Below are 43066 nucleotides of genomic sequence, written 5' to 3'. Positions count from 1 at the left end.
TTTGTCCGTCCCCCAGGGCTTGGTTCCTTTCCTCCGGGTTGGCCTGTCCCCCGCGAGCCCGCCCCGATCCGAACGAAAGGCCTCCAGGGGTGCGGGGGCCGCTCGGGGACCTACGTCACCAACACGAGGACTGGCGCGCTCGTTACCCACAAGTTAAGCTCAGACGAGCGAGTTACCCACTCGCACCCTCCTCACGGCGGTCTGGTGACGCGGCCGGCGTGAGTCGCAGTCGGTTCGGTACCCCGTGTACCGCAGTACGGCTAGGCCTCGGGACAGGGCCGGCCGGAACCGCCGTCGCGCCGGGGCGTGTGCACGCCCTCCCCGCTCCCGGTCGTCCGGGCGGGGCCCGGGCCGGCGGCACCGGGCGTGTGCGCTCGCAGCCCGGCAGCACCCGCACTCCTCACGCACCCGGTGCGCCCTCGGCGCACCGGGGCGCGTTCCCCGTCGTCACCCTCATTCCTGGAGTCCCGCGATGGCCACTCCCCTGTCCGACACCCCCCTGTCCCCGCTCCGGACCGTCGCCGTCGTCGGCCTCGGCACGATGGGCACCGGCATCGCCGAGGTCCTGGCCAAGGCCGGCTGCGAGGTCGTCGGCATCGACATCAGTGAGGTCCAGGCCGCGAAGTGCGTCGCCGCCCTGGAGGCCTCCACCGCCCGTGCCGTGGAGCGCGGGCGCCTGACCGAGCGGGAGCGCGCGGACGTCCTCGCCCGCGTGACCACCTCCACCGGCCTCGCCGCGGCCGCCGGCGCCGATCTGGTGATCGAGGTGGCCCCGGAGTCGTACGAGGTCAAGCAGCAGATCATCCGCGAGCTCGACGGGATCGTGCGGCCCGAGGCGATCCTGGCGACCGGCACCAACGCCCTGTCCGTCACCCGGCTCGCCGCCGACTCGGCCCATCCCGAGCGGGTGCTGGGCATGCACTTCTTCAACCCCGCCCCGGCGATGAAGCTGGTGGAGGTCGTCTCCAGCGTGCTGACCGCCCCGGCGGCCGTCGCCGCGGTCACCGACCTCGCCCTGGACCTCGGCAAGGAGCCGGTCGCGGTCGGCGACCGGCCCGGATTCGTCGCCGACGGGCTGCTGTTCGGCTACCTCAACCAGGCCGCCGCGATGTACGAGGCCCGCTACGCCTCCCGCGAGGACATCGACGCCGCGATGCGGCTCGGCTGCGGCCTGCCCATGGGCCCGCTGGCGCTGCTCGACCTGATCGGCATCGACACCGCGCGCACGGTGCTGGAGGCCATGTACGCCGAGTCCCGCGACCGGCTGCACGCCCCCACCCCGATCCTCAAGCAGCTCAGCGAGGCGGGTCTGACGGGCCGCAAGGCCGGGCGCGGCTTCTACACGTACGAGGCGCCGGGCAGCGGCGCCGTCGTGCCGGACGCCCTGACCCCCTCGCGGGACGCCTCCCCCGCGGCCGGCCGCCCGGTGCGCTCGGTGGGGGTCGCCGGCTCCGGCACCATGGCCTCCGGGATCGCCGAGGTCTTCGCCAAGGCCGGCTACGAGGTGGTCCTGGCCGCCCGCAGCGAGGAGAAGGCCGAGGCCGCCAGGGCCCGCATCGGCACGTCCCTCGCCCGCTCCGTCGACCGGGGCCGGATGACCGCCGAGGCCGCCGCCGAGGCCCTGGAGCGGATCCGGCCGACGGGCGCCTACGACGACCTCGCCGACGTCGACCTCGTCCTCGAGGCGGTCGCCGAGGACCTCCAGGTCAAGCAGCAGCTCTTCGCGACGCTGGACAAGGTCTGCAAGCCGGGCGCGGTGCTCGCCACCACCACCTCCTCGCTCCCGGTCGTCGCCTGCGCCCGCGCCACCTCGCGCCCGCAGGACGTGATCGGCATGCACTTCTTCAACCCGGCGCCGGCCATGAAGCTGGTCGAGGTCGTGCGCACGGTGCTGACCGCCGACGACGTGCACGCGACGGTGCGCGAGGTCTGCGGGAGGATCCGCAAGCACGCCGTGGACTGCGGCGACCGGGCCGGGTTCATCGTCAACGCGCTGCTGTTCCCGTACCTCAACAACGCGGTCAAGATGGTGCAGGAGCACTACGCGTCCCTGGACGACATCGACGCCGCGATGAAGCTGGGCGGCGGCTACCCGATGGGCCCCTTCGAGCTGCTGGACGTCGTCGGGCTGGACGTCTCGCTCGCCATCGAGAAGGTCCTGCACCGCGAGTTCCGCGACCCGGGCCTCGCCCCGGCGCCGCTGCTGGAGCACCTGGTGGCCGCGGGCTGCCTCGGCCGCAAGACCGGGCGCGGCTTCCGCGAGTATGCCAAGCGCTGAGCGGCGCTCCGGCGACCGGTCCCGGGACGGCGCCGGGTGGGGCGGGCTGCTCGGCCCGGACCGGCTCCCGCCGCCCGCCCGCTCCGGGCCTCCCCCGTCCACCGGGGGCGGGGGAGGCCCCGGGCACGCGCGCCGAGCTGCGCACATGCAGTACGTTCGGGACATGTCCCAGCCCGCCAAGTCCGTACGTCCGCCCGCCACGACCGAGCCGCCGGAGAGTGCCGCAGGCTCTCGCGCCGCCGCCCAGCGGCTGAAGATGCGCCGGGAGCTGGCGGCCGCCGCGATGGAGCTGTTCGCGACCAAGGGGTACGAGGCGACCACCGTCGACGAGATCGCGGCCGCCGCCGGAGTCGCCCGCCGCACCTTCTTCCGTCACTTCCGGTCCAAGGAAGAGGCGATCTTCCCGGACCACGACGACACCCTGGTCCGCGCGGAGGCGGTGCTCAACGCCGCGCCCGCGCACGAGCATCCGCTCGACACGGTGTGCCGCGGCATCAAGGAGGTCATGAGGATGTACGCGGCGCAGCCGGAGATCTCGGTCGCCCGCTACAAGCTGACGCGCGAGGTGCCCACCCTGCGCGAGGCGGAGATCGCGTCGGTGGCGCGCTACGAGCGCCTCTTCACCCGCTACCTGCTCGGCCACTTCGACGAGCACGCGCACGACGACGACGTGGGCGACGACCCGCTGCTGGCGGAGGTCGCCGCGTCCGCCGTGGTCACCGCCCACAACCACGTGCTGCGGCGCTGGCTGCGGGCCGGCGGCCAGGGCGATGTGGAGGCCCAGCTCGACCACGCCTTCGCGATCGTCCGCAGGACCTTCGGGAGCGGCATCATGGCGGGCCGCCGCGCCGCCGCCGCACCGCGGCCCCCCGCGGCCCCGGGGGCGGAGCCGGGCGAGGTGCTGGTCGCCGTCGCCCGCACCGACGCCCCGCTGGACGAGGTGATGCGGACCATCGAGCAGGCGCTGAAGGAGCGCTGAGCGCGCCGCCGGAACGGTGTTCCGCGGCACCCCGTCGCTGTGATGACGGCCACCCCTCCGGGTGGCCGTTTTGGCATGTCAGGGGCCTTTTTCGACCGCCTCGCAGGGCCGGTTCGATCGATCATCGCTCATCTGTCGCGTAAAGATTTCATCTGAGAGCAATTTCTGGCACGCAGTGCCTTGCCGGATGACACGGCGTGCCATACGTTGAAGATGTCCGGGCGGCCGGCGCACCGGGAAAGCCCGTGCGCCGGCTGTCCCAGCAAGCCGGAAGGCCTGCGCGCCCGGACGCCTGCGTCACAGGCAACCTCCCGCGCCACAAAGCGCTGCCGAACCACCACCGCCGAACCGACGGCACCTCTCCCCCAGAACCCTCAGCAGCACACCGACGTAACCCTCAGCACCCCTCCCTCAGGGTGCTCATCGCCGGAGGCAACACCGTGACCATGAAGGACATCCTGGCCGCGATCCAGTCGCCCGACTCCACGTCGGAGGACTTCGCCGCCCTGCCGCTCCCCGAGTCGTACCGCGCGATCACCGTGCACAAGGACGAGACGGAGATGTTCGCCGGGCTCGCCACCCGCGACAAGGACCCCCGCAAGTCGATCCACCTCGACGACGTGCCGCTGCCCGAACTCGGCCCGGGCGAGGCCCTGGTGGCCGTCATGGCCTCCTCGGTCAACTACAACTCGGTGTGGACCTCGATCTTCGAGCCGCTGCCGACCTTCGGCTTCCTGGAGCGCTACGGCAGGCTCAGCGAACTCACCAGGCGGCACGACCTGCCGTACCACATCATCGGGTCCGACCTCGCGGGCGTCGTGCTGCGCACCGGCCCCGGCGTCAACGCCTGGCGGCCCGGCGACGAGGTCGTCGCCCACTGCCTGTCCGTCGAGCTGGAGTCGTCCGACGGCCACAACGACACGATGCTCGACCCCGAGCAGCGCATCTGGGGCTTCGAGACCAACTTCGGCGGCCTCGCCGAGATCGCCCTGGTCAAGTCCAACCAGCTGATGCCCAAGCCGGACCACCTCAGCTGGGAGGAGGCCGCCGCCCCGGGGCTGGTCAACTCCACCGCCTACCGGCAGCTGGTCTCCCGCAACGGCGCCGGCATGAAGCAGGGCGACAACGTCCTCATCTGGGGCGCGAGCGGCGGACTCGGCTCCTACGCCACCCAGTTCGCGCTGGCCGGCGGCGCCAACCCGATCTGCGTCGTCTCCAGCGAGCGGAAGGCGGAGATCTGCCGGCGGATGGGCGCCGAGGCGATCATCGACCGCACCGCCGAGGGCTACCGGTTCTGGAAGGACGAGAACACCCAGGACCCCAGGGAGTGGAAGCGGTTCGGCAAGCACATCCGCGAACTCACCGGCGGCGAGGACGTCGACATCGTCTTCGAGCACCCCGGCCGCGAGACCTTCGGCGCCTCGGTGTACGTCACCCGCAAGGGCGGCACCATCGTCACCTGCGCGTCGACCTCCGGCTACCACCACGAGTACGACAACCGCTACCTGTGGATGTCGCTGAAGCGCATCATCGGCTCGCACTTCGCCAACTACCGCGAGGCCTGGGAGGCCAACCGCCTCATCGCGAAGGGCAAGATCCACCCGACCCTGTCGAAGGTGTACTCCCTGGAGGACACCGGCCAGGCCGCCCACGACGTGCACCGCAACCTGCACCAGGGCAAGGTCGGCGTGCTGTGCCTGGCGCCCGAGGAGGGCCTGGGCGTGCGCGACCACGCCAAGCGCGCGAAGCACCTCGACGCCATCAACCGCTTCCGCAACACCTGAGGACACCCGGGGTCACAGATGACTGAGCGTCAGAAGGACCGGCCGTGGCTCATGCGCACGTACGCCGGTCACTCCACGGCCGAGGCGTCCAACGAGCTGTACCGGCGCAACCTCGCCAAGGGCCAGACCGGCCTGTCGGTCGCCTTCGACCTGCCGACGCAGACCGGCTACGACCCGGACCACGTCCTCGCCCGCGGCGAGGTCGGCCGGGTCGGGGTGCCGGTGGCGCACCTCGGCGACATGCGCCGGCTGTTCCGGGACATCCCCCTGGAGCGGATGAACACCTCGATGACGATCAACGCCACCGCCATGTGGCTGCTGGCGCTCTACCAGGTCGTCGCGGAGGAGCAGGGCGCGGACGTCACCGAACTCCAGGGGACGACCCAGAACGACATCGTCAAGGAGTACCTGTCCCGGGGCACCCACGTGTTCCCGCCGGGGCCGTCGCTCCGCCTGACCACGGACATGATCGCCTACACGGTCTCCCACCTCCCGAAGTGGAACCCGATCAACATCTGCAGCTACCACCTGCAGGAGGCCGGGGCCACGCCGGTGCAGGAGATCGCGTACGCGATGTCCACCGCGATCGCCGTGCTCGACGCGGTGCGCGACAGCGGCCAGGTGCCGCCGGAGCGCATGGGCGACGTGGTCGGCCGGATCTCCTTCTTCGTCAACGCGGGCGTCCGCTTCGTCGAGGAGATGTGCAAGATGCGCGCCTTCGGCCGCATCTGGGACCGCATCACACGCGAGCGGTACGGCATCGAGAACCCCCGGCACCGCCGCTTCCGCTACGGCGTCCAGGTCAACTCCCTCGGTCTGACCGAGGCCCAGCCGGAGAACAACGTCCAGCGGATCGTCCTGGAGATGCTGGCCGTCACCCTCTCCAAGGACGCCCGGGCGCGCGCCGTGCAGCTGCCGGCCTGGAACGAGGCCCTGGGCCTGCCCCGCCCCTGGGACCAGCAGTGGTCGCTGCGCATCCAGCAGGTGCTCGCCTACGAGAGTGACCTGCTGGAGTACGACGACATCTTCGAGGGCTCGAAGGTGGTCGAGGCGAAGGTGGAGCAGCTGGTCCGGGACTCCTTCGCGGAAATCGGGCGCATCGAGGAGATGGGCGGCGCGCTGGCCGCCGTCGAGTCCGGCTACCTCAAGTCGCAGCTGGTCGCCTCGCACGCCGAACGCCGGGCCCGGATCGAGTCCGGCCAGGAGAAGATCGTCGGCGTCAACGTCTTCGAGGGCACCGAGCCCAGCCCGCTGACCGCCGACCTGGACACCGCGATCCAGACGGTCGACCCGGCGGTCGAGGCCCGCGTCGTCGCGGCGCTCCGGGACTGGCGCGACACCCGCTACCAGCCGCCCTTCAACCACCCGCGCCCCTGCAAGGCGCTGGAGCGGCTGAAGGAGGCCGCACGCGGCACCGAGAACCTCATGGAGGCCACCCTGGAGTGCGCCCGCGCCGGGGTCACCACCGGCGAGTGGGCCGGGGCGCTGCGCGAGGTGTTCGGCGAGTTCCGCGCCCCCACGGGCGTGTCGTCGGCACCGGTGGCCGTCACCGCCGAGGAGGGCTCCGCGCTGGAACGGGTGCGCCGGAAGGTGGACCTGACGGCACGGGACCTCGGCGTCGGCAAGCTGCGCTTCCTGGTCGGCAAGCCGGGCCTGGACGGGCACTCCAACGGCGCCGAGCAGATCGCCGTGCGGGCCCGCGACGCCGGGTTCGAGGTGGTCTACCAGGGCATCCGGCTCACCCCCGAGCAGATCGTGGACGCGGCCCTCGCCGAGGACGTCCACGCGGTGGGCCTGTCCGTCCTCTCCGGCTCGCACGCCCGGCTGGTGCCGGACGTGCTGGAACGGCTCCGTGTGGCCGGTGCCACAGATATACCGGTGATCGCCGGTGGCATCATCCCCAGCGGTGACGCCGATCAGCTGCGGGCCGCCGGAGTGGCCGCGGTCTTCACCCCGAAGGACTTCGACATCACCGGGATCATCGGCCGCATCGTCGACGAGATCCGCACCGCGAACAAGCTCGACCCCCTGGAGGTCCCCGCATGACTACGGTCAACCGCCTTCGCCCCCGGCGCTCCTGCCTGGCGGTACCGGGCTCGAACCCGCGCTTCCTGGAGAAGGCCCAGGGCCTCCCCGCCGACCAGGTCTTCCTGGACCTGGAGGACGCCTGCGCGCCGCTCGCCAAGCCCGAGGCGCGGCACACCATCGTCAAGTTCCTCAACGAGGGCGACTGGACCGGCAAGACCCGCGTCGTGCGCGTCAACGACTGGACGACCGAGTGGACGTACCGCGACGTCGTCACGGTCGTCGAGGGCGCCGGCCCGAACCTCGACTGCATCATGCTGCCGAAGGTGCAGAACGCCCAGCAGGTCGTGGCGCTGGACCTGCTGCTCACCCAGATCGAGAAGACGATGGGCTTCGAGGTCGGCCGGATCGGCATCGAGGCGCAGATCGAGAACGCCCAGGGCCTGAACAACGTCAACGAGATCGCGCGGGCCTCCGAGCGCATCGAGACGATCATCTTCGGCCCGGCCGACTTCATGGCGTCCATCAACATGAAGTCCCTGGTCGTCGGCGAGCAGCCGCCCGGCTACCCGGCGGACGCCTACCACTACATCCTGATGAAGATCCTGATGGCCGCCCGCGCCCACGACCTCCAGGCGATCGACGGCCCCTACCTGCAGATCCGCAACGTCGACGGCTTCCGCGAGGTGGCCGGCCGGGCCGCCGCGCTCGGCTTCGACGGCAAGTGGGTGCTGCACCCCGGTCAGGTCGACGCCGCCAACGAGGTGTTCTCGCCCTCGCAGGAGGACTACGACCACGCCGAGCTGATCCTGGACGCGTACGAGTACCACACGTCCGAGGCGGGCGGCAAGAAGGGCTCCGCGATGCTCGGCGACGAGATGATCGACGAGGCCAGCCGCAAGATGGCCCTGGTCATCGCGGGCAAGGGACGCGCCGCCGGCATGCGGCGCACCAGCACGTTCGAGATCCCGGAGGCGTGAGGACCGTGCAGTTCGGACGCACCTACGAGGAGTTCGAGGTCGGGGCGACGTACAAGCACTGGCCGGGCAAGACGGTCACCGAGTACGACGACCACCTGTTCTGTCTCCTCACGATGAACCACCACCCGCTCCACCTGGACGCGAACTACGCGGAGAGGACGACGGACTTCGGCAGGAACGTGGTGGTCGGGAACTACGTCTACTCCCTGCTGCTCGGCATGTCGGTGCCGGACGTCTCCGGCAAGGCGATCGCCAACCTGGAGATCGAGTCGCTGAGGCACGTGGCGCCGACCTTCCACGGCGACACGATCTACGGCGAGACGACCGTGCTCGACAAGTGGCCGTCGAAGTCGAAGAACGACCGCGGCATCGTCCACGTCGAGACCAGGGGCCACAAGCAGGACGGCACGCTCGTCTGCGTGTTCCGCCGCAAGGTGATGGTGCCGACCGGGACGTACGTCAAGGAGCGCGGCGGCGAGCAGCCCGGCCGCCCGCCCGTCTCCCCCCACCCCCCTCAAGGGACGCCCCCGCGGGGCGACACCCCTGGTCCGGAATCCGAGCAGCAGGAGAAGTAGGCCATGGCCCGTCTCGCCCAGACCGCCGGTCTGACCGACGTCCAGCAGGAGATCCTCTCCACCGTCCGCGACTTCGTGGACAAGGAGATCATCCCGGTCGCGACCGACCTGGAGCACCGTGACGAGTACCCGCAGGCGATCGTCGACGGCCTGAGGGAACTCGGACTGTTCGGCCTGATGATTCCCGAGGAGTACGGCGGCCTGGGCGAGTCCCTCCTGACGTACGCGCTCTGCGTCGAGGAGATCGCCCGCGGCTGGATGTCGGTGTCCGGCATCATCAACACGCACTTCATCGTGGCGTACATGCTCAAGCAGCACGGCACCCAGGAGCAGAAGGACCACTTCCTGCCCCGGATGGCGGCCGGCGACGTCCGCGGCGCCTTCTCGATGTCGGAGCCGGGCCTCGGCTCCGACGTGTCGGCGATCACGTCGAAGGCGGTGCGGGACGGCGACGAGTACGTCCTGACCGGCCAGAAGATGTGGCTGACGAACGGCGGAACGTCGTCGCTGGTGGCCGTTCTGGTGCGCAGTGACGAGGGTCACCCCGAGGGCACGGCGCCGCACAAGTCGATGACCACCTTCCTGGTGGAGAAGGAGCCCGGTTTCGGCGAGGTCCGCCCCGGCCTGACCGTCCCCGGCAAGATCGACAAGATGGGCTACAAGGGCGTCGACACCACCGAGCTCATCATGGACGGCCTGCGCGTCCCGGCCGACCGGGTGCTCGGCGGGGTCACCGGCCGGGGTTTCTACCAGATGATGGACGGGGTCGAGGTCGGCCGCGTCAACGTGGCGGCACGCGGCTGCGGCGTCGCCCGGCGCGCCTTCGAGCTCGGCGTCCGGTACGCCCAGCAGCGTCACACCTTCGGCAAGCCGATCGCGCAGCACCAGGCCGTCCAGTTCAAGCTGGCGGAGATGGCTACCAAGGTGGAGGCCGCGCATGCGATGATGGTGAACGCAGCACGCAAAAAGGACTCCGGTGAGCGAAACGACCTCGAGGCGGGGATGGCGAAGTACCTCGCCTCCGAGTACTGCAAGGAGGTCGTGGAGGACGCCTTCCGGATCCACGGCGGCTACGGCTTCTCCAAGGAGTACGAGATCGAGCGCCTCTACCGCGAGGCCCCGATGCTGCTGATCGGTGAAGGCACCGCCGAGATCCAAAAAATGATCATCGGCCGGCGGTTGCTCGAAGAGTATCGATTCCAGGGCTGACTTGTCCGGATACGGGGTGTTTTCTTGAGGAAGGTGATCACACCCCGTAGACACTCTCCGGCCACCGACTCTGCTGCCTGCCTTACCCAGTTGCAGCCGAGAGCCGCTACGATCGCCGGAAAGCCGCCGTCCCCCGTCAGTGCGCGGCATCATCCGCTACGAAGGTCATCCATGCCCGACAGCCAAACCCCTGCATCTCGCGACAGCCTGGCCGGCGTGCGCCTCGCACGCGGGGCGTCGCCGTGGCTCCTGCCGACCGTCGCCACCGCAGCCGTCAGCCTTCTGCGCGCCCGCCGTTCGGGTGCGGCGAAGGCCGTCGCCGTCCCCGCCACCGCCCTGGCGGCCGGGATGCTGTGGTTCTTCCGCGACCCCGAGCGCGAGATCGCCCGGGGCCGGGTCATCTCGCCCGCCGACGGTGTGGTGCAGAGCATCATGCCGTGGAAGGACGGCCGCACCCGCGTCGCGATCTTCATGAGCCCGCTCAACGTCCACGTGAACCGGGCCCCGCTGTCCGGCACCGTGACGTCGGTCGAGCACGTCCCCGGTGGCTTCGTTCCCGCCTTCAACAAGGAGAGCGAGAACAACGAGCGCGTCGTGTGGCACTTCGACACCGAGCTCGGCGACATCGAGATGATCCAGATCGCCGGCGCGGTGGCCCGCCGCATCGTCCCCTACGTGCCGCAGGGCACCAAGGTCGAGCAGGGCGAGCGCATCGGTCTGATCCGGTTCGGCTCGCGCGTCGACCTCTACCTGCCCGAGGGCGTGGAGGTCGCGGTCGAGGTGGGGCAGAAGACCGTGGCTGGGGTGACTCGCATTGACCGTGATTGATCCCGACACACAGGCCGGGTGGGTGCCGGAGGCCGACGAGGCGGACGACGAGGAGGAGATGCCCCTCTCGCTCCGCCTGTCGATAGCCGACACCCTCACCCTCGGCAACGCCACGTGCGGCTTCATGGCGGTGTACTTCACCACCACCGGCATCCTGATCCCGCACCTCACGGGCAGCCAGGAGACCGGCATGGCCCGCCACAGCGCGGCCACCGCCGTCATCCTGATGCTGTGCGCGGCGGTCTTCGACCTGTTCGACGGCCTGGTGGCGCGCAAGCTGCGCTCCTCCCCCATGGGCGCCGAACTGGACAACCTCTCGGACCTGATCAGCTTCGGCCTCGCGCCGGCGTACTTCGTCCTGGTCTACGGCATGGTCGCGGACGACGCGCACCAGAGGGTGGCCGCGGTCGGGGCGATCGTGGTGCTGCTGGCGGTGGTGCTGAGACTGGCGCGGTTCTCCTGCGTCACGGTGAAGGACGGGACCTTCCAGGGCATGCCGTCGCCGTTCGGCGCGCTGACCGTCGTCTCGATCGTGCTGCTGGAGCTGCCGTTCGTGGCGACGCTGCTGGCGGTCCTGGGCACGGCCTGGCTGATGGTGAGCCGGGTGGAGTACCCCAAGCCGCGGGGACGCCTCGCGGTGGCGATGCTCACCTGGATCGTGCTCAGCATGGGGATGCTGGCGGCCTGGGCGTTCGACGCCCCGAGCGGTCAGCTGCTGCTGCAGACCGGCTGCGCGCTGCAGCTGGTGATGGGCGCGGTGATCCCGCTGTTCGCGACGGCGCGGCGGGTGAACACCTTCCGCGACAACCGGCGGGAGGCGCGGGCGGCGCAGTTGCCGTAGCGGCGTTCGAACGGGCGGAAGGGCCCCGGACCGACAGGTCCGGGGCCCTTCGCCGTTCCGTGGCCGGCGCGGGCACGGGCCCTGCCGAGGGCCCCGCACCCGGTGCCCGGCCTCCCGGGGGCCGGGCCCGCCGACCCGCCCGGCCCTCCTCGCCCGGACGGGCGACGCAGGGGCCCCCGCCCGTCCGGCGAGGAGGGCCGACAGCCGGGGGCGGGGGCGGCGCCCCGGCCGGGGCGGGCGGGGCGGCGGTGGCGAGGGCCTCCGGCGCCTCCCGGCGCCCCCGGGGGCTCAGCTCAGGAAGTCGTGCGCGATCCGCTCCGCCGTGCGCTCCAGGAGCGCCCCCGCGTCGGCGACGCACTTCGCCACGTCCGGCTCGAGGTCGGTCAGCGCGTAGGCCCGCCGGATCCCCGCCCGGTCCAGTTCCTCCGGCGGCAGCGCGAGCCGGCCGCACACCGCGACGACCTCCTTGCCCGCCGCCCGGGCGGCGGCGGCGACGCCCGCCGGCGCCTTGCCGTGCAGGGTCTGCCGGTCCAGGGACCCCTCGCCGGTGACGACGAGACCGGCCCGTTCGAGCGCGGGCGCGAAGCCGAGCACGTCCAGCATGACCTCGATCCCGGGCCGGAAGGCGGCCCCGAGCAGCAGCGCGCCGTAGCCGACACCGCCCGCCGCGCCCGCGCCCGGCGAGGCGGCGTACCCGGCGGCCCGGGGGCCGACCGCGTCCTCCAGCACCTTCGCGAAGTGCGCGAGGGCCGCGTCCAGCCGCTCCACGTCCCGGGGGGAGGCGCCCTTCTGCGGGCCGTAGACCGCCGGGGCGCCCGTGGGGCCGGTCAGCGGGTTGTCGACGTCGCTCGCCAGGACCAGCTCGACCTCGCCCAGGCGCGGGTCGAGACCGGACAGGTCGGCCGAGGCCAGCTCGGCGAGCCCGCCGCCGCCCGGCGCCACCGGCTCTCCGTCGGCTTTCAGGAGCCGGGCGCCCAGCGCCGTCAGCATGCCCGCGCCGCCGTCGGTGGTGGCGCTGCCGCCGACGCCGAAGACGACGGTGCGCGCCCCCGCGTCCAGCGCGGCCCGCAGCAGTTCGCCGGAGCCGTACGTGGACGCCGTGAGCGGCGCGAGCACGCCGCCCGGCAGCCGCTGCAGCCCGCTGGCCTCCGCCATCTCCACGACGGCGGTGTCGCCGCGCAGCGCGTACGCCGCCGTCACCTCGTCGCCGAGCGGGCCCGCGACCCGCACCCGACGCCGTTCGAATCCGGCCGCGACGGCCGCGGCCACGGTGCCGTCGCCGCCGTCGGCCACCGGCAGCGCCTCCACCACCAGGTCCGGCACGATCCGGCGCAGGCCGGCCGTCACCCGCTCGGCGACCTCCACGGCCGTCAGCGACCCCTTGAACTTGTCCGCGGCGACGAGCACCCGCCGTGCCGACCGCGCCGTACGAGTGCCGCTTCCTGCAGCGTCCGCCACTTGCCTTCCCCTCGCTCTGCGGGCCCCGCGCGCACGCCGGGGCCAGTCGCGCCGCTGTGACCCTAACCGGCGCCCGCCGTCGTCGTCATGTCCCTGCTCAGCCTGTGGAACGGCCGCGGCCCGGCGCGGGGACGCGCGGTGGCGCCGGGATCCGGGTACACCGGACCCATGACCGCTGTGGGCACGGAGCCGGGACTGGCCGACCGCATCCTCGGGGGCTGGCTGGGCCGGATCGCGGGCAACATGCTCGGCAAGCCGGTGGAGCAGGGCGAGGTGTGGACGCGCGAGCGCATCGACCGCTACCTGAGGCGGGCGGACGCCCTCCCCCTCACCGACTACCTCCCCGAGCCGCCGGACGAGAGCGAGGGCGCCGCCCTGCGCCCGGAGTGGCGCGCCTGCGTGCGGGGCCGGATCCGCGGCAGCTGCCGCGACGACGACGTCGACTACGCGATCCTCGGCCTGCACCTGCTGGAGACCCACGGCTTCGGCTTCAGCACCGAGCAGGTGGGCGACCTGTGGCTGCTGCGGCTGCCGTACCTGCAGACCTTCACGGCGGAACGGGCGGCGTACCGGAACCTCGTGAACGGCCTCAGGCCGCCGCTCACGGCCACGTACGACAACCCGTACCAGGAGTGGATCGGCGCCCTGATCCGGGCCGACGTCCACGGCTGGACCTCCCCGGGCGCCCCGCGCCGCGCCGCCTCGCTGGCCCGCAGGGACGCGGTGCTGTCCCACACGGGGAACGGCGTGTACGGCGCGATGTGGGCGGCGGCGCTGGTCTCGGCGGCGTTCACGGCGCCCACGGTGCGCCACGCGGTGGACGAGGCGCTGGCGGTGATCCCGGCGAGCAGCCGCCTCGCCCGCACCGTGCGCCGGACGGCCTCCCTGCACGAGGCCGGGCTGCCCTGGGAGGAGACGCTCACGGTCCTCGCCGAGGAGACGGCGGGCCTCGGCTGGATCCACACCGTCCCGAACGCCGCCGTCCTCACCGCCGGGCTGCTGTACGGTGACGGCGACTTCACCCGCACCATCGCCCTGACCGTGCGCGGCGGCCTGGACACCGACTCCAACGGGGCGACGGCGGGCTCGGTGGCGGGCGTCCGGTGCGGCGCCGCGGCCGTCCCGGCCCAGTGGAAGGACCCCCTGGAGGACACGGTGCGCAGCGCGGTCTTCGGCTTCGACGGGGTACGGATCAGCGAACTGGCGGAACGCACCCTGAGGCTGGCGCGGGCGGGGGCCTGAAGCCCGTGCTCCGGCGCGTGCGCCGCCCGGCGCCGGTCCGGGACCGGCGTGTGCCGCCGTGCGCCCCGCGGGGCCGGCCGCCGGCCCCGCGGTGGTGTCCGGCTCCGCGGTTACCCTTCCCGCATGACCACCACGCAGGACCCCCAGGACTTCGCCGCCTACCTCGCCTCCCTCCCCAGGATCTTCGCCGGGGCGGCCACGCTCTTCCGGGACGGCGGGGGAAGGGTGCTGCTCGTCGAGCCGAACTACCGGGAGGGGTGGGCGCTGCCCGGCGGCACGATCGAGTCGGACGACGGGGAGAGCCCCCGCGAGGGCGCGCGGCGCGAGACGGCCGAGGAGATCGGGCTGGACCGGGAGCCGGGCCGGTTGCTGGCGGTGGACTGGGTGCGCCGGCCGGGGCAGCCGCCGCTGGTGGCGTACCTGTACGACGGCGGGGTGCTCGGCGAGGAGGACTTCGGGGCGATCCGGCTGCAGGAGTCGGAGCTGCTGTCCTGGCGGCTGGTGCCGCGCGGGGAACTGACCGAGCACCTTCCGGGCGCCCTGGGCCGCCGGGTCCTGGCCGCGCTGGACGTCCTCGCCGAGGGCTCGGGCACCGCGGAGCTGGAGGACGGGTACCGGGTGCGCTGACCCGCGCCCGGCCGCGTCCCCCGTTCATATCCGCTCGCCCGCCGGCGCCCGGCCGCCTACCCTCGGCCGCATGAGCAAGCCCCTCGTCGCCCTCCTCTCCGGGGCCGGCGTCAGCACCGACTCCGGCATCCCCGACTACCGCGGGCCGAACGGGCTGTGGCGCCGCGATCCCGAGGCCGAGAAGCTCGTGACGTACGAGTACTACATGGGCGACCCGGAGATCCGCCGCCGCTCCTGGCGGATGCGGCTGCGGAACCGGGACCTGGGGGCCGGGCCGAACGCCGCGCACCGGGCCGTGGCCGAGCTGGAGCGGTCCGGGGTGCCGGTGCGGGTCATCACGCAGAACGTGGACGGACTGCACCAGCTCGCCGGAATGCCCGCCCGCAAGGTGCTCGAACTGCACGGCACGGTGCACGACGTGGTGTGCACGCACTGCCACGCCCGCGGCCCGATGGAGGACGCCCTCGCCCGCGTCGAGGCCGGGGAGGAGGACCCGCCCTGCCGGGACTGCGGCGGCGTCCTCAAGTCGGCGACGGTGATGTTCGGCGAGCGGCTCGACCCCGTGGTGCTCGGCGAGGCGATGGCGATCAGCAAGGCCTGCACCGTCTTCGTCGCCGTCGGCACCAGCCTCCAGGTCCACCCCGCCGCCGGCCTCGCGGACGTCGCCGCCGACCACGGCGCCCGCCTGATCGTCGTCAACGCCGAGCCGACCCCGTACGACGACCGCGCCGACGAGGTGATCCGCGAACCGATCGGCACGGCCCTGCCCGCCCTGCTGCGCCGGCTGGCCGCCGGGAGCACCGCCTGACGCCGGGGCGTCGCCGGTCCCACCGGTGCGGGCTCAGAACAGGGCCGCTCCCCGTTCGAAGTCCAGCAGGCGCTGCTTGCGGTCCAGGCCGCCGCCGTAGCCGGTGAGGGCGCCGGCCGCGCCGACGACGCGGTGGCAGGGGACGATGATGCCGATCGGGTTGCGGCCGTTGGCGAGGCCGACGGCGCGGGAGGCCCCGGGGTTGCCGAGGGCGCCGGCGAGCCGGCCGTAGGAGCGGGTCTCGCCGTAGGGGATGCGGGTCAGCAGTTCCCAGACGCGGCGCTGGAACGGGGTGCCGTGCAGGCGCAGCTCGAGGGTGAACTCCTTCAGCTCGCCGGCGAAGTAGGCCGCCAGCTGTTCCCGCGCCCCGGCGAAGGCGCGGAGGGTGTCGTCACGGTCCCCGAAGGTCTCCTGCGCGGGGCGGTGGCGCTGGTCCGTCATGTAGAGGCCGCACAGGACGCCGTCGTCGGCGACGAGCGTCAGCGGGCCGTAGGGGCTGTCGGTCACGGTGTGCTGCTTCATCGGGTGCGTTCTCCGTTTCCCCGCGGGTTTCCCGGTGCCGGCAGGAAGTTGATCGGATGGCTGTCCGTCGCCCACACATACTGGACCGCGTAGGCCCGCCAGGGCCGCCAGGGCGCGGCGCGGGCGGTGAGCGCGGCCGGGGTGGAGGGCAGGCCCAGCTCCCGGGCGGCGCGGCGGACGCCGAGGTCGGTGGGGAGGAAGGCGTCGGGGTCGCCCAGGGCGCGCAGGGCGATGACGTCGGCCGTCCAGGGGCCGAAGCCGGGGAGGGCGAGGAGCCGCGCGCGGGTCTGCGGCCAGTCGCTCTCCACGCCCAGGCGCAGTCCTCCCCCGGCCAGTTCGCGGACCAGGGTGGTGAGGGTCGCGCGGCGGGCGCGGGGCAGGGCCAGGGTCCCGGGGTCCAGGGCGGCCAGGGCCTCGGGGGACGGGAAGAGGTGGGTGAGGCCGCCCTCGGGGTCGTCGACCGGCTCGCCGTGCGCGGTGACCAGGCGGGCGGCGTGGGTGCGGGCGGCGGCCGTGGAGACCTGCTGGCCCAGGACGGCCCGTACGGCGAACTCCGCCTCGTCGACCGTGCGCGGGACGCGGCGGCCGGGTGCCTCGTCGACCAGGGGCGCGAGCACCGGGTCCGTGCGCAGCCGCTCGTCGACCGCCACCGGGTCGGCGTCCAGGTCGAGCAGGCGCCGGCAGCGGCTGATGGCGACGGGCAGGTCCCGCAGGTCGCCGAGAAAGAGGCGGCAGGCGATGTGGTCGGGGTGCGGGGCGAGGGACACGACGCCGTGGCCGTACGGCAGCCGCAGCGTGCGCCGGTAGGCGCCGTCCCTCCATTCCTCCACCCCGGGTACGGCGGTCGCGGCGAGGTGGCCGAAGAGGTTGTCGGGGTGCAGCGGGGCGCGGAACGGCAGGCGCAGCGACAGCGCGCCGGGGGTGGGGCGGGGGCCGTTGCGCGGGGCCCGGGCGCGCAGGTCGCTCGGGGAGAGCGCGAAGACCTCGCGCACCGTGTCGTTGAAGGTGCGGACGGAGGAGAAGCCGGCGGCGAAGGCGATCTGCGCCATGGGGAGCGCCGTCGTCTCGACGAGCAGGCGCGCGGTCTGGGCGCGCTGGGCGCGGGCGAGTGCGAGGGGGCCCGCGCCCAGCTCGGCGAGCAGCTGGCGTTCGACCTGCCGGGTGCTGTAGCCGAGCCGGGCGGCGAGGCCGGGGACGCCTTCGCGGTCCACCACCCCGTCGGCGATCAGCCGCATGGCCCGGGCCACCAGGTCGGCGCGCCGGTTCCACTCCGGCGATCCGGGGCTGGTGTCGGGCCGGCAGCGCTTGCAGGCCCGGAACCCGGCCTGCTGGCAGGCCGCCGCGCTCGGGTGGAAGACCATGTTCTCCGGTTTCGGCGGCACCACCGGGCAGCTGGGCCGGCAGTAGACGCCGGTGGTCAGGACCGCGGTGAAGAACCAGCCGTCGAACCGCGCGTCCCTGGACTGCACGGCGCGCACGCAGCGCTCCGTGTCGGTGTGCATCCCCTTCCGCATGCCTCAAGGATCGGGCACGGACCGCGTCCGGTCCGGCGGGAATCCGACGTCTTCCTCCGGTGTGCTGCGGCTGCCCGGACCGCCCCGCCGGCCCGTGCGGCGGGGCGGTCCGTCCGGGCCGGCCGGCGCCGCGCTCACTCCCGTGCCGTGGGCCGGCGGGAGAGGGCCGTCGCCGTGCGGACGTCGGTCAGCGGACGCAGCCGGTAGGTGTACGCGTACGTGCGGTCGGCGAACAGCTTGAACTCGTCGTGGGTGTGGGCGCCCCAGCTGTCGTCGCCGCCCACGCCCATCTGCCGGTGGTTCACCCGCAGCACGACCTCGTCCCGCGGGGTGAGCTGGTAGTCGTGGCGGGCCCCGCGGGACAGGTCCTCGGGGGTGAAGCGGGAGGCGTTGATCTCCAGCAGGGGTTCGCCGGAGACGAGCAGGCCGCGTCCGCCGCCGTCGGTGAGGGCCGCCCAGCGCACGTCGGTCTTGTTGCCGTTCTCCTGCGGACGCAGGTAGCCGCTCCACTGGCCGGAGACGGTCCCGGAGTAGAGGCCGACGTCGGTGCCGTGGTTGCGGTCCCACTGGTTCTCCTCGGGACCCCGGCCGTAGTAGTGCAGCCGGTCCAGGCGGCGCGGCAGGAACAGCAGCGCGCCGACCTCCGGGATGTACGGCAGGTGCGCGGCGCCCGGGCGCAGGGTGTGGTCGACCCTGATCTCGCCGTTGCCGAACACCGTGTAGGTGGTGGTGAAGGCCGATTCCACCGTGGTGGGCAGCGTGCCGCGGACCTCGATCCCGACGGCCCGGTCGCCCAGGGGCCGCACGGCGACGCCGGTCACCCGGCGCCGGGCGCCGGCGTCGCGCCAGGTCTGGTTGCGGGTGTGCTGGCCGTTGCCCCGGTCGTTGTCGGTGGGCGCCCGCCAGAAGTTCGGCACCGGGCCGGAGGTGATCAGGCGCAGGCCGGCCGCCCCGTACGAGGTGATGGTGCCGTCGGCCTTGTCGACGGTGACGGAGAAGTCCTCGCCCCGGACGGTCACGGCCTTCTCGCCGTCGTCGTGGCGCAGGGCCGGGACGGCCGTCAGGGGGACGGGGGTCACCGGCGGGCCGCCCGCGTCGAAGGGGAGCTGCTGTGCGGCCACCTCGAAGCCGGCGTCGGCCCAGGGGGTGCGTTCCCTGGTGGTGAAGGAGAGGCGGAGGAAGTACTCGGCGCCGGGCGCCGGGTTCCGCGGCGGCCGCACGGGGAGGGTGATGTCCTTGGCGGACGAGGGCGGCACGTCCAGCTGGTCCCGGGTCAGTCTTCCGCGCCCGACCGTCCTGCCGTCCTCGACGAGTTCCCAGCGGCCGTCGAACTCACGGAGGTCGGTGAACAGGTACTCGTTGGTGAGGGTGAGGCGTCCCGAGGTGAGCGGGCCGGGCGACGACGGCGCGGCGTGGACGGCCTGGTGGATCCGCTTGACCTCCGCGGCCTTGCCGGTGTGGCCGCGGTCGGCGGTGACGATGCCGTCCCCGGAGAAGGCGCCGTCGTTGGGGTTGTCGCCCCAGTCGCCGCCGTAGGCGAGGAACGTCCGCTCCCCGGGGCGCTCCTCGGTGACGTCCACGTCGGCCGCGTCGAACCAGAACCGCACGCCGTCGTCGCCCGGGCCGCGGCCCCGCGCGGCCAGTTCGGCGGCGCCGAGCGCCCGCGCGTACACCCGCGCCCGCCGGATCGTGCCGCTGAACTCCCTGGTCGGGTTGTCGACGTCGGTGGCGAGCGCCAGGGGCGCGGTGTTGACGTCGGGGCGGCGCGTGGTGGTCCGGACGGCCCGCACCGCGCCGTCCACGTGGAGGGTGAGGGTGCCCGCGTCGGCGTCGAAGACGCCGGCGACGTGGTGCTCGCGCCCGGTCCAGTCGTCCGGCAGCTCCCAGGCGGCCGTGATCCACTGGCCGCCGCCGTACAGGAAGAACTCCAGTCTCCGGTCGGTCTGCTTGAGGGCGTACTGGGTGTCCCCCTTGGCGATGACCGGCTGGTGGTACCCCGTCGCCTCCGGGGTGATCCACGCCTCCAGGGTCAGCGATCCGGTGAGGTCCAGGCGCGGGTCGCGGGCGAAGACGGTGCCGCCCGACAGTCCCCGGTCGCGGGAGAAGGTGCCGCTGGGGTTGACGGTCTCGCCGCGCAGGGCGGCGGGGCCGGACTCGGTGAACAGCCGGCGGGCGGGGGCGGGCCACCGCAGGGCCTGGTCGGCGAAGTCCCAGATCCAGCCGCCCTGGAGGACGTCGTGGCGGCGTACGACGTCCCAGTACTTCTTGAAGTTGCCGTTGGAGTTCCCCATCCCGTGGGAGTACTCGATCATCACGTACGGACGGGTGTCGGAGGTGTCCTCGGCCCTCGCCTCGACGCGGGAGGGACTCTCGTACATCCGCGAGCGGATGTCGCTGATCCCGGGGCGGTCGTCGCCCTCGTACTGGATGACGCGGGTGGGGTCGTAGGAGCGGATCCAGTCGTGCATGGCGGTGAAGGTGCTGCCGCCGCCCGCCTCGTTGCCCAGCGACCAGATCACCACCGAGGGGTGGTTCTTGTCGCGGTGGACCATGTTCTGCGCGCGGGCCACGCACGCCTCGGTCCAGTCGGCGTGGTCGCCGGGGTACTCGTCGCGGATGCCGTGGGTCTCGAGGTTGGTCTCGTCCACGAGGTAGAGGCCGTACTCGTCGGCGAGTTCCAGCCACAGCGGGTTGTTCGGGTAGTGCGAGGTGCGGACGCTGTTGATGTTCAGCCGCTTGATGACGCCGATGTCCTTCACCATGTCCGCGCGGGTCAGGGCCGTGCCGCGGTCCGGGTGCATCTCGTGGCGGTTGGTGCCGCGGAAGGAGACGGGCCTGCCGTTGATGCGCATCAGTCCGTCCCGGAGGGCGAACTCGCGCAGGCCGACCCGGTGGGAGAGGGTCTCGGTCACCCGGCCGGACAGGTCGCGCAGCCGGAGCACGGCGGTGTAGAGGTACGGGTGCTCCGCCGACCAGAGCCTCGGCGCGGGCACGTCCCGGGACGCCTCGACGGTCACGTCCCGCCCGGCCGGTACGGAGCCCGGTTCGACGGTCCGCTCGAGCGGACGGGACCAGACGGCGTGGCCGCGGTCGTCGTAGAGCTGGACCTCGACGGTGTACCGTCCGGCGGCGCCGCCCGCGTAGTCGCGCACGGCGGCGGTGACCTTCAGCGCGGCGGACGTGTGGTCGTCGCCCAGCGGGGTGTCCAGCTTGAAGTCGCGCAGGTGCACGGCCGGGGTGGAGTACAGGTACACCGAGCGGAAGATGCCGCTCAGCCGGATCATGTCCTGGTCCTCCAGCCAGTCGCCGTCGGAGTGGCGGTAGACCTCCACGGCGATCTGGTTGGTGCCGGGCCTCAGCCGCTCGGTGATGTCGTACTCGCTGGGCGTGTAGGAGTCCTCGTCGTAGCCCACGGGCGTGCCGTTGATCCACACGTAGTGGGCGGACTTGACGCCCTCGAAGTGCAGGAAGACGCGCCGCCCCGTCCAGTCGCGGGGCACGGTGAAGGTGCGCCGGTACTGGCCGACGGGGTTGTGGCGGGTCGGCGCGGCCGGGGGCCGCGCGTCCTCGCCGCGTCCGTTGGGGCCCCACCAGGGGTAGGTGATGTTGACGTAGACCGGGGCGTCGTACCCGTGGAGCTGCCAGCAGGACGGGACGGGGAGGGTGGCCCAGGAGGAGTCGTCGAGGTCGGTGCGGTGGAAGTCGGGGTCGCGGTCGTCGGGGCGGTCGGCGTGGGCGAACCTCCACGTCCCGTCGAGGCTCAGCCGGTACGGCGAGCGGGTGCGGTCGGCGGCCAGCGCCTGCTTCAGGTCCGCGTACGGCATGAGGGTGGTGTGCGGCGGCTCGGTGCCGACCCGGAAGACGGAGATGTTGCCGTTCCACTCCGGGGGGCCGTCCGCGGCGGCGCGCCGGGCGGTGGGCAGCGCCGCCGCCGGGGAGGCGGGGAGGGCGAGGGCGCCGAGGAGGGCGGCCCCGCCCTCCATCAGACGCCGGCGGCTGACGGCCGGCCGCCCGGGCCCGTGGAGCGGGCCGGGGCGGGCGGAGGGGGCGGGCCGGTCGGCGGGGGACGCGTGCGGGTGCGGCATACCGTGGCCTTCCTCGGTTCGACAGGGCACTGCGCGTACCTGAGGGCGCGTCGGATCCCGTCCGCGACACACCGTCGCGAAGAGGGAGTGGGCACGGGACGGGTCACGACTACCGGTGACGGGGCAACTACTGAGCCACGCTCACCCTAGGACTCGAACACATCCGAAGCAATCATCCCGTCGGAACCTGTTCGGTCCTGATCGCTCACCGTCGGCCGCGGACGACCGCCGGGGAGGAGTCCCGCCCCGCCGGACGGACGCCGGCGGGGCTCCCGCGCCGCGGGACGGGGCGACGGCCGGGGCCCGGTCCGCTCGGTGGGCGGACCGGGCCCCGGTGCGGCGGCCGGTGGCGGTCAGGAGGCGGCCGGGACGGCCTCCCGGTGCTGCCCGTCCTCCTTCGCCGCGGCCTCGGCGGCCAGGCGCCGGCGGCGCGTGGCCGGTCCGAAGAGGGCCAGGACGACGGCGCCGAGGGTCCAGGTGCCGGCGATGAACACGAAGACCGCCTGGTAGCCGACGCCGTTGTAGATGCCGGCGATCATCAGCGGGCCCACCGCGTTCGACAGGCGGCCCAGGCCGTAGGCGATGCTGGTGCCCAGCGAGCGGCCGCGGGTGTCGAAGAGTTCCGGCGAGTACGCGTAGGCCAGGGCGGTGTAGCCGCGCTCGAAGAGGTTGACCAGGAAGCCGAAGACCACGATCAGCACCGGGGTGAACGTCAGGCCGTACATCAGGCCGGTGGCCGCGATGACCAGGCCGAAGACCACCAGGCACCACTTGCGTTCGAACCGGTCGGTGACCATCGCGGCGAGGAAGGAGCCGAGCGGCGCGCCGACGGTGGTCAGGGCGACGTAGAAGATGGAGTCCTCGACGCTGACGCCCTCGGCGGCCAGCAGGGTCGGGGCCCAGCTGGAGTAGCCGAAGAAGCCGATGGTCTGGGTGATCCACAGCATCGACAGCACGAGCGTCGGGAAGAGGAACTTCTTCTCCCTCAGCATGCCGAGGCCGGGCTTGGTGACCGCGGGCTGCGGCTGCGGGGCCTGGGGTTCGGGCAGTTCGCCGTGCTCGGCGCGCGCGTCGGCCTCGATGCGGGCCAGCACCGCCTCGGCCTCCTCGTGACGGCCGCGGGACTCGAGCCACTGCGGGGACTCCACGAGCCTGCGCACGAAGAGCAGGAACAGCACGCCGAGCGAGCCCCACAGGTAGACCAGGCGCCAGGACCAGTCCGACAGCGGCACCACGAAGGAGGCGATGAGGTTGGTGGCGGGGGTGCCGCAGATGCCGATGACGATGGCGTACGCCTGGAACTTGCCGCGCTTGGCGGCCGGGAAGAGCTCGCTGATGTAGACGACGGCGACGACGGTCATCGCGGACAGGCCCGCCGAGGTCAGCACCCGGAAGACGCCCAGGGACCACAGGTCCCAGGCGAAGACGCACGCGAAGGACCACAGGGTGAACCACAGCGTGGTGGCGGTCAGGGTCCGCTTGCGGCCGAACCGGTCGGCCAGGCCGCCGGCGACGACGGCGCCGAGGAACATGCCGACGAACGACAGCGAGGTCACGTAGGCGACGTGGTTGACCTCGGCCCCCCATTGTTCACGGATCACCGGAGCCGTGATGGCGAAGGTGTTGATGTCCGCGAACTCGAAGAAGTAGGCGAACGCCACCGCGACGAGAGTGGTTCTGTGGAACTTGGAGATCGGCAACCGGTTCAGCCGGTTGGCCGCGTTGGTGGTGTGGCTGTGCTGCACTGCACGCTCCAGGGATGGGGACGGACCCGGCGCGGTGACCGGGCCGGCGGCTCGCGTCAGACGGCCTCTTCGGGCCAGTACAGGCGCATGGGGTTGTCGACCAGCAGTGCCCGCTGCTTCTCCGGCGTCGTGGCGACGTGCGGGACGTGGTCGACGAGCAGCCCGTCGTCGGGCATGTGGTCCTTGAGGTTGGGGTGGGGCCAGTCGGTGCCCCACAGCGCCCGGTCGGTGAACTCGTCCACGACCTTGCGGGCGAACGGCACGACGTCGCGGTAGGCGTGGCGCTCGCCGTCCAGGGCGGGCGGGCCGGTGACGGTGAGGCGTTCGGGGCAGGACACCTTGACCCAGACGTCGTTCGCCTCGACGAAGCGCAGGAAGCGCGCGAACTCGGGTCCGCCGGGGTCGCGGGTGACGTCGGGGCGGCCCATGTGGTCGATGACCAGCGGCACCGGCAGGGAGGCGAAGAAGCCCTCCAGGTCCGCCAGGTCCCCGGCCTCGAAGTAGAGGACGGCGTGCCAGCCGAGCGGGGCGATGCGCCGGGCGATGGTCTCCAGCGCGTCGGTGGGCGCGGCGTCCACCAGCCGCCTCACGAAGTTGAAGCGCACCCCGCGCACTCCGGCGTCGTGCAGGCGGCGCAGTTCGCCGTCGGTGACGTCGGGGCGGACGGTGGCCACGCCGCGGGCGCGGTTCCCGGCGGTGCGCAGGGCGTCGACCAGGGCGCTGTTGTCGGCGCCGTGGCAGGTGGCCTGCACGATGACGTTGCGGGAGACGCCGAGGTGGTCGCGCAGCGCGAACAGGTCGTGCTTGGAGGCGTCGACGGGGGTGTACTTGCGCTCGGGCGCGAAGGGGAACTCGGCGGCGGGGCCGAAGACGTGGCAGTGGGCGTCCACGGCTCCGTCCGGCAGGACGAAGGCGGGCTTGCCGGGGCCCCGGTGCCAGTCGAGCCAGCCGGGGGTGACGGTGGGGGTCGGGTCGGTCATCGCGGTGCTCCCGGGGTGTCAGTCGACGTAGGTCAGGCCGAGGTCGGCCAGGGGGCCGCGCATGCCGTACAGGTCGAGGCCGAGTTCGCCGGCCCGGAACCGCTCCCGCTTGCCCTCCTCGGCGGCCTCCCGCCGCGCGGCGACCGCGGCGACCTCGGCGGCGCGGGCGGCGGGCACCACGACGACGCCGTCGGCGTCGGCGACGATCACGTCACCGGGGTTGACCAGCGCGTTGGCGACGACGACGGGGACGTTGACCGAGCCGAGGGTGGCCTTGACGGTGCCCTTGGCGCTGACGGCTCGGGAGAAGACGGGGAAGTCCATCTTCCGCAGCTCGTCCACGTCGCGGCAGCCGCCGTCGATGACCAGGCCCTTCGCCCCGCGGGCGCGCAGCGAGGTGGCGAGCAGCTCGCCGAAGAAGCCGTCCTCGCTCTCGGTGGTGCAGCCGGCGACGACCACGTCCCCCTCGCGCACCTGCTCGGCGGCCACGTGCAGCATCCAGTTGTCGCCGGGCTGGAGCAGCACGGTGACGGCGGTGCCGCAGAGCCGGGCGCCCTCGTAGACGGGCCGGATGTAGGGGCGCATCAGGCCGAGGCGGCCCATGGCCTCGTGGACGGTGGCGACCGGGAAGGGCGCCAGGGCGTCGACCGCCGCGCGGTCGGCGCGTTCGATGGTGCGGTGGACGACTCCGAGGTGGTGCATGGTGCGGCTCCTTGCGCTTGCGGGGGCGCCGGGGGTGGGCGGCGCGGGGGTGCTGCGGGGCTCAGCGGCCCTGGGCGGTGAGGCGGGCGTCGAGGCGGGGGTAGACGCGCCGGGCGTTGTGCTCCTCGACGGCGGCCAGGTCCTCGGCGGACAGGCCGGCGTTCTCGACGTAGCGGCGGGTGTCGTCGAAGTGGTGGCCGGTGCGCGGGTCGACGCCGCGGACGGCGCCGACCATCTCGGAGGCGAACAGGACGTTGGCGTGCGGGATCACGTCCAGCAGCAGGTCGATGCCGGGCTGGTGGTACACGCAGGTGTCGAAGAAGACGTTGCGCAGCAGCGACTCCTCCGGTTCCGGCCTGCCGAGCGCCTGCGCCAGGCCCCGGAAGCGGCCCCAGTGGTAGGGGACGGCACCGCCGCCGTGCGGGATCACCAGGCGCAGCTCGGGGAAGTCGGCGAACAGGTCGCCGGTGAGCAGCTGCATGAAGGCGGTGGTGTCGGCGTTGAGGTAGTGCGCGCCGGTGGTGTGGAAGGCCGGGTTGCAGCTGGTGGAGACGTGCACCATGGCCGGCACGTCCAGCTCGACGAGCTTCTCCCACACCGGGTACCAGGAGCGGTCGGTGAGCGGCGGCGCGGTCCAGTGGCCGCCGGAGGGGTCGGGGTTGATGTTGACGGTGACGGCGCCCAGGTCCCGTACGGCGCGTTCCAGCTCGGGCAGGACGGTGGCCGGGTCGGTGCCGGGCGACTGCGGGAGCATCGCCCCGGGGACGAACCGCTCGGGGTACAGCTCGGACACCCGGTGGCACAGGTCGTTGCAGACGCGGGCCCAGGCGGAGGAGGTCGCGAAGTCGCCGATGTGGTGGGCCATGAAGGAGGCCCGGGGGGAGAACACGGTGACGTCGATGCCGCGCTCGTCCATCAGGCGCAGCTGGTTGGTCTCGATCGACTCGCGGATCTGGTCGTCGCTGATGGCGGGGCCGGCCGGGTCGGGGGCCTGCGCCGGGTCGGTGAGCGCGGCGGTCTGCGCGTCGCGCCACCGGCCGAGCGGGGCGGGCGCGGTGGTGTAGTGGCCGTGGACGTCGATGATCACGTGTTCTCCTGGGGGACGGGGGCGGGGTCCCAGACGGACCGGGGGACGAGCAGGTCGCCGGCCATGAGGAGGCGGGCGGTGCGCAGCAGCGCGGAGCGGGTGACCCGCCGGGGGTCGTCCGGGTCGAGGCCGAGGGTGACGGCGAACGCGCCGGACGGGTGCTCGACGAAGACGGTGGGCTCCGTGCCGGACGGGACGGCGGCGACGTCGCGGGCGACGCTGCCGTCGAGCACGCAGGCGGTGGCGGCGGTGACGGCGGCCAGCACGCCGATGGACTGGTGGCACACCCGCGGGATGAGGCTGCGGGTGGTGAGGGTGCCGCCGTTGCGCGGGGGCGCCACCAGGGTCATCTTCGGGTAGTTGCGCTCCGTGACGTCGCCCAGGCCCATGGCCTCGCCGCAGACCAGGCGCAGGGCCTCCACGCGGGCCTTGAGCGCCTCGTCGGCGTCGATCCCGGCCGGCGTCTCGTGGCCGGTGGCGCCGAGGCGTTCGGCGGCCACGATCACCAGGGGCTGGCCGTTGTCGATCAGGGTGACGTCGACGGGGCCGAGGCCGGGGACCTCGACGGTGTCGCGGGTGCGTCCGGTGGGCAGCAGGGCGCCGGCGACGGAACCGGCGGTGTCCAGGAAACCGATCTCGACCGGGGCGGCGGTGCCGGGGACGCCGTCGATCCGGGCCGTGCCCTCGTAGACGACGTGCCGCGTGCCGTCGGGACCGGCCGGGGTGGCGACGGTGATCTCGGCGACCATGCCGGTGTTGCGGGTGAGCACGCGGGCGGTGGTACGGTCGGCGACGGGCACGACCATGCCGGTCTCGACGGCGAACGGCAGCACGGCGGCGAGCATGTTGCCGCAGTTGGACGAGGTGTCCACGGTGTGCCCGGCGGGCTGCACCTGGGCGAAGGTCCACTCCACGTCGACGCCGGGCCCGGTGCCCGGGCGGACGATCCCGACCTTGCTGGTGAGCGGGTGCCCGCCGCCGACGCCGTCGATCTGGCGCGGGTCGGGCGATCCCATCGCGGCCAGCAGCACGGCGTCCCGGGTCCCGGTGTCCCCGGGCAGCAGCCGGCCGTCGAAGAACGGCCCCCGCGAGGTGCCGCCCCGCATGAACAGGCAGGGGATCGCGGTCTGGGAGCCGTGCCTGCGGACCGGGCGGGCCCGGAGTGCGGCGTCGGCGGACATGGTCACTCCTTCGTGAACGGGGGGTTGCGAAGGAAACTAAATCACCGACCAGATTGTTGACAATACTTTCGACGAAACTGCCCGGCGGAATCTCGAGGGCTGGACCGGGGGACGCCGCCGCGTGGCCGGCCGGCTGCGCGGCGGGAGGGCGCCGGGTGGCGCGCCGAGGGGCCGGGCACACGACCGCGCCCTTCCGGCAGGGGTTCCGGAAGGGCGCGGTGCGGCCGCGGGACGCTTCGGCCACGGGGGCGGGCCGGTCGCGCCCCGGGCCGTCGGGGGGCGGGGCGACCGCGGGCGGGTCAGCCGACCGCGGCCGGCTCCGCGGGCGCCTCCTGCGGGCCGTCGCCGATCGGCAGGACCTCGGCGTCCGAGGTCCGCACGAAGCGGGGGCCGTCCGGCCCGTAGACCCCGCGCGGCTCCGGGAACAGGGCGAGGAGGGCCAGGTAGAGCACCGCCGCCAGGGCCAGCCCGACCGGCAGCGAGACGTCCACGCCGTCGGCCAGGTCGCCGAGCGGCCCGACGAACTGGCCGGGCAGGTTGGTGAAGAGCAGCGCCACCACGGCGGAGACCAGCCAGGCGGTCAGGCCGCGCCAGTTCCAGCCGTGGGCGAACCAGTAGCGGCCGCCGGTGCGGCGCTGGTTGAAGACCTGGAGCGCCTCCGGGTCGTACCAGCCCCGGCGGGTGACGTAGCCGAGGATCATCACGACCATCCACGGCGCGGTGCAGGTGATGATCAGGGTGGAGAAGGTGGAGATCGACTGCGTCAGGTTCAGCCAGAAGCGGCCGGCGAAGATGAACACGATGGACAGGACGCCGATGAAGACCGTCGCCTGGACGCGGCTGAAGCGGGTGAAGACGCTGCAGAAGTCCAGCCCGGTGCCGTACAGCGCGGTCGTGCCGGTGGACAGGCCGCCGATCAGCGCGATGAGGCAGAGCGGCAGGAAGTACCAGCCGGGCGCGATCGCGAGCAGGCCGCCGACGTAGTTGGGCGCCTCGGGGTCGAGGTACGCCCCGGCCCGGGTGGCGATGATCGACGCGGTGGCCAGGCCGAAGACGAACGGCAGCAGCGTGGAGATCTGGGCCAGGAACGCCGCGCCCATCACCCGGCGGCGGGGGGTCGCGGCCGGGATGTAGCGGGACCAGTCGCCGAGGAACGCGCCGAAGGAGACCGGGTTGGAGAGCACGATCAGCGCGGAGCCGATGAAGGACGGCCAGAAGAGCGGGTCCGCGCTCGAGGCGAAGGCGCCCGCGTAGCCGGGGTCGAAGTCGCCGCCGAAGGCGAAGGCGCCCAGCACGAACAGGGCCGAGGCCGCCACCACGGCGATCTTGTTGACCAGCAGCATGAAGCGGAAGCCGTAGATGCAGACCACCAGCACGAGGCCGGCGAAGACCGCGTACGCCAGGGCGTACGTCGCCGTCGACTCGGGGACCCCCAGCAACCGGTGCGCGCCGCCGACGAGGGCGTCGCCCGAGGACCACACCGAGATCGAGAAGAAGGCGACCGCGGTGAGCAGCGCCAGGAAGGAGCCGACGACCCGGCCGTGCACCCCCAGGTGGGCGGAGGAGGAGACGGAGTTGCTGGTGCCGTTCGTGGGGCCGAAGAGCGCCATGGGCGCGAGCAGCAGCGCACCCGCGACCAGGCCGAGCAGCGTCGCCGCGAGCCCCTGCCAGAAGGAGAGGCCGAACAGGATGGGGAAGGTGCCCAGCACGCAGGTGGCGAAGGTGTTGGCGCCGCCGAAGGCGAGGCGGAACAGATCGATCGGACGGGCCGTGCGGTCCTCGTCCGGGATCTGCTCGACACCATAGGTCTCGATGTCGGTGACCGCTGTCTTCACGAAATCTCCTCCTTCTCCTCACGCCCCCGGGGATGGCCCCACAGTCTGAATCCCTCCGCTGACCTGCGACAACTGTGCCAACCACGGAGAGGTAGCCTCCTTTATGTGGCCACCAACAAACTGACCGTCGAGGATCTGCTCTCCTTCCCCGCCCTCCAGCTGACGCTGAAGGCGGGAAAGAGCGGACTTTCACGCTCCGTTTCCTGGGCCCACACCAGCGAGTTGACCGATCCGACCCCCTGGCTGCTGGGGGCCGAGGTGATCATGACGACGGGGCTCGCGGTCCCCCGCACCGCGGCCGGGCAGCGCCGCTACCTGGAGCGGCTGGACGACGCCGGGGTCTCCGCGCTGGCCCTGTCGGCGCAGCTGCACATGCCGCCGCTGCACGACGCGTTCTTCCGGGCGGCCGAGGAGCGGGGCTTCCCCGTCCTGGAGGTGCCGCTCGCCGTTCCGTTCATCGCCGTCTCCCAGGAGGTCGCCGCCGCGGTGCAGGAGGACGCCCGGCACCGGCTGGGCGCACAGCTGCAGGTCTTCGGCTCGCTGCGCTGGCTGGTCGCCGAGGACCTCGACACCCCGGCCCTCCTGCGCCGCCTCGAGCGCCTGTCCGGGTACGACGTCCGTCTGTGCACCCCGCAGGGCCGCCCGCTGCTGCCCGGGGTGCCCACCCCCGACCCGGGGGTGCTGCCCGCCTCGGTGGACGCCCCGCCGACCGTCCCCGGCGGCTTCGTCCTGCCCGTGCCGGCGCCCGGCGGCCCGGCCGGGTTCCTGGTGGCGTACGAGCGGCAGGGCGCCCAGCCCGCCGGGCTCGCGGTCGTCCAGCACATCGCCACGGTGGCGGCGCTGCGGCTGGCGATGGTCCGCAACGAACGCGAGACGCTGCGCCGCGAGGGCGCCGAGACCCTGGCCGAACTGCTCCGGGAGGGGCTCGACCCGGACGCCGCCCGCCGCCGCCTCGCCCGGCACGCGATCGAGGGCGACACCGTGCTGCTCGTGGTCCGCAACACCACCGACGAGGCGCTGCTGCACTGCCTGGAGGACCGTCCCCACCTGCTGCTCACCCGGGGCGGGGACCGGTACGTGCTCGGGGCCCCGGACCTGGCCGCGGCGATCGGCGGACTGCCCCGGGTGGCGGCCGGGATGAGCCGTCCCTTCCAGCCGGGCGCGGCCCTGCGGGTCGCCGAGCGCGAGGCCCTGTGGGCGGTCTCGAAGGCGGTCGAGTCGGGCCGCCCCCTGGTCCGCTACGGCGACGACGCGACGGGCCGCTGGCTGCCGGAGGACCCCGCGGTGCTGAGCGCGCTGGTCGAGCACGTCCTCGGCGAGGTGCTGCGCTACGACCGGGTCCACGGCTCCCAGCTGCTGGTCTCCGCGCGCACCTGGCTGGAGCGCGACCGCCGCACCGAGACCGCCGCGGCCGCCCTCCACATCCACCCCAACACGCTCGCCTACCGGCTGCGCCGCTTCAGCGCCCTCTCCCGGCGCGACCTGTCCTCGACCGGCGCGCTGGCGGAGGTCTGGCTGGCGATCCAGGCGGCGGGGACGCTGGGACTCACCGACTGAACGCGCCGGGGCCCGGCCGCGGGCGGAGTCCGGCGCGGACGGCGCCGCCGGGCCCGCGTCCCGCCGTCCGGGCGTGCGCGGCGCACGCCCGCCCGCCGAAGCGGACGCGCCGGGTCCCCGAACCGCCGTCCGGGGGCGACGGCCCGCCTCCGCCCCGGCCACCCGGCCGGACGTCCGGCGCGCCCACCGCCGCCGGACGGGTGCGCCCCGTCAGGCGCGGCACGGAGCCGGGCTCTCCGGCCGCGCGGGGATCCCCGCCCGCACGCGGGCGAGCAGGGCGGCCGGGTCCGGGTCCGCCTGCAGGGACCGCAGCACCAGCGTCCACCACTGGTCCAGCCGCTCCCTCCAGTCCCGCCCGCCCGGCACCTCGTCGGTCAGGGTGCAGAGCCCGAAGAACGCGCACACGAGCGTCACGGCCGCGGCCGACGGCTCGACCCCTTCCGCGAGCTCGCCCCTGGCGCGCGCCTGGGCGAGGAGCCGGGTGGCGGCCGCCGCCCAGACGTCGAACGGCGCGGGCACGGCGGCCTCGATGGCCCGGCGCTCCGCCCACAGCCGCGCACCGGCCCGTGCCACGACGTCCTCGCTGAGGGACCGCGCGACCCGGAAGCTGAGGCCGACCAGCTTCTCCAGCGGAGGGACGCCGGGCGCGGCGTAGGCGGCGGCGAGCTGGGGCCAGGTGGCGAACTGCTCGCGGACCACGGCCAGGGCCAGTTTCTCCTTGCTGGAGTAATGGAAATAGACGGCCCCGGTGGTTCTGCCCGATCGGACGCTCACGTCATTGACGCTCGTCCCCGCGTACCCCCGTTCGAAGAAAAGACGCGCTGCCGATTCCAGCAGCGTTCTGCGGGTTGTACGCGCCCTTTCCTGCACCTCAGTTCCCCCTTCGCTCAAACGTGCCAACGCCACGCGGGAAAAACCAGACCCTTTGCACGCGGAGGACACGGCACCATCGAGCGAAGATCTTATTATTCCTCGCCCCTCCGCGGGGGCGGGCCGCCGCACCCAGGACGCCGTCCTGCCGGGAAGAATCGTTTCGCTCCCCTACCGGGAATTCCCCGGGCCGATGTCACGGCGCACCGGAAACACCGCTCACCGGGAAATTTCGACCGCGTTCCGCACACCGCGGCCCCTTCCCCCTTTTCGCGCACCGCGGCGGTCCGCCTCCGGCCGGGCCGGGCCGGGGCACTCCCAACCACCCGAATCAGTGATTGCGGACATCGGGGAGACGAAATTAACGTAACGGCCACGATGTTTTCGGTTCACCCGGAAACGACGGCCTGCGCCTCTCACGGCGTACCCCGGCGCTCCCAGCCGCGTCCCGTGACCGCCGCAGCCGTGCGGCATCCCTCGTTCCCACTCCTCTCCACCCGTGGATCCCCCCTGCCCCGGCCCCCGCCTGCGCCCGTGCGGCGAACCGGCCGGCGCATCCTTCGAGAACGGCAGGCACATGACAGCTCACCGCATCCTCTCCTGGTCCCCGTCGGCCATCGTCTTCGACTGCGACGGAACCCTGATGGACACGGAACGACACTGGCAGGAGGCCCGGGGGCTCACCTTCCGGACCTTCGGCCTCAAGCCCCCGGCCGGGTTCGCCGACCGCGCCAAGGGCGTGCACTACACCGAGTGCGGCGCGCTCATGGCCGAGGAGACCGGGAAGCCGGAGCTCGTGCGGGACCTGACCCGCACGCTCCTCGACACCTTCACCGCGCTGGTCGACCGGGACCCGGTGACCATGCCGGGCGCCGCCGCGCTGGTCCGGCTGGCCGCTCGTCACCTCCCCCTCGCGGTGGCGAGCAACTGCCCCAGGGAGGTGGTGGAGTCCTGCCTGGACCGGGCCGGGCTCCTCGGCTGCTTCGGCCACGTCGTGGTCGCGGACGGAACCCTCCGGCCGAAGCCCGAGCCCGACGTCTACACGGCGGCCGCCCGCCTCTGCGGCGTACCGCCCGAAGAGGCCCTGGCCGTGGAGGACTCGCTCACCGGGATGGAAGCGGCCCGCCGGGCGGGCCTGCGCGTCATCGGCCTCGGGGCGCGCCCGCCGGGTCCGGACGCGGGGAAGGCGGATCTGTGGGTCGCGAGCCTCGCCGACGACGAGCTGCTGGCGTGGGCCCGCAGCCGGATCGGCGCGTAGGGCCTTTCGTCCGGATCGGGCCGGATCAGGGAGCGGGGTCCCGCGAAGGGGGCACGGCTCCGTCAGCGCAGCCGACCGGCGAACGCCTCGTACGCCCGGTCGTCGAAGAGGACGAACCTGACCTCCTCCACCGCCGTCTCCGCGGTCCGCACCGTCTCCACCGCGATGCGGGCCGCGTCCTCCACCGGCCAGCGGTAGACACCCGTGGAGACGGCCGGGAACGCGACGGTACGGGCGCCGAGTTCGTCGGCGACGCGCAGGGACTCCCGGTAGCAGGAGGCCAGCAGCTCCGAGCGGTCCTCCTCGCGGCTGTGGACCGGGCCGACGGTGTGGATCACCCAGCGGGCGTCCAGGTCGCCGGCGGTGGTGGCGACGGCCCGGCCCGTGGGGAGCCCCCTGCCGTAGCGCGAGGCGCGCAGGCGGCGGCACTCCTCCAGGATCGCCGGGCCGCCCCGGCGGTGGATCGCGCCGTCGACGCCGCCTCCGCCGAGCAGGGACGAGTTCGCCGCGTTGACGATCGCGTCGGCGCTCTGGCGGGTGATGTCGCCCCGGACCAGGGTGAGCACGGTCATGTCTGCCGCAGCCTCCGCCAGACGGCCTTCGCCGCGTTGTGGCCCGACATGCCGTGCACCCCGGGGCCGGGCGGGGTGGCCGAGGAGCAGAGGAAGACCGCGGGGTGCGGGGTGTGGTACGGGAACGGGGAAAGCCTGGGGCGCAGCAGGAGCTGGAGGCCGGAGGCCGCGCCGGTGGCGATGTCGCCGCCGACGTAGTTGGCGTTGCGGGCGGCGAGTTCGGGCGGTCCGGCGGTGGCGCGGGCCAGGACGCGGTCGCGGAAGCCCGGTGCGTAGCGCTCCAGTTGGCGCTCGATGGCGTCGGTGAGGTCACCGGTCCAGCCGTTGGGGACGTGACCGTAGACCCAGAAGACGTGCTTGCCCTCCGGTGCCCGGGTGGGGTCGGCGACGCCGGGCTGCACGGTGATGAGGAACGGCGCGTCGGGGGCCCGGCCCTCCCGGGAGGCGGCGCGCAGGGCGGCGGAGATCTCGCCGCTGTCCGCGCCGATCTGCACGGTCGTGGCGACGCGGGCCTCGGGCGCGGTCCACGGCACCGGACCGTCCAGCGCGTAATCGACCTTGAAGACGCCGGGGCCGTACCGGTAGTGCGCGTAGGTGCCGCCGAATCCGGCGATGCGGGCCAGGGCGGTGGGCGAGGTGTCGAAGACGTAGGCGCGGGCGGGCGGCAGGTCGTCGAGGCGCTTGACCTCGTAGTCGGTGTGGACGCTGCCGCCGAGGTCCTTCAGGTACGCCGCGAGGGCGTCGGAGAGCGCCTGGGAGCCGCCGCGGGCCACGGGCCAGCCGCGGGCGTGCGCGGCGAGGGCGAAGACGAGGCCGACGGCGCCGGTGGCGAGGCCGCCGAGGGGGGCCATCACATGGGCGACGAGCCCCGCGAACAGGGTCCTGGCCCGCTCGTCGCGGAAGCGGCGCATGAGCCAGGTCGACGGGGGCAGGCCCACCAGGCCGAAGCGGGCGAGGGTGACCGGGTCGCGGGGCAGCGCGGTCAGCGGCAGGGACATGAAGTCCCGCACCAGGGTGTCCCACTTGGGCAGGAAGGGTGCGACGAGACGGCGGTACGGGCCGGCGTCCCGCGGGCCGAAGGAGGCGGCCGTCTCGGCGACCGACCGGGACAGCACGGCCGCCGTGCCGTCCGGGAAGGGGTGCGCCATGGGGAGCTGCGCGTGCAGCCACCGAAGGCCGTAGCGCTCCAGCGGGAGGGCGCGGAAGGCGGGTGAGTTGATGCCGAGGGGGTGCGCGGCGGCGCACGGGTCGTGCCGGAAGCCGGGCAGGGTGAGCTCCTCGGTGCGGGCGCCGCCGCCCACGGTCCGCCCGGCCTCGAACAGGGCCACCGAGAAGCCACGCCGGGCCAGCTCCACGGCAGCGGTCAGCCCGTTCGGCCCCGCACCCACCACGACCGCATCGAGCATCGACGGCACCTTCGGACTCCTTCGTCAGCCGACGGCCACTGGGGGATCAGGATATGCCGGGGCACCGGAGCCCTCCGGCCGCGGGGGCGGGGCCGGTCAGGCCCCCTCCGACAGCAGCCCCGCCACCCGCTGTGCCGTGGCCGCGTCGCGGGCCGCGGTGAAGGGGAGGGTGTTGCCGCCGGTGATGCGGAAGGGTTCGCCCGCGCGGGTCAGGTGGGCGCCGCCCGCCTCCTCGACGAGGAGCAGGCCGGCCGCGTGGTCCCAGGCGGCCTCCCAGGAGAAGGCGGTGGCGTCGGACTCGCCGCGGGCGACGGCCAGGTACTCGAGCCCGGCCGAGCCGCAGGAGCGGGGTGCCACGCCCTCGGTCCACAGGCCGAGCAGGGACCGCTTCTGCTCGTCCGTGGTGAAGTCCGGGTGGGAGGTGGCCACGCGCAGGTCGCGGCCGGGTTCCGGGGAGCCCGCGCGGAGCCGCTCGCCGTCGAGGTGCGCGCCCTTCCCGCGTATCGCCGTGGCGAGTTGGTGACGGGCGGGGGCGAAGGTCCAGGAGGCGTACAGGACTCCGTGCCGGGCGAGGGCGACCAGGGTGCAGAACCCGGTGTCGCCGTGCACGAACTGCCGGGTGCCGTCGACGGGATCGACGATCCAGACCGGCGCCTCGCCCCGGATCGCCTCGTACGACGCCGGGTTGGCGTGCACCGCCTCCTCGCCCACCACGATCGAGCCGGGCAGCAGGGCGGTGAGCGCCTCCGTGAGGTACAGCTCCGCCTTGCGGTCGGCGTCGGTCACCAGGTCGTGCGGGCCGCTCTTCAGGTCCACCTCGTGCTCGGCGAGCCTGCGCCAGCGCGGCATGATCTCCTGCGCGGCGGCCTTGCGGACGGCTTCCTCCACGTCGATGGCGTGCCGGGCGAGAAACTCGTCGATGGTTCCGTTGTCCTCGATCATGCCTCCATGAGACCACGCGCCCCTGACATTCCCCACCGGCCCGGTGCACTCCGGGTGGAATCGGCACGAAGATGGGGTGCCGGGCCCCGGGCGTATGGGTCCGGCGGCCCACCGCGCGGCCCCGCGGGGCGTTCGGCCGGGCCCGGCTCAGGCGGCCAGCCAGGCGAGCGCCGCCGCGGTGAGGGCGGTGACGCCGGTGTCGAGGGTGGGCTGGAGGACGGGGGCGAAGAAGGGACTGTGGTTGACCGGGACGTCCCGGTCGACGGTGCCCTTCTCCACCGCGTCCGCGTACCGGGCCGGGTCGGTGCCGCCGATGCACCAGTAGGTGTAGGGGACGCCGAACGCGCGGGGGATCTCGCTCATGTCCTCGCTGGCCGTCTGCAGGTCGGCCGTGTGCACGCCCTGCTCGAAGCAGTCGGCGAAGGCCCGGGTCACCGTGTCGGTCGTCTCCCGGTCGTTGACGGTGGGCGGGAACGCGGACAGGCGCTCGGACTCCGGTTCCCGGGGCGCGCCGGACGCCAGGGCCTCCGCCCGCACGATCCGCTCGACCGCCGCGAGCACCTGCCCGCGCACGGCGGGGTCGTAGGTGCGCACGTTCAGCTCGAGCACCGCGCGGTCGGGGATGACGTTCGGCCCCGATCCCGCCCGGACGCTGCCGACGGTGAGCACCGCCGGGGTGGTGGCCGCCAGCTCGCGGGAGACCACCGTCTGCAGGCGGACGACGCACAGGGCCGCCATGACCACCGGGTCGACGGCGGCCTGCGGCGCCGAACCGTGGGCGCCGCGTCCGTGGAGGGTGACGCGCAGGCTGTCGGCGGCCGACAGGAAGGAACCGGCCCGGGTCCCGACGTAGCCGGCCGGATAGGGCAGGACGTGCTGCGCCAGGACGACGTCCGGCCGGGGCGAGACGTCGGGCAGCCCGTCGTCGATCATGGCCCGGGCGCCGTCCCCGTTCTCCTCCGAGGGCTGGAACAGCGCCACGAGGGTGCCCCGCCAGGCGTCGGGGACCCCGGCCATGAGCTGGACGCAGCCGACCAGCGAGGCCACGTGGACGTCGTGCCCGCAGGCGTGCATGACCGGCGTCTCCGCGCCGTCGCGGCCGGCGGCGGTGACCCGGGACGCGTACGGGAGCCCGGTGGCCTCCTCCACGGGGAGCGCGTCCATGTCCGCGCGGAGCATCACGGTCGGCCCGCTGCCCCGGGTGAGCACGCCGAGGACGCCGGTGCCGCCGATGCCCTCGGTCACGGCGCAGCCGGCCCGGCGCAGGGCGTCCGCCGCCCTCCCCGCCGTGCGGTGCTCCCGCAGTCCGAGTTCGGGGTGGGCGTGGAGGTCCCGGTAGAGGTCCTCCACGCCGGGCCGGACGCCGTCCAGGCCGGCGAGGACGGTGGTGACGCTGCTCATGGGATCGGCCGCCTTCCGGTACGTCCTGCGGGAACCCACCTGTGTGGTGGGTTCCCGCAGGACCGCGCCCGACGCCCCCGCGGCACGACGACGGCCCGGGGTCCGTCCGTCAGGAGGTGAGCCCGGCCACGAACGCCCGGGTCAGCGCGGTCGGCGCCGTGATGGCGGTGCCCACGACGACGCTGTGCGCGCCCGCCGCCAGCGCCCGGGCGGCCTGCTCCGGCGTCGCGATGCGGCCCTCGGCGACCACCGGGACGCGGACCGCGGCGGCGAGGTCGGCGACCAGGGCCAGGTCCGGGGCGTCCTGGCGGGGGGAGCCCGGCACGTACCCGGAGAGGGTCGTCCCCACGAAGTCGGCGCCCTGCTCGGCGGCGGCGCGGCCCTCGTCGAGGGTCGATACGTCGGCCATGACCCGGGCGCCCGCCGCGTGGACGGCCTCGACGAGCTGCGCGAAGGTGCTGCCGTCGGGGCGCGGGCGGGCGGTGGCGTCGGCCGCGACGACCGCGGCCCCCGCCTCCACGAGGGCGAGCGCGTGGCGCACGGTCGGCGTGATGCGGACGCCCGTGTCGCCGTCCTTCCACAGGCCGATCACCGGCAGGCCGACGGCCGCGACGGTGGCCGCGACGACCTCCGGTTCGTCGACGCGCACGGCCGCCGCGCCGCCGGCCCGCGCCGCGAGGGCCATGCGGACCAGGGTGTCGGTGTGCCGCATCGGGTCGCCGGGCGGGGCCTGGCAGGAGACGATCAGCCGGCCCTTCAGGGTCTCGGTCAGGGACGGGGTCATCACGGGGCTCCGGTGGTGTGGGGGTGGTGCAGGGGCAGGGTGCGGGGCAGGGCGGCGGCGCCCAGGACCGCGGCGTCGGGGCCGCCGCGCGGCAGGACGGGGCGCAGGCCGCGCAGCGGGGGCATGAGTTCGGCGGCGAAGGCCGCGTCCAGGGCGTCCGTGTACAGCGCCCCGATGCGGGGCACCCCGCCGCCGACGACGACGCGGTCGGCCCCCAGCGCGTTGGCGAGGCCGCCCAGGGCGCGGCCGACGGCCTCGGCACCGAGGACGACGGCCGCGGTGGCGTGCGGATCGCCCTGGGCGGCGCGGGCGGCCACCGTCTCCAGGCGGTCGGCCGGGACGCCGCTCATCCGCGTGTAGTGGGCGGTGATGCCGGGTCCCGCCGCGATCGCCTCCAGGTGGCCGGTGGCGCCGCAGGTGCAGGGCAGCCCGTCGGCCTCGGGGCTCGGCAGGTGGCCGAGGTGCCCGGCGACGCCGGCCGCCCCGTGCAGCACGCGCCCGGCCGCGGCGACGGCGCCGCCCACGCCGGTGCCGACGGCCGCGTAGATCAGCGTCGTCCCGTCGCCGGCCCCGTTCCCGTGCGGGCCGGCGAGTTCCGTGGCGGCGGCGGCGCGTACGTCGTTGTCGCAGGCCACCGGGAGCCCGGTGCGGGCGGCGAGGCCGGCGGCCAGGGCGGTGCCGGCCCAGCCGCGGAGGGTGTCGGTGGCGCTGGTGACGGTGCCGGTGGCGGGGTCGATCACCCCGGCGGCGGCGACGCCGATCGCCGCGGCGTCCGGTGACCGGACCTCGCGGGCGGCCGCGGCCAGCGCGTCGAGCACGGCCCCGGCCCCCTCGGTCGCCGGGGTGGGCCGCCGGTGCCGGGCCAGGACGGTGCCGTCGTCCGCGACCAGGGCGGCGCCGATCTTCGTGCCGCCCAGGTCGAGGCCGATCACCGGCGGGCGCGGGTGCCGTGCCGTCATCGGACCGGGAGCAGTCCGGCGCCGCGCAGCCGCGCCTCGACGAGGGCGACCGACGCGTCGCCCAGCTGGACCTGCGGGGCGGCGGTGGTGCCGGTGGCGAACACCCCGAGCAGGCGCAGCGCGTGCTTGAAGGCGCCGATGGCGGAGGAGTTGCGGCCCATCTCGTCCTCGGGTCCGGCGTCGACCATGCCGAACAGCTCGACGAGCCGTTCCTGCTCCTCGACGGCGCGGTCGAGGTCGCCGCCGCGCACGGCCGCGTAGAGGCGCACGTATCCGGCGGGGTCCACGTTGCCCAGGCCGGGGACGACGCCGTCCGCGCCGGCCAGCAGGGCCGCGTCGACGGTGAGTTCGGAGCCGGTGAGGATGCTGAAGGCGGGCGCCGGGCCGTCGGCGCGGCCGTGGCGTCCGCCGAGTCCGACGACGAGCCGGCGCAGGGAACCCTCGTCGCCGCTGCTGTCCTTGAGGCCGGCGAGCGTACCGTCCGCGGCGAGGTCGCGCACCAGGGCGGTGGGGAGCTTGCTGTGCACGGAGACCGGGAGGTCGTAGGCGTACAGGGGCAGGTCCACGCGGGAGCGGAGGGTGCGGAAGTGGTGGGCGATCTCGACGGGGTGGGTGCGGGCGTAGAAGGGGGCGGTCGCCACCAGGGCGTCGGCGCCCGCCGCGCGGGCGGCCCGCGCGTGGGCGAGCACGCGGGGCGTCGTCATGTCGATGACGCCGGCGAGCACGGGCACGCGTCCCGCGACGGTCTCGACGACCGTGTCCAGGACCACCGCCCGCTGCCGGTCGGTGAGGAAGGCGACCTCGCTGCTGGAGCCGAGGGCGAACAGGCCGTGCACCCCTGCGTTCAGGAGGTGCTCGACGTGGCGGGCGAGCGAGGCGGTGTCGACCTCGCCCGAGGCGTCCAGGGGGGTGCAGACGGGCGGCACGACGCCGCGCAGGGGCTGGGACGAGGACATGAAGGGGGCTCCTGGAGTTGTGCGGTGGTGCGGTGCCGGTACGGAGGGAACGGGCCGCCCGCGCGAGGCGTCACGCGAGCGGCCCGGATCGGGCTAGGGCGTGTTTCGAAAGTAGCGTCGTCTGCCCGAAGGGCAGGCCCGGCGACGTCTGGTGCGTGCGATCGCAAGGCGGAGGGTCGCCCCGGTACCGGATGTACCGGGGCGAGCCCGACAACGCGGCGAGCGTGCGTACCGGGCGTCGCCGGGCAGGCGGGACTTTCGAAACACGCCCTAGGGCGCGGTGACGGTGAGGGTGCCGTCACCGTAGGACCGCTGCGACCCGCGCACCAGGTAGGTCGCGGTCGCCTGCACGGTGCCCGCGGTGGCGTTCGCGGGGACGGTGACGGGGATCCTCATGTTCGCGCCCTGGCCGGGCTTGAGCGCGGGCACGGTCACGCTCGGGGCGCTCCAGCCCGACGGCAGGGTGAGGGAGACCGAGCCGGAGGGGAGGTCCTTGTCGTTCTGGCTGACGACGCGGACGACGACCTCGGTGGTCCTCCCGGCGGGCAGGGCGGCGGGCGGGGTGACGGTGACGGGCGCGCAGACCCCGCCGAGCCACTGCAGGTCGAAGGAGGAGTAGGTGATGTGCCGGTAGCCGGCGCGCTCCCACAGCATGCCCACCCGGTCGTTGCCCATGGTGCCGTCACCGAGCGGGGTGAGCGTCGAGTAGGCGGCCGAGCCGGCCTCGGCGGTCTTGCGGACCGGCCAGTTCTCGCCGTTGTCGCAGGAGAGGCGGACGGTGAGGTTGCTGCGGCTGTTGGTGGTCGCCGTGTTGCTGAACATCAGCCAGGAGGCCCGCGGGTGCGTGGCGGGCACGTCCGGCGCGAAGCGCATGACGGACCCGTTGTTGGCGGGGTCGGGCAGCTCCTTGTCCTGCTGGAACGGCGTGTAGGTGACGCCGCCGTCGGTGGAGTGGGCGACCGTGCGGTAGGGCGCGGAGCGGTTGTTGAGCAGGATCCGGCCGTCGGAGAGTTCGACGGTCTTGTTCTCGTCGCCGCCGGGACCGACCGGGGTGCCCGTTTTCCAGGTGGCGCCGTGGTCGTCGCTGTAGGCGCTGACCGCGTAGTTGGCGCCGTTGTGGCGGATGGCGTACTGCTGGATGAGGCGGCCCGCGTACTTCCCGTGGCGCAGCTGGATGCCCTCACCGGAGGCCGCGAACATGCCGGCCCAGGCCGGGTTCTTGATCTCCGCGGTGATCCGCTCGTGCTTCCAGGTCAGGCCGTCGTCGTCGGAGTAGCTGTAGTCGGCCTGCAGGACGTTCGGGTCGTTCTCGTCGTTGCCGGTGGCCGAGCCGAAGAAGCCCTGGTTCACGGAGGCCGCGTAGAAGACGAAGACGCGGCCGGTCTCGCGGTCGACGAGGAGGCTGGGGTCACCGTAGCCCTTGGGGGCGGGGTCCTTGCGCACGACCTGCTGCGCCTGCCAGGTGGCGCCGCCGTCGGTGCTGCGCCGCAGCACGACACCGAGGTTGCCGGGCAGGTCGGCGAGGGTGGGGCGGGCGTCGTAGGCCGCGATCAGCGTGCCCTTGGTGGTCTTGGTCAGCGCGGGGATGCGGTAGTAGGGCGAACCGGTGCCCGCGGTGGCGATGTCCTGCGAGGTGAAGGTGCCGGGCGCGTGGGCCTGGGCCCGTTGCCCGGCGGTGTGCGCGGCGGGCGTGCCGGCGGCCAGGAGGGCCAGGGCGGCGGCCGCGGTGGTGGCGGCCAGGGTGACTCTGCGCTGCATGAACGGACCTCTTCTCGGGTGGGGGATCAGGCGGGCCGGGGGGCGTGCAGGGCGGGGAGGGCGAGGGCGTCCGTGGGGCCGGGCGGGTCGAACAGCTCCCGTACCCAGGCGAGTTGCTCGCGCCGGTGATGACCGCCGCCGCCCTCGTGGCCGTTGAACTCGTAGACGCGCAGGTCCTTGGGGCCGCCGTAGCGGTGGTAGGCGGCGAAGCAGGTGGAGGGCGGGCAGACCTCGTCCATCATGGCGATGGAGAAGAGCGACGGGGCGGTGGCGCGGGAGGCCAGCAGGGCGGCGTCGACGTAGGACAGGGTGGTGAAGACGGCCTCGGCGCGGTCGCGGTGCAGGCGCAGGTACTCCGCGATCTCGGTGTACGGCGGCGCGCCGGCGACCAGCGCCCCGCGCCGGATGTCGCACAGGAACGGCACATCCGGCATCACGCCCGCCAGGCCCGGCACGAGCCCGGCCACCGCGAGCGAGATGCCGCCGCCCTGGCTGACGCCGGTGACGACGATCCGGGACGGGTCGACGGCCGGGTGTTCGCGGGCGGCCTCGACGAAGCGCACGGCGTCGGTGAACACCCGCCGGTAGTAGTGGTCGTGGGGGCTCTCCACGCCGCGGGTCAGGAAGCCGGGGACCTCGCCGTTCAGGCGGGCCGTGTCGGGGGTGTCGCCGCCGGCCGTCGACCAGCCCTGACCGCGGGTGTCCATGATGAAGTGCGCGTAGCCGGCGTTGGCCCACAGGAGCTGCTCGTGGGGCAGGCCGCGTCCGCGTCCGTAGCCGAGGAACTCCACCACGCAGCCGAGCGGGCCGTCGGTTCCGGCCGGCAGGTGCAGCCAGCCGCGGACGGGCTCGCCGGCGAAGCCCGGCACGGTCACGTCGTAGGTGGTGACCTGGGTGAGGCCGGTGTCCACCGGGGTGTGGCGGGCGTCGCCGCCGGCCGCGCGGGCGGTCCGCAGGGTCCGGTCCCAGAACGCGTCGAGATCGGTGGGTTCGTCGAGGTCGGGCCTCAGTGCGAGGCACTGGTCGAGCGTGAGGTCCGTCAGTGGCATGGAGGGGCCCCGTCGGGTGAGGCGTGCGCGTGGCGCAGCGGGAAGGGGGATCGGTCGGGAGTCGTCCCGAGAGCAGACGTCTGATGTCTGTTGTTGTGTGGGGACCTTAGAGATCCGGACGCCGGCCGTCAAGTGTCCCGTCGGCCCGTGCGCGGAGCGCGGGCGGGACGGTGCCGTCCACCACGGAGCGGGGGGGGGGGGGGGGGGGGGGGGGGGGGGGGGGGGGGGGGGGGGGGGGAGGGGGGGTGGGGGGGGGGGGGGGGGGGGGT

34 protein-coding genes are annotated in these 43066 nt (G+C 73.8%); 14 read left to right on the top strand and 20 right to left on the bottom strand.

Going from position 1 to position 43066, the window contains the following annotated elements:
• The first annotated feature begins 472 nt into the window (after positions 1-472).
• The 9 genes from ACZ56B_RS01300 (at position 473) to pssA (ending at position 11499) form a co-directional block, all read left to right on the top strand.
• Positions 473-2278 (top strand): 3-hydroxyacyl-CoA dehydrogenase family protein, encoded by a 1806-nt coding sequence (locus tag ACZ56B_RS01300; RefSeq protein ID WP_468784957.1) that lies wholly within the window; start codon positions 473-475, stop codon positions 2276-2278.
• A gap of 163 nt (positions 2279-2441) precedes the next feature.
• Positions 2442-3257 (top strand): TetR family transcriptional regulator, encoded by an 816-nt coding sequence (locus ACZ56B_RS01295; RefSeq protein WP_468784955.1) that lies wholly within the window; start codon positions 2442-2444, stop codon positions 3255-3257.
• A 446-nt stretch (positions 3258-3703) separates the two neighbouring features.
• A complete protein-coding gene (gene ccrA, locus ACZ56B_RS01290; protein WP_468785026.1) occupies positions 3704-5041 on the top strand; it encodes a crotonyl-CoA carboxylase/reductase in 1338 nt (445 codons plus the stop codon).
• An 18-nt stretch (positions 5042-5059) separates the two neighbouring features.
• The gene (locus tag ACZ56B_RS01285; RefSeq protein WP_468784953.1) at positions 5060-7087 is read left to right on the top strand and encodes a protein meaA; all 2028 of its coding nucleotides are present in this window, start codon (positions 5060-5062) and stop codon (positions 7085-7087) included.
• Positions 7084-8046, top strand: a complete 963-nt coding sequence (locus tag ACZ56B_RS01280) for an HpcH/HpaI aldolase/citrate lyase family protein (protein WP_468784951.1) — start codon at positions 7084-7086, stop codon at positions 8044-8046. Before ACZ56B_RS01285 ends, ACZ56B_RS01280 begins: the two co-directional genes overlap by 4 nt.
• A 5-nt stretch (positions 8047-8051) precedes the next feature.
• A complete protein-coding gene (locus tag ACZ56B_RS01275) occupies positions 8052-8621 on the top strand; it encodes a MaoC family dehydratase (RefSeq protein WP_468784949.1) in 570 nt (189 codons plus the stop codon).
• 3 nt (positions 8622-8624) lie between these two features.
• Positions 8625-9830 carry an acyl-CoA dehydrogenase family protein gene (locus tag ACZ56B_RS01270; protein ID WP_468784947.1) on the top strand — a complete coding sequence of 402 codons (1206 nt, stop codon included), beginning with the start codon at positions 8625-8627 and terminating at the stop codon, positions 9828-9830.
• Between the two features lie 171 nt (positions 9831-10001).
• Positions 10002-10658, top strand: a complete 657-nt coding sequence (locus ACZ56B_RS01265) for a phosphatidylserine decarboxylase (protein ID WP_468784945.1) — start codon at positions 10002-10004, stop codon at positions 10656-10658.
• 22 nt (positions 10659-10680) lie between these two features.
• Entirely contained in the window at positions 10681-11499 is an 819-nt protein-coding gene (gene pssA, locus ACZ56B_RS01260) for a CDP-diacylglycerol--serine O-phosphatidyltransferase (RefSeq protein WP_468785024.1), read from the top strand.
• Positions 11500-11787: 288 nt separating this feature from the next.
• On the opposite strand, the gene ACZ56B_RS01255 is transcribed toward pssA, so the two are convergent.
• On the bottom strand, positions 11788-12957 hold the full coding sequence (locus ACZ56B_RS01255) for a glycerate kinase (RefSeq protein WP_468784943.1): 1170 nt from the start codon (positions 12955-12957) through the stop codon (positions 11788-11790).
• A 168-nt stretch (positions 12958-13125) separates the two neighbouring features.
• Between ACZ56B_RS01255 and ACZ56B_RS01250 the strand changes: the two genes are divergently transcribed.
• The 3 genes from ACZ56B_RS01250 (at position 13126) to ACZ56B_RS01240 (ending at position 15634) form a co-directional block, all read left to right on the top strand.
• Complete coding sequence (locus tag ACZ56B_RS01250; protein WP_468784941.1) at positions 13126-14199, top strand: ADP-ribosylglycohydrolase family protein; 1074 nt, start codon at positions 13126-13128, stop codon at positions 14197-14199.
• A gap of 123 nt (positions 14200-14322) precedes the next feature.
• On the top strand, positions 14323-14826 hold the full coding sequence (locus ACZ56B_RS01245; protein WP_468784939.1) for an NUDIX domain-containing protein: 504 nt from the start codon (positions 14323-14325) through the stop codon (positions 14824-14826).
• A 70-nt stretch (positions 14827-14896) separates the two neighbouring features.
• Entirely contained in the window at positions 14897-15634 is a 738-nt protein-coding gene (locus ACZ56B_RS01240) for an SIR2 family NAD-dependent protein deacylase (RefSeq protein ID WP_468784937.1), read from the top strand.
• A 33-nt stretch (positions 15635-15667) separates the two neighbouring features.
• Here ACZ56B_RS01240 and ACZ56B_RS01235 read toward each other — a convergent pair whose 3' ends face one another.
• The 9 genes from ACZ56B_RS01235 to ACZ56B_RS01195 form a co-directional block, all read right to left on the bottom strand.
• Entirely contained in the window at positions 15668-16156 is a 489-nt protein-coding gene (locus ACZ56B_RS01235) for a methylated-DNA--[protein]-cysteine S-methyltransferase (RefSeq protein ID WP_468784935.1), read from the bottom strand.
• Positions 16153-17658, bottom strand: coding sequence for an AlkA N-terminal domain-containing protein (locus ACZ56B_RS01230; protein ID WP_468785022.1), 1506 nt, complete (start codon positions 17656-17658; stop codon positions 16153-16155). Before ACZ56B_RS01230 ends, ACZ56B_RS01235 begins: the two co-directional genes overlap by 4 nt.
• Before the next feature lie 146 nt (positions 17659-17804).
• A complete protein-coding gene (locus tag ACZ56B_RS01225; RefSeq protein WP_468784933.1) occupies positions 17805-21755 on the bottom strand; it encodes a glycoside hydrolase family 2 TIM barrel-domain containing protein in 3951 nt (1316 codons plus the stop codon).
• Positions 21756-22108: 353 nt separating this feature from the next.
• Positions 22109-23500, bottom strand: a complete 1392-nt coding sequence (locus ACZ56B_RS01220) for an MFS transporter (protein ID WP_468784931.1) — start codon at positions 23498-23500, stop codon at positions 22109-22111.
• Between the two features lie 56 nt (positions 23501-23556).
• On the bottom strand, positions 23557-24480 hold the full coding sequence (locus tag ACZ56B_RS01215) for an amidohydrolase family protein (protein ID WP_468784929.1): 924 nt from the start codon (positions 24478-24480) through the stop codon (positions 23557-23559).
• A gap of 18 nt (positions 24481-24498) precedes the next feature.
• On the bottom strand, positions 24499-25182 hold the full coding sequence (gene ligK, locus ACZ56B_RS01210) for a 4-carboxy-4-hydroxy-2-oxoadipate aldolase/oxaloacetate decarboxylase (protein ID WP_468784927.1): 684 nt from the start codon (positions 25180-25182) through the stop codon (positions 24499-24501).
• A 61-nt stretch (positions 25183-25243) separates the two neighbouring features.
• Positions 25244-26269: an amidohydrolase family protein gene (locus ACZ56B_RS01205; protein ID WP_468784925.1), complete on the bottom strand. Its 1026-nt coding sequence runs from the start codon at positions 26267-26269 to the stop codon at positions 25244-25246.
• The gene (locus ACZ56B_RS01200; protein WP_468784923.1) at positions 26266-27450 is read right to left on the bottom strand and encodes a 4-oxalomesaconate tautomerase; all 1185 of its coding nucleotides are present in this window, start codon (positions 27448-27450) and stop codon (positions 26266-26268) included. The genes ACZ56B_RS01205 and ACZ56B_RS01200 overlap by 4 nt, the downstream gene beginning before the upstream one ends.
• A 299-nt stretch (positions 27451-27749) precedes the next feature.
• Complete coding sequence (locus tag ACZ56B_RS01195; RefSeq protein WP_468784921.1) at positions 27750-29285, bottom strand: purine-cytosine permease family protein; 1536 nt, start codon at positions 29283-29285, stop codon at positions 27750-27752.
• A 105-nt stretch (positions 29286-29390) separates the two neighbouring features.
• Here ACZ56B_RS01195 and ACZ56B_RS01190 point away from each other — a divergent pair, with 105 nt between their 5' ends.
• Positions 29391-30842: a PucR family transcriptional regulator gene (locus tag ACZ56B_RS01190; RefSeq protein WP_468784920.1), complete on the top strand. Its 1452-nt coding sequence runs from the start codon at positions 29391-29393 to the stop codon at positions 30840-30842.
• Between the two features lie 210 nt (positions 30843-31052).
• Here ACZ56B_RS01190 and ACZ56B_RS01185 read toward each other — a convergent pair whose 3' ends face one another.
• Complete coding sequence (locus tag ACZ56B_RS01185) at positions 31053-31712, bottom strand: ScbR family autoregulator-binding transcription factor (RefSeq protein WP_468784918.1); 660 nt, start codon at positions 31710-31712, stop codon at positions 31053-31055.
• A 577-nt stretch (positions 31713-32289) separates the two neighbouring features.
• On the opposite strand from ACZ56B_RS01185, the gene ACZ56B_RS01180 reads away from it, so the two are divergent.
• A complete protein-coding gene (locus ACZ56B_RS01180; RefSeq protein WP_468784916.1) occupies positions 32290-32970 on the top strand; it encodes an HAD family hydrolase in 681 nt (226 codons plus the stop codon).
• A gap of 62 nt (positions 32971-33032) precedes the next feature.
• On the opposite strand, the gene ACZ56B_RS01175 is transcribed toward ACZ56B_RS01180, so the two are convergent.
• The 9 genes from ACZ56B_RS01175 to ACZ56B_RS01135 all read right to left on the bottom strand — a co-directional run bounded on the left by ACZ56B_RS01175 (position 33033) and on the right by ACZ56B_RS01135 (position 42797).
• Positions 33033-33542, bottom strand: coding sequence for an O-acetyl-ADP-ribose deacetylase (locus tag ACZ56B_RS01175; protein WP_468784914.1), 510 nt, complete (start codon positions 33540-33542; stop codon positions 33033-33035).
• Entirely contained in the window at positions 33539-34948 is a 1410-nt protein-coding gene (locus tag ACZ56B_RS01170) for a phytoene desaturase family protein (RefSeq protein ID WP_468784912.1), read from the bottom strand. Before ACZ56B_RS01170 ends, ACZ56B_RS01175 begins: the two co-directional genes overlap by 4 nt.
• A gap of 96 nt (positions 34949-35044) precedes the next feature.
• The gene (locus tag ACZ56B_RS01165; protein ID WP_468784910.1) at positions 35045-35890 is read right to left on the bottom strand and encodes an inositol monophosphatase family protein; all 846 of its coding nucleotides are present in this window, start codon (positions 35888-35890) and stop codon (positions 35045-35047) included.
• Between the two features lie 147 nt (positions 35891-36037).
• A complete protein-coding gene (locus ACZ56B_RS01160) occupies positions 36038-37291 on the bottom strand; it encodes an amidohydrolase (RefSeq protein ID WP_468784908.1) in 1254 nt (417 codons plus the stop codon).
• A gap of 109 nt (positions 37292-37400) precedes the next feature.
• Positions 37401-38075 carry a putative N-acetylmannosamine-6-phosphate 2-epimerase gene (locus ACZ56B_RS01155; RefSeq protein WP_468784906.1) on the bottom strand — a complete coding sequence of 225 codons (675 nt, stop codon included), beginning with the start codon at positions 38073-38075 and terminating at the stop codon, positions 37401-37403.
• Positions 38075-39034: an ROK family protein gene (locus tag ACZ56B_RS01150; protein ID WP_468784905.1), complete on the bottom strand. Its 960-nt coding sequence runs from the start codon at positions 39032-39034 to the stop codon at positions 38075-38077. Before ACZ56B_RS01150 ends, ACZ56B_RS01155 begins: the two co-directional genes overlap by 1 nt.
• Positions 39031-39990: a dihydrodipicolinate synthase family protein gene (locus ACZ56B_RS01145; protein WP_468784903.1), complete on the bottom strand. Its 960-nt coding sequence runs from the start codon at positions 39988-39990 to the stop codon at positions 39031-39033. The genes ACZ56B_RS01150 and ACZ56B_RS01145 overlap by 4 nt, the downstream gene beginning before the upstream one ends.
• A gap of 270 nt (positions 39991-40260) precedes the next feature.
• On the bottom strand, positions 40261-41748 hold the full coding sequence (locus tag ACZ56B_RS01140; protein WP_468784901.1) for an exo-alpha-sialidase: 1488 nt from the start codon (positions 41746-41748) through the stop codon (positions 40261-40263).
• A 26-nt stretch (positions 41749-41774) separates the two neighbouring features.
• Positions 41775-42797, bottom strand: a complete 1023-nt coding sequence (locus ACZ56B_RS01135; RefSeq protein WP_468784899.1) for an acetylxylan esterase — start codon at positions 42795-42797, stop codon at positions 41775-41777.
• Positions 42798-43066: the final 269 nt, after the last annotated feature.

Source organism: Streptomyces sp. NPDC034670, assembly GCF_055574875.1.
This window is presented reverse-complemented; position numbering and strand designations above follow the sequence as displayed.

Excerpts from the sequence above, each read along its gene's own strand:
- ACZ56B_RS01300 (WP_468784957.1), top strand. The coding sequence starts at position 473 with ATGGCCACTCCCCTGTCCGACACCCCCCTGTCCCCGCTCCGGACCGTC.
- ACZ56B_RS01295 (WP_468784955.1), top strand. The coding sequence starts at position 2,442 with ATGTCCCAGCCCGCCAAGTCCGTACGTCCGCCCGCCACGACCGAGCCG.
- ccrA (WP_468785026.1), top strand. The coding sequence starts at position 3,704 with ATGAAGGACATCCTGGCCGCGATCCAGTCGCCCGACTCCACGTCGGAG.
- ACZ56B_RS01285 (WP_468784953.1), top strand. The coding sequence starts at position 5,060 with ATGACTGAGCGTCAGAAGGACCGGCCGTGGCTCATGCGCACGTACGCC.
- ACZ56B_RS01280 (WP_468784951.1), top strand. The coding sequence starts at position 7,084 with ATGACTACGGTCAACCGCCTTCGCCCCCGGCGCTCCTGCCTGGCGGTA.
- ACZ56B_RS01270 (WP_468784947.1), top strand. The coding sequence starts at position 8,625 with ATGGCCCGTCTCGCCCAGACCGCCGGTCTGACCGACGTCCAGCAGGAG.
- ACZ56B_RS01265 (WP_468784945.1), top strand. The coding sequence starts at position 10,002 with ATGCCCGACAGCCAAACCCCTGCATCTCGCGACAGCCTGGCCGGCGTG.
- ACZ56B_RS01250 (WP_468784941.1), top strand. The coding sequence starts at position 13,126 with ATGACCGCTGTGGGCACGGAGCCGGGACTGGCCGACCGCATCCTCGGG.
- ACZ56B_RS01245 (WP_468784939.1), top strand. The coding sequence starts at position 14,323 with ATGACCACCACGCAGGACCCCCAGGACTTCGCCGCCTACCTCGCCTCC.
- ACZ56B_RS01240 (WP_468784937.1), top strand. The coding sequence starts at position 14,897 with ATGAGCAAGCCCCTCGTCGCCCTCCTCTCCGGGGCCGGCGTCAGCACC.
- ACZ56B_RS01235 (WP_468784935.1), bottom strand. The coding sequence starts at position 16,156 with ATGAAGCAGCACACCGTGACCGACAGCCCCTACGGCCCGCTGACGCTC.
- ACZ56B_RS01230 (WP_468785022.1), bottom strand. The coding sequence starts at position 17,658 with ATGCACACCGACACGGAGCGCTGCGTGCGCGCCGTGCAGTCCAGGGAC.
- ACZ56B_RS01225 (WP_468784933.1), bottom strand. The coding sequence starts at position 21,755 with ATGCCGCACCCGCACGCGTCCCCCGCCGACCGGCCCGCCCCCTCCGCC.
- ACZ56B_RS01215 (WP_468784929.1), bottom strand. The coding sequence starts at position 24,480 with ATGACCGACCCGACCCCCACCGTCACCCCCGGCTGGCTCGACTGGCAC.
- ligK (WP_468784927.1), bottom strand. The coding sequence starts at position 25,182 with ATGCACCACCTCGGAGTCGTCCACCGCACCATCGAACGCGCCGACCGC.
- ACZ56B_RS01200 (WP_468784923.1), bottom strand. The coding sequence starts at position 27,450 with ATGTCCGCCGACGCCGCACTCCGGGCCCGCCCGGTCCGCAGGCACGGC.
- ACZ56B_RS01180 (WP_468784916.1), top strand. The coding sequence starts at position 32,290 with ATGACAGCTCACCGCATCCTCTCCTGGTCCCCGTCGGCCATCGTCTTC.
- ACZ56B_RS01175 (WP_468784914.1), bottom strand. The coding sequence starts at position 33,542 with ATGACCGTGCTCACCCTGGTCCGGGGCGACATCACCCGCCAGAGCGCC.
- ACZ56B_RS01170 (WP_468784912.1), bottom strand. The coding sequence starts at position 34,948 with ATGCTCGATGCGGTCGTGGTGGGTGCGGGGCCGAACGGGCTGACCGCT.
- ACZ56B_RS01165 (WP_468784910.1), bottom strand. The coding sequence starts at position 35,890 with ATGATCGAGGACAACGGAACCATCGACGAGTTTCTCGCCCGGCACGCC.
- ACZ56B_RS01160 (WP_468784908.1), bottom strand. The coding sequence starts at position 37,291 with ATGAGCAGCGTCACCACCGTCCTCGCCGGCCTGGACGGCGTCCGGCCC.
- ACZ56B_RS01155 (WP_468784906.1), bottom strand. The coding sequence starts at position 38,075 with ATGACCCCGTCCCTGACCGAGACCCTGAAGGGCCGGCTGATCGTCTCC.
- ACZ56B_RS01150 (WP_468784905.1), bottom strand. The coding sequence starts at position 39,034 with ATGACGGCACGGCACCCGCGCCCGCCGGTGATCGGCCTCGACCTGGGC.
- ACZ56B_RS01145 (WP_468784903.1), bottom strand. The coding sequence starts at position 39,990 with ATGTCCTCGTCCCAGCCCCTGCGCGGCGTCGTGCCGCCCGTCTGCACC.
- ACZ56B_RS01140 (WP_468784901.1), bottom strand. The coding sequence starts at position 41,748 with ATGCAGCGCAGAGTCACCCTGGCCGCCACCACCGCGGCCGCCGCCCTG.
- ACZ56B_RS01135 (WP_468784899.1), bottom strand. The coding sequence starts at position 42,797 with ATGCCACTGACGGACCTCACGCTCGACCAGTGCCTCGCACTGAGGCCC.